The organism is Flavobacterium sp. (assembly GCF_027484205.1).
Lineage (GTDB): Bacteria > Bacteroidota > Bacteroidia > Flavobacteriales > Flavobacteriaceae > Flavobacterium.
On the sequence record NZ_JAIXUB010000013.1, the window covers coordinates 230,686 to 288,356 of the forward strand.

Annotated in this window: 51 protein-coding genes, 1 tRNA gene and 1 pseudogene (2 of these 53 only partly in view); 45 read left to right on the forward strand and 8 right to left on the reverse strand. The window is 31.9% G+C overall.

What is annotated here, in order from left to right; genetic code table 11:
- The 3 genes from thrA to thrC form a co-directional block, all read left to right on the forward strand.
- On the forward strand, positions 1–644 hold the 3' portion of the coding sequence (gene thrA / locus Q0049_RS05225) for a bifunctional aspartate kinase/homoserine dehydrogenase I (protein ID WP_298117323.1). 1,804 nt of this gene lie to the left of the window's left edge; only the last 644 of its 2,448 coding nucleotides appear in the window; its start codon lies off the left edge, out of view; it ends in the stop codon at positions 642–644.
- A 110-nt stretch (positions 645–754) separates the two neighbouring features.
- Positions 755–1,681, forward strand: a complete 927-nt coding sequence (locus Q0049_RS05230) for a homoserine kinase (RefSeq protein ID WP_298117325.1) — start codon at positions 755–757, stop codon at positions 1,679–1,681.
- Between the two features lie 77 nt (positions 1,682–1,758).
- A complete protein-coding gene (gene thrC / locus Q0049_RS05235) occupies positions 1,759–3,048 on the forward strand; it encodes a threonine synthase (RefSeq protein ID WP_298117327.1) in 1,290 nt (429 codons plus the stop codon).
- On the opposite strand, the gene Q0049_RS05240 is transcribed toward thrC, so the two are convergent.
- Positions 3,045–4,718 carry an amino acid permease gene (locus Q0049_RS05240; RefSeq protein ID WP_298117329.1) on the reverse strand — a complete coding sequence of 558 codons (1,674 nt, stop codon included), beginning with the start codon at positions 4,716–4,718 and terminating at the stop codon, positions 3,045–3,047. The genes thrC and Q0049_RS05240 overlap by 4 nt on opposite strands.
- A gap of 227 nt (positions 4,719–4,945) precedes the next feature.
- On the opposite strand from Q0049_RS05240, the gene katG reads away from it, so the two are divergent.
- The 15 genes from katG (at position 4,946) to Q0049_RS16650 (ending at position 17,443) form a co-directional block, all read left to right on the forward strand.
- Positions 4,946–7,132, forward strand: coding sequence for a catalase/peroxidase HPI (katG, locus tag Q0049_RS05245; protein WP_298117331.1), 2,187 nt, complete (start codon positions 4,946–4,948; stop codon positions 7,130–7,132).
- Positions 7,133–7,378: 246 nt separating this feature from the next.
- On the forward strand, positions 7,379–8,014 hold the full coding sequence (locus Q0049_RS05250; protein WP_298117333.1) for a peroxiredoxin: 636 nt from the start codon (positions 7,379–7,381) through the stop codon (positions 8,012–8,014).
- Positions 8,015–8,095: 81 nt separating this feature from the next.
- Entirely contained in the window at positions 8,096–8,404 is a 309-nt protein-coding gene (locus Q0049_RS05255) for a thioredoxin family protein (RefSeq protein WP_298117335.1), read from the forward strand.
- Between the two features lie 133 nt (positions 8,405–8,537).
- Positions 8,538–8,795: a hypothetical protein gene (locus tag Q0049_RS05260; RefSeq protein WP_298117337.1), complete on the forward strand. Its 258-nt coding sequence runs from the start codon at positions 8,538–8,540 to the stop codon at positions 8,793–8,795.
- Between the two features lie 201 nt (positions 8,796–8,996).
- The gene (locus Q0049_RS05265) at positions 8,997–9,401 is read left to right on the forward strand and encodes a hypothetical protein (RefSeq protein ID WP_298117339.1); all 405 of its coding nucleotides are present in this window, start codon (positions 8,997–8,999) and stop codon (positions 9,399–9,401) included.
- Positions 9,402–9,405: 4 nt separating this feature from the next.
- A complete protein-coding gene (locus Q0049_RS05270; protein WP_298117341.1) occupies positions 9,406–9,732 on the forward strand; it encodes a hypothetical protein in 327 nt (108 codons plus the stop codon).
- 148 nt (positions 9,733–9,880) lie between these two features.
- Positions 9,881–10,369 (forward strand): hypothetical protein, encoded by a 489-nt coding sequence (locus Q0049_RS05275; protein ID WP_298117344.1) that lies wholly within the window; start codon positions 9,881–9,883, stop codon positions 10,367–10,369.
- A gap of 235 nt (positions 10,370–10,604) precedes the next feature.
- The gene (locus tag Q0049_RS05280) at positions 10,605–11,180 is read left to right on the forward strand and encodes a hypothetical protein (RefSeq protein WP_298117346.1); all 576 of its coding nucleotides are present in this window, start codon (positions 10,605–10,607) and stop codon (positions 11,178–11,180) included.
- A 211-nt stretch (positions 11,181–11,391) separates the two neighbouring features.
- Positions 11,392–11,940 carry a hypothetical protein gene (locus Q0049_RS05285; RefSeq protein ID WP_298117348.1) on the forward strand — a complete coding sequence of 183 codons (549 nt, stop codon included), beginning with the start codon at positions 11,392–11,394 and terminating at the stop codon, positions 11,938–11,940.
- Between the two features lie 110 nt (positions 11,941–12,050).
- On the forward strand, positions 12,051–12,443 hold the full coding sequence (locus tag Q0049_RS05290; RefSeq protein WP_298117350.1) for a hypothetical protein: 393 nt from the start codon (positions 12,051–12,053) through the stop codon (positions 12,441–12,443).
- Between the two features lie 42 nt (positions 12,444–12,485).
- Entirely contained in the window at positions 12,486–13,259 is a 774-nt protein-coding gene (locus Q0049_RS05295; RefSeq protein ID WP_298117352.1) for a sulfite exporter TauE/SafE family protein, read from the forward strand.
- Between the two features lie 79 nt (positions 13,260–13,338).
- Entirely contained in the window at positions 13,339–15,078 is a 1,740-nt protein-coding gene (locus Q0049_RS05300) for a T9SS type A sorting domain-containing protein (protein WP_298117354.1), read from the forward strand.
- Between the two features lie 159 nt (positions 15,079–15,237).
- Positions 15,238–15,591, forward strand: coding sequence for a hypothetical protein (locus Q0049_RS05305; RefSeq protein WP_298117357.1), 354 nt, complete (start codon positions 15,238–15,240; stop codon positions 15,589–15,591).
- A gap of 124 nt (positions 15,592–15,715) precedes the next feature.
- Positions 15,716–16,384, forward strand: coding sequence for a DKNYY domain-containing protein (locus Q0049_RS05310; RefSeq protein WP_298117359.1), 669 nt, complete (start codon positions 15,716–15,718; stop codon positions 16,382–16,384).
- Between the two features lie 321 nt (positions 16,385–16,705).
- A complete protein-coding gene (locus Q0049_RS16650; protein WP_367178945.1) occupies positions 16,706–17,443 on the forward strand; it encodes a DUF3667 domain-containing protein in 738 nt (245 codons plus the stop codon).
- 146 nt (positions 17,444–17,589) lie between these two features.
- Here Q0049_RS16650 and Q0049_RS05315 read toward each other — a convergent pair whose 3' ends face one another.
- The 3 genes from Q0049_RS05315 to Q0049_RS05325 all read right to left on the reverse strand — a co-directional run bounded on the left by Q0049_RS05315 (position 17,590) and on the right by Q0049_RS05325 (position 19,236).
- The gene (locus Q0049_RS05315; protein ID WP_298117360.1) at positions 17,590–18,201 is read right to left on the reverse strand and encodes a protein-tyrosine-phosphatase; all 612 of its coding nucleotides are present in this window, start codon (positions 18,199–18,201) and stop codon (positions 17,590–17,592) included.
- A 119-nt stretch (positions 18,202–18,320) separates the two neighbouring features.
- Positions 18,321–18,797, reverse strand: coding sequence for a DUF6428 family protein (locus tag Q0049_RS05320; RefSeq protein WP_298117362.1), 477 nt, complete (start codon positions 18,795–18,797; stop codon positions 18,321–18,323).
- A 115-nt stretch (positions 18,798–18,912) separates the two neighbouring features.
- Positions 18,913–19,236 (reverse strand): helix-turn-helix transcriptional regulator, encoded by a 324-nt coding sequence (locus tag Q0049_RS05325; protein ID WP_298117366.1) that lies wholly within the window; start codon positions 19,234–19,236, stop codon positions 18,913–18,915.
- 140 nt (positions 19,237–19,376) lie between these two features.
- Between Q0049_RS05325 and tpx the strand changes: the two genes are divergently transcribed.
- The 11 genes and pseudogenes from tpx to Q0049_RS05380 all read left to right on the forward strand — a co-directional run bounded on the left by tpx (position 19,377) and on the right by Q0049_RS05380 (position 31,056).
- The gene (gene tpx, locus Q0049_RS05330) at positions 19,377–19,874 is read left to right on the forward strand and encodes a thiol peroxidase (protein WP_298117368.1); all 498 of its coding nucleotides are present in this window, start codon (positions 19,377–19,379) and stop codon (positions 19,872–19,874) included.
- Between the two features lies 1 nt (position 19,875).
- Positions 19,876–20,247, forward strand: a complete 372-nt coding sequence (locus Q0049_RS05335; protein WP_298117370.1) for a diacylglycerol kinase — start codon at positions 19,876–19,878, stop codon at positions 20,245–20,247.
- 49 nt (positions 20,248–20,296) lie between these two features.
- Complete coding sequence (locus tag Q0049_RS05340) at positions 20,297–22,810, forward strand: DNA translocase FtsK (protein WP_298117372.1); 2,514 nt, start codon at positions 20,297–20,299, stop codon at positions 22,808–22,810.
- A 1-nt stretch (position 22,811) separates the two neighbouring features.
- A complete protein-coding gene (locus Q0049_RS05345; RefSeq protein WP_298117374.1) occupies positions 22,812–23,453 on the forward strand; it encodes an outer membrane lipoprotein carrier protein LolA in 642 nt (213 codons plus the stop codon).
- A gap of 5 nt (positions 23,454–23,458) precedes the next feature.
- Positions 23,459–24,880, forward strand: a pseudogene (locus Q0049_RS05350) (LptF/LptG family permease); the annotation flags it as partial.
- 609 nt (positions 24,881–25,489) lie between these two features.
- Positions 25,490–26,620, forward strand: coding sequence for a 3,4-dihydroxy-2-butanone-4-phosphate synthase (gene ribB, locus Q0049_RS05355; protein WP_298117376.1), 1,131 nt, complete (start codon positions 25,490–25,492; stop codon positions 26,618–26,620).
- A gap of 153 nt (positions 26,621–26,773) precedes the next feature.
- A tRNA-Ser gene (locus Q0049_RS05360) sits at positions 26,774–26,858 on the forward strand.
- Between the two features lie 251 nt (positions 26,859–27,109).
- On the forward strand, positions 27,110–28,348 hold the full coding sequence (locus tag Q0049_RS05365; RefSeq protein ID WP_298117378.1) for a site-specific integrase: 1,239 nt from the start codon (positions 27,110–27,112) through the stop codon (positions 28,346–28,348).
- Positions 28,349–28,532: 184 nt separating this feature from the next.
- Positions 28,533–29,102, forward strand: coding sequence for a helix-turn-helix domain-containing protein (locus tag Q0049_RS05370; protein ID WP_298117380.1), 570 nt, complete (start codon positions 28,533–28,535; stop codon positions 29,100–29,102).
- A 92-nt stretch (positions 29,103–29,194) separates the two neighbouring features.
- A complete protein-coding gene (locus tag Q0049_RS05375) occupies positions 29,195–30,682 on the forward strand; it encodes a MauE/DoxX family redox-associated membrane protein (protein WP_298117382.1) in 1,488 nt (495 codons plus the stop codon).
- A 92-nt stretch (positions 30,683–30,774) separates the two neighbouring features.
- Positions 30,775–31,056 carry a DUF6520 family protein gene (locus tag Q0049_RS05380; RefSeq protein WP_298117384.1) on the forward strand — a complete coding sequence of 94 codons (282 nt, stop codon included), beginning with the start codon at positions 30,775–30,777 and terminating at the stop codon, positions 31,054–31,056.
- Positions 31,057–31,112: 56 nt separating this feature from the next.
- Here the strand turns inward: Q0049_RS05380 and Q0049_RS05385 are convergent, their stop codons facing one another.
- Genes Q0049_RS05385 through Q0049_RS05395 form a run of 3 tightly spaced genes read right to left on the reverse strand, consistent with a single transcriptional unit; the run spans position 31,113 to position 38,085 of the window.
- A complete protein-coding gene (locus tag Q0049_RS05385) occupies positions 31,113–33,725 on the reverse strand; it encodes a prolyl oligopeptidase family serine peptidase (protein WP_298117387.1) in 2,613 nt (870 codons plus the stop codon).
- The gene (locus Q0049_RS05390) at positions 33,725–35,074 is read right to left on the reverse strand and encodes a RagB/SusD family nutrient uptake outer membrane protein (RefSeq protein WP_298117389.1); all 1,350 of its coding nucleotides are present in this window, start codon (positions 35,072–35,074) and stop codon (positions 33,725–33,727) included. Before Q0049_RS05390 ends, Q0049_RS05385 begins: the two co-directional genes overlap by 1 nt.
- A gap of 41 nt (positions 35,075–35,115) precedes the next feature.
- A complete protein-coding gene (locus Q0049_RS05395; protein WP_298117391.1) occupies positions 35,116–38,085 on the reverse strand; it encodes a TonB-dependent receptor in 2,970 nt (989 codons plus the stop codon).
- 715 nt (positions 38,086–38,800) lie between these two features.
- Here Q0049_RS05395 and Q0049_RS05400 point away from each other — a divergent pair.
- The 8 genes from Q0049_RS05400 (at position 38,801) to Q0049_RS05435 (ending at position 48,993) form a co-directional block, all read left to right on the forward strand.
- Complete coding sequence (locus Q0049_RS05400) at positions 38,801–39,040, forward strand: helix-turn-helix transcriptional regulator (protein WP_298117393.1); 240 nt, start codon at positions 38,801–38,803, stop codon at positions 39,038–39,040.
- A gap of 523 nt (positions 39,041–39,563) precedes the next feature.
- A complete protein-coding gene (locus Q0049_RS05405; protein WP_298117396.1) occupies positions 39,564–40,373 on the forward strand; it encodes a type IV toxin-antitoxin system AbiEi family antitoxin in 810 nt (269 codons plus the stop codon).
- Positions 40,370–41,164 (forward strand): nucleotidyl transferase AbiEii/AbiGii toxin family protein, encoded by a 795-nt coding sequence (locus tag Q0049_RS05410; RefSeq protein WP_298117398.1) that lies wholly within the window; start codon positions 40,370–40,372, stop codon positions 41,162–41,164. Before Q0049_RS05405 ends, Q0049_RS05410 begins: the two co-directional genes overlap by 4 nt.
- A 12-nt stretch (positions 41,165–41,176) precedes the next feature.
- Complete coding sequence (locus tag Q0049_RS05415) at positions 41,177–43,495, forward strand: ATP-binding protein (RefSeq protein WP_298117400.1); 2,319 nt, start codon at positions 41,177–41,179, stop codon at positions 43,493–43,495.
- Positions 43,485–44,555 carry a response regulator gene (locus tag Q0049_RS05420; RefSeq protein WP_298117402.1) on the forward strand — a complete coding sequence of 357 codons (1,071 nt, stop codon included), beginning with the start codon at positions 43,485–43,487 and terminating at the stop codon, positions 44,553–44,555. The genes Q0049_RS05415 and Q0049_RS05420 overlap by 11 nt, the downstream gene beginning before the upstream one ends.
- Positions 44,548–45,255, forward strand: a complete 708-nt coding sequence (locus tag Q0049_RS05425) for a hypothetical protein (protein WP_298117404.1) — start codon at positions 44,548–44,550, stop codon at positions 45,253–45,255. The genes Q0049_RS05420 and Q0049_RS05425 overlap by 8 nt, the downstream gene beginning before the upstream one ends.
- A gap of 3 nt (positions 45,256–45,258) precedes the next feature.
- On the forward strand, positions 45,259–47,163 hold the full coding sequence (locus Q0049_RS05430) for an N-6 DNA methylase (protein WP_298117406.1): 1,905 nt from the start codon (positions 45,259–45,261) through the stop codon (positions 47,161–47,163).
- Between the two features lie 987 nt (positions 47,164–48,150).
- On the forward strand, positions 48,151–48,993 hold the full coding sequence (locus tag Q0049_RS05435; RefSeq protein WP_298117408.1) for an RteC domain-containing protein: 843 nt from the start codon (positions 48,151–48,153) through the stop codon (positions 48,991–48,993).
- Between the two features lie 125 nt (positions 48,994–49,118).
- On the opposite strand, the gene Q0049_RS05440 is transcribed toward Q0049_RS05435, so the two are convergent.
- Complete coding sequence (locus tag Q0049_RS05440) at positions 49,119–49,856, reverse strand: hypothetical protein (protein WP_298117410.1); 738 nt, start codon at positions 49,854–49,856, stop codon at positions 49,119–49,121.
- Between the two features lie 380 nt (positions 49,857–50,236).
- Between Q0049_RS05440 and Q0049_RS05445 the strand changes: the two genes are divergently transcribed.
- The 8 genes from Q0049_RS05445 to Q0049_RS05480 form a co-directional block, all read left to right on the forward strand.
- Positions 50,237–51,973: an AraC family transcriptional regulator gene (locus Q0049_RS05445; protein WP_298117412.1), complete on the forward strand. Its 1,737-nt coding sequence runs from the start codon at positions 50,237–50,239 to the stop codon at positions 51,971–51,973.
- 408 nt (positions 51,974–52,381) lie between these two features.
- The gene (locus Q0049_RS05450) at positions 52,382–52,675 is read left to right on the forward strand and encodes a helix-turn-helix domain-containing protein (protein WP_298117414.1); all 294 of its coding nucleotides are present in this window, start codon (positions 52,382–52,384) and stop codon (positions 52,673–52,675) included.
- Between the two features lie 138 nt (positions 52,676–52,813).
- On the forward strand, positions 52,814–53,656 hold the full coding sequence (locus tag Q0049_RS05455) for a transcriptional regulator (protein ID WP_298117416.1): 843 nt from the start codon (positions 52,814–52,816) through the stop codon (positions 53,654–53,656).
- A gap of 181 nt (positions 53,657–53,837) precedes the next feature.
- A complete protein-coding gene (locus Q0049_RS05460; RefSeq protein ID WP_298117418.1) occupies positions 53,838–54,461 on the forward strand; it encodes an ATPase in 624 nt (207 codons plus the stop codon).
- 54 nt (positions 54,462–54,515) lie between these two features.
- Positions 54,516–55,148 carry a hypothetical protein gene (locus tag Q0049_RS05465; protein WP_298117420.1) on the forward strand — a complete coding sequence of 211 codons (633 nt, stop codon included), beginning with the start codon at positions 54,516–54,518 and terminating at the stop codon, positions 55,146–55,148.
- 82 nt (positions 55,149–55,230) lie between these two features.
- Positions 55,231–55,608, forward strand: a complete 378-nt coding sequence (locus Q0049_RS05470) for a hypothetical protein (RefSeq protein ID WP_298117422.1) — start codon at positions 55,231–55,233, stop codon at positions 55,606–55,608.
- Between the two features lie 190 nt (positions 55,609–55,798).
- The gene (locus Q0049_RS05475) at positions 55,799–56,671 is read left to right on the forward strand and encodes a DUF3347 domain-containing protein (protein ID WP_298117424.1); all 873 of its coding nucleotides are present in this window, start codon (positions 55,799–55,801) and stop codon (positions 56,669–56,671) included.
- Between the two features lie 19 nt (positions 56,672–56,690).
- A protein-coding gene (locus tag Q0049_RS05480; protein WP_298117426.1) for a YncE family protein crosses the window boundary here: on the forward strand, positions 56,691–57,671 show its 5' portion. Its footprint extends 75 nt past the window's final position; only the first 981 of its 1,056 coding nucleotides appear in the window; it begins with the start codon at positions 56,691–56,693; its stop codon lies beyond the right edge, outside the window.

The following is a 57,671-nucleotide window of genomic DNA, read 5'->3' on the forward strand; positions in this document are numbered from 1 at the left end:
CTTTCCTATTTGAAACTAATGTTGGAGCAGGTTTACCAATCATTGATACACTAAAACATTTGATTGCTTCAGGTGATAAGGTCAATAGAATCAATGCTGTTTTATCGGGAAGTTTGAATTTTATTTTTAACAATTTTAGTGATTCATACAACTTTCATGATGTAGTAAAAGAAGCTGGCGTACAAGGCTTTACCGAACCTGATCCGAAAATAGATTTAAGTGGTGTTGATGTGGCAAGAAAAATTCTAATTCTAATTCGCGAAAGCGGTTACGAAATGGAAATGGAGCATATTGAAAACAATTGTTTTTTACCACAAGAATGTATGGAAACTACTAATAATGAAGATTTCTTTAAATCGTTAACCAAACATGCTAACCATTTTGAAAACCTTTTAGCCGAGGCAAAATCGAAAGATTCTCGATTAAAATTTGTAGCTTCGTTTGATAACGGAAAAGCAAGTGTTGGTTTGCAATTTATTCCGAAAGAAAGTCCGTTTTACAATTTGGAAGGAAAAGATAATATTGTCGAATTTTACACCGATAGATACGTTGACCAACCATTAATTATAAAAGGAGCTGGTGCTGGTGCAGCAGTTACCGCATCGGGAATTTTTGCCGATGTAATTAGAATTGGAAATGTATAATAAGCCACAAAGTCGCTAAGACACAAAGAATTTAGCTTTTTAGCAATAAAAATTTAAAAATAACTTTGCGCCTTAGTGTCTTTGCGGCAAAAAAAATAGCGTCTTAAAATATGAACGAAATAAAAATATTCTGTCCAGCAACAATCGCCAATCTGAATTGCGGATTTGACGTTATGGGAACATGTTTAGAAGGAATTGGTGACGAAATGATTATCAGAAAGATATCTGAAAAAGGTATTAGAATCTCCAAAATAACTGGTGCCGACTTACCAATGGAAACCGAAAAAAATGTAGCTGGTGTTGCAGGTTTGGCTATTATTAAAAATTTGAATTTAGATTTTGGTTTCGAAATAGAAATTCATAAAAAAATTAAAGCTGGAAGTGGCATCGGAAGTTCATCTGCAAGTGCTGCTGGAGCTGTTTTTGGAATCAACGAATTACTTGGTAAACCATTCTCAAAACACGATTTGGTAGATTTTGCCATGAAAGGAGAAGCAATTGCAAGTGGTTGCGAACATGCAGATAATGTTGCTCCTTGCCTACTTGGTGGATTCACTTTAGTTCGAGGTAACAATCCTTTGGATGTGATTCGAATTGAAAGTCCTAGCGAACTTTACGCAGTTGTTTTACATCCGCATATTGAGGTAAAAACTGCGGATGCTCGTGCGGTTTTACAACCTATGATTCCACTAAAAAACGCTATTACACAAACAGGAAATCTTGGTGGATTAATTGCTGGATTGTACACTTCTGATTATGAATTAATTGGTCGTTCTCTAAAAGATGTCATCATCGAACCTTTAAGAAAACATTTAATCCCTAATTTTGATGAAGTTAAAAATGCTGCATTACTAAATGGTGCTTTAGGTTCAGGAATTTCTGGAGCTGGACCATCGATTTTCGCACTTTGTAAAGGACAAGACAAAGCTGAAAAAGTAGCTTTTGCCATGAGTGAAAGTTATCAAAATACAGGAATTGCATTTGATATGCACATTTCAAGAATCAATCCAAATGGAGTTACTATAATTACGAATTAAAAATTAAAAAAAAACCGTGGAAATCAGTCCCGAAGTTTTGGGACGAAGCATCCGTTTAATCCACTTTCAAAAAAAACATGAAATATTACAGTTTAAACAATAAACAACATCTAGTTTCTTTCGAAGAAGCAGTTATTCAAGGGCTTGCGTCTGATAGAGGATTGTATTTTCCTGAAATAATTACTCAATTACCGCAATCTTTTTTTGAGAATATTGAAAATTTTTCTAATGAAGAAATTGCGTTTAATGCCATACAACAATTTGTAGGCGACGACATTCCTGAATCAGAATTAAAGCAAATCATATCGGAAACCTTATCGTTTGATTTTCCATTAGTTTCAGTCGAAGAAAACATTTTTTCACTAGAATTATTTCATGGTCCAACAATGGCTTTTAAAGATGTTGGTGCCCGATTTATGTCAAGATGTTTGGCTTATTTTAATCGAAATAAAGATCAAAAAAATACCGTTTTGGTTGCAACTTCTGGAGATACTGGTGGCGCTGTTGCGAGTGGATTTCTTGGTGTAAAAGGTGTTGAAGTTGTGATTCTTTATCCGTCAGGAAAAGTTAGTGATATTCAAGAACGACAATTGACGACTTTAGGTCAAAACATTACCGCTCTTGAAGTGGATGGCGTTTTTGACGATTGCCAAGACATGGTCAAAAAAGCATTTCTTGATGAAGATTTGAATTACAAAAATTTAACTTCGGCAAATTCTATAAATATCGCTCGTTGGTTGCCTCAAATGTTTTATTTCTTCTTTGCATACAAAGAATTGAAAAAACACAACAAACCTTTAATAGTATCTTGCCCAAGTGGAAATTTCGGAAATATTTGCGCTGGAATTATGGCTAAAAAATTAGGTTTGCCACTAACCCATTTTGTTGCTTCTACCAATGCCAATGATACAATTCCAAGATTTTTAGAAAACGGAATTTACGATGCAAAGCCATCTGTTGCAACAATTTCCAATGCTATGGATGTTGGAAACCCAAGTAACTTCGTTCGAATTCAGAAAATGTATAACAATGATTTGTCTGAATTTGAAAAAGATTTCTCTTCTTACACATACACTGATGACGAGACCAAATTTGCTATGAAAAATATTCATATTAATTCAGGTTATATTGCCGAACCTCATGGTGCTGTTGGTTATTTGGGGTTGAAAAAAGAACTTGAAAAACAACCTAACTCGATTGGTTTTTTCTTAGAGACAGCACATCCTATCAAATTCTTAGATATTGTTGAACCAACTCTAAATATAAAATTAGATATTCCAAGTCAAATTGAAAGTGTACTTAATAAAGAAAAAGTAAGTATTAAGATTAAGAGTTATGACGAATTGAAATCTTTTTTAAATCATTAATTTACATTTAGTTTACTGTTTTTGTAACCATAAATGAAGTAAAATATCAATCCTAAAACCAACCAAATTCCAAACCACATCCAGTTAGAAACTGCCATTCCTGTTAACAAATAACAACAAGAAACCAATCCTAATAAAGGAATTAATGATAAGTTTTTGGTAAAGGATAAAAAAGTCATTACAATACAAACTAAAAGAAAAACTAACATTGGAAGATTGCTAGCCATTTTTCCTTCTGAAAAATCAAAAACATCAGTAAAAAATGTTGGAACATATGTTTGAATTAAAACAATAGCAGCGACCATAATCAGAGGAAAAATAAATTTAGAATTTACATAAGGAATTCTAAATTTTCCTTTGGTTGCTCTCTCTGCAAGTTCAGTTTCACTTTGTGGAGAAAGCATTAAAACTCCACCACAAACCAATACAAACGCAAATAAAGTACCTATACTTGTAAAATCTAATACAAAATTTTCATCCGTAAAAAATATTGGAAGTCCAACAACTAATCCTGTAACAATGGTAGCAAAACCAGGTGTTTTATATTTTGGATGTATTTCTGCAAACTTACTCGGCATTAAACCGTCTCTTGACATTGTCATCCAAATTCTAGGCTGTCCCATTTGAAAAACTAATAATACACTTGTCATGGCTACTACTGCAGCAATTGACACAATAAACAACATCCATTTTACACCTTTTAAAGCAAAAATTTCAGCCAATGGATCACTTACACCAAGTAATTCGTAGGAAACCATACCAGTAATCACTAAAGCAAGAACTATAAAAACTAAAGTACAAATTACCAAAGAATAAATCATTCCACGTGGTAAATCTCGTTGAGGATTTTTACTTTCTTCTGCCAAAGTTGAAACTGCATCAAAACCAATGTAAGCAAAGAATACAGCTGAAACTCCGCCCATAACTCCGCTAAATCCATTAGGCATAAATGGCGTCCAATTATCAATATCTATATAAAAAGCTCCAACAACTATTACTAATAAAATTATAGCCAACTTAATGTAAACCATTACATTACTAAAGTTTTTGGACTCTTTTGTTCCTCTGTAAACCAAATAAGTAATCAAAATATTTATCACAACAGCAGGCAAATCAAATATGATTTTTAAACCTCCAATAACTGGTGCATTTTGCCATGCAGCCAAACCTTCTACTCCTTTGTTAGCCACAAAAGCATCTTGTGCAGATTTATAATTTATAGTCAACCATTCTGGTAAGTGAATGTGAAAGGTTTCTAATAAATTGGTGAAATAACCACTCCATGAAAATGCTATATAAATATTACCTATCGAATATTCCATAATCAATGCCCAACCGATAATCCAAGCAAATAATTCTCCAAAAGAAACATACGCATACGTGTATGCGCTACCTGAAACTGGAACTCTTGATGCAAACTCAGCATAACACATTGCTGTAAAACCACATGCTACAGCACACATAATGTACAGCAAAATTACTGCTGGTCCACCTGAGAAACATGCATTTCCAATAGCACTGAAAGTTCCTCCACCAATAATTGCAGCGATTCCAAAAAAAGTTAAATCTCTAACATTTAATACTTTATTCAGTCCTGAATGATCGCCATCGCCACCTTGTTGTAAAATTGTTGAAGTTGGTTTTCTTCTGAATAAATTAGTTAATGACATCTTGATAGTTTGTTAATGTTAGAAAAACAAATATAATATAATTTCACTTTGATTTACAAAATTGAAAAAATAACAAACTATAATTAAAATCTATTAAAAAATAAATTTAAAACATAAATTATCTATACTGTAGTGACTTTTAATTTATAAATTTGTCAATATTGAAATTCAAAATTTAAACATTCATCAATAAAATAGTTTTAAAATTAAACAATTACTAAAAATTTATGGAACATTCAAACGACATTAGCAAATGCCCATTTCATCAAAATCAAAAAGGTTTAAGCGATGGTGTTAAAAACCAAGATTGGTGGCCAAAAGCACTTAATTTAGATATTTTACACCAACATGATTCCAAAACTAATCCACTTGGAGAAAGTTTTGATTATGCATCAGAATTCAAAAAATTAGATTTACAAGCTTTAAAAAACGACTTGAAAGCTTTCATGACTGATAGTCAAGATTGGTGGCCTGCTGATTGGGGTCACTATGGTGGATTAATGATTAGAATGGCATGGCATGCAGCAGGAACTTACAGAATTGCAGATGGTCGTGGTGGCGCAGGAACAGGAAACCTTCGTTTTGCTCCTTTAAATAGTTGGCCAGATAATGGAAACTTAGATAAAGCTAGACGACTTTTGTGGCCAATTAAAAAGAAATATGGTAACAAAATTTCATGGGCAGATTTAATGATACTTGCTGGAACAATGGCTTATGAATCTATGGGATTAAAAGTTTTTGGATTTGCTGGTGGACGTGAAGATATTTGGCATCCAGAAAAAGATATTTATTGGGGTGCAGAAAAAGAATGGTTAGCAAAATCTGGTGGTGAAGGAAGTCGCTATTCTGGTGAAAGAAATTTAGAAAATCCATTGGCAGCTGTAATGATGGGATTAATTTACGTAAATCCTGAAGGTGTTGACGGACAACCTGATCCATTAAAAACGGCTCATGATGTCCGTATCACATTCCAAAGAATGGCTATGAATGATGAAGAAACAGTGGCGTTAACTGCTGGTGGACATACCGTTGGAAAAGCACACGGAAATGGAGACGCGTCAGTTTTAGGTCCAGAACCAGAAGCTGGAGGAATTGAAAATCAAGGATTTGGTTGGTTAAATCCAAAAGGCAACGGAAATGGCGCCGATACAGTAACGAGTGGTCTTGAAGGTGCTTGGACGACACATCCAACACGTTGGGATAATGAATATTTCGATTTGTTATTAAACCACGATTGGGAATTAAGAAAAAGTCCTGCTGGAGCATGGCAATGGGAACCAATAAATATGAAAGAAGAAGACAAACCTGTTGATGCTCACAATCCATCGGTTAGAAAAAATCCAATTATGACCGATGCCGATATGGCTATGAAAATGGATCCAGCTTACAGGGTAATTTCAGAGCGTTTCCATAATGATCAAGCTTATTTTTCAGAAGTTTTTGCAAGAGCTTGGTTCAAATTAACTCATAGAGATTTAGGACCAAAAGACCGATATTTAGGTGCGGATGTTCCTGCTGAAGATTTGATTTGGCAAGATCCAGTTCCAAAAGTAGATTATACTTTATCGGATGCTGAAATCGAAGAATTAAAAGCAAAATTATTGAACTGCGGACTAACAAGAGCCGAACTAATTAATACCGCTTGGGACAGCGCAAGAACTTTTAGAGGTTCTGATTTTAGAGGTGGCGCAAACGGTTCAAGAATTCGATTAGAGCCACAAAGAAATTGGGTAGCTAATGAACCTGAAAGATTACATAGAGTTTTATCAAAACTTGCAGAAATTCAAGCAGGTTTAAGTAAAAAAGTTAGTCTTGCCGATTTGATTGTTCTTGGTGGAACAGCAGCTATCGAAAAAGCAGCGCAAGAAGGTGGATTTAACGTAAAAGTTCCTTTCAATGCAGGAAGAGGCGATGCTTCACAAGAAATGACTGATGTAGAATCATTTGAAGTATTAGAACCAACAAACGATGCTTTCAGAAACTTCATGAAATCTAAATATGTGGTACAACCTGAAGAATTAATGCTGGATAAAGCACAACTTCTAGGATTAACAGCTTCAGAAATGACGGTTTTAATTGGTGGAATGCGTGTTCTTGGAACCAACTATGGTGGAACAAAACATGGAGTTTTCACAAATAACGAAGGAGTTTTGAGTAATGATTTCTTTGTGAATTTAACCGATATGAACTACAGTTGGAAACCAGCAGGTGACAACTTATATAACATTGTTGACAAAAAATCGGGTGCAACTAAATGGACTGCTACTAGAGTGGACTTAGTTTTTGGTTCCAACTCAGTTTTGAGATCTTACGCAGAAGTGTATGCCCAAGACGATAACAAAGAAAAATTTGTCCAAGATTTTATTCATGCTTGGTCAAAAGTGATGCATTTAGATCGTTTTGATTTGAAATAAGATTCCCCAAATTATTATTGTTTTTCTATAAAACCATCTTTTTAAGGTGGTTTTTGTTTTTTATGCAATAAATGACATTAAAAAATACACATAATAAAATTTTTATACCAATATTTTGTAAGAAATATATTGATAATTTTTCTCTATTAATCCATCGGAAAATATAATAAATATCATGTTTTATTTCTGATTCTCGCCGTAAATTTGCACTCAGAAAAACATTAATAATTTTAAAATAAAACAATCATGGCATTAGTTGGAAAACAATTCCCAAACATTACAGTAGATGCAATCTCTTTTATGGGAGATAATTTAAGAATCAACGTTTTAGAAGAAGCTAAAAACAACAAGAAAAAAGTAATTTTATTCTGGTATCCAAAAGATTTTACATTTGTTTGTCCTACAGAATTACACGCTTTTCAGGCAGCTTTAGGAGAATTTGAAAACAGAAATACTATGGTAATTGGTGCTTCTTGTGATACTAACGAAGTACACTTTGCTTGGTTAAATACGGCTAAAGACAATGGTGGAATTGAAGGTGTAACTTATCCAATTTTGGCTGATACAACTCGTAATCTTTCAGCTGCTTTAGATATTCTTGATGCAGAATGGGTTTACAACGAGGAAATCAATGACGAAATTCTTGAAGGTTCTAATGTAACTTTTAGAGCAACATACTTAATTGACGAAGACGGAAAAATCTTCCACGAAAGTGTAAACGATATGCCATTAGGAAGAAACGTAAACGAGTACTTGAGATTAATCGATGCTTACACTCACGTTCAAACTAAAGGTGAAGTTTGTCCTGCAAACTGGGAAGAAGGAAAAGACGCAATGAGCGCTGATAGAAATTCTACTGCAGCTTATTTAGCTTCACACTAATAAATATCAATCAAAATGACAATGGCAATGTCAAAAAAAATTAAATTTTGACATTGCTATTGCTATTGAAATTTTAAAATTATGTTTACAGAAATAGAACAAGATAATTTAGCCGAAGTAGTAGCTTCAAATGATGTGGTTGTTGTGCAATATGCAGCAAGTTGGTGTGGCAATTGTCGTATTATGAAACCAAAATTCAAACTATTGGCTTCACAAAACGAAAGCGTTCCATTTTTAATTGTAGATGCTGAAAAATTCCCTGAGTCAAGAAAAATGGCAAAAGTGGATAATCTTCCAACCTTTGCAACATTTAAAAATGGTGTTTTAGTAAACCAAAGCCAAACAACTAAATTAGAAGTATTGACAGAATTGGTGCATGAAGTAGTTTAATTATTGGGTTAAAAGTTTAAATGTTTAGGAGGTTAAAAGGGAATAAACATAAAGTATACAACAATTAAACTCTCAAACTACTTAACTCTTAAACTTTTAAACTCTTAAACTTCTAAACCCTAACATTTAACACATGAAATTACCTGTAATAAAACACTTAACGCAATTTATTGAAGACAACGATCAAGACTATTTAGTTGAAACGATTGAAGTTTTAGAAAATCTTTGCGAAGTTCCGAGTTTGAAGGATGAAGAATTAGAAGTCATTGGCGAGTTAATTTCTAATATGTATGGCGCCATCGAAGTTCATAAAATGATTAAAGACGGCAAAGACAAGAAAGAAGCACTCAACGACTTCATGAAACGTGTCCTCGGCTCAATCGATAAATAAAAGACAAACTCTCAAGCAATTGGGAGTTTTTTTTGTCTAAAATAAATTGAAACCATTTAATATATTTTAATATATTTACTAAGACATAAATCTATACTTTGTCAGACATATACAACCTTATTTGGGTGTGTTTGTCTGAGAAAGTTATAAATATATAATAGTTGGTGATAATTTTGGATGACGACGACGAAAACAGAAAAAATGATTGAAAATATAAAACCTGTTATAACAAAGGTTGGTTTAATTTATGGCAGAGACGCTATATTTTTAGACAAAGTCAACTTTATTAATGAAGAAACTTTTGAACTTTTAGGAGAGTTTTCTGGTTCACTTTGCAAAAACTTAAATGATAATAATGATGTCAAATTTAAAATAGTTTTCAAAAATGTTCATTTATTCAAAATGACAGAACTTGACTTTGACGAAGTTGAATACAAATCTTCATTTGACGAAATTGAAAACTCAATTCAAATAAACAAAATGGTTGAAATTGACAATCAAAACAACTTAAAAAAAATTGATAAAACATACAAGCATTATATTTTTAGAACTTACGATACAGTTTTTGAAATAATTGGAAAAGATTATAGTCTTGAAATAAATTAATAAGATGAAATATTTAGAATCTGCAAACGCATCATCATTTGATAACTTTAATATTGATAATTTGTATTTAGCATTTGAAGAGTTAGAAAATTCAGACGAAGAACACGGAGCATTTTGGGTAGTTGACGAAGAAGAAAATGTTTTAGAAATTCATAAAGATTTAAAATTGATTGCCATATTTCCAGAAAACAGCAAAAATCAAATAACAAAACAATTAAAAAATATAGATGAAGCTAAGAAAATATTTGTAGAATTTATGAATGGGGATATTGAAAAATTAATGTCCGAAATTCTACATAAATCAAAAAAAATGCCTCCAACAGGCGTTTAGCAAGATTGCGAATTTTTTAGTAAATTCACGTTTATTTCTCGCAAGAAATTTTATCTTTGATAGAAAAATTATCGGTTCCAAAGCCGCAACGAGTTCTGCGCACGAAACGTTGTACTACATTTTAAATCAATACTTTGTAAAAACCAAAATGAAAGAATATCTATTAGAAAAAAAAGTTTGGACAGAAAATGACTTTGAAAAAATGGGGTGGCATGACTGTAATATTTACGGTTTAATTTTTCAAAATACAAACACAGATAATAAATATACAACTGATCTCATTTTCGACATAGATTATATTTTTAAATGGGTATCTCCAATTCCACCTAAGCTAAACTTTTCATTTTGGGTTTCTCCTTGTTCTCTTATTTTCACCGATGCGTTTGCATTAACAATAGACATTGACAGAAGAGGCGGAACAACTGATTTGCTAGAAATTGAGGATTTATACTTAATAGATAAAATTGAACAAGAAAAAAATAAATGGATTTATGAATGGTCAATAGATTTACAAGAAGGAAAAATAAATTTTAAGTCATCAGGTTTTAAACAAATTGTTAGACAGAATCCAATTTTTACCGAATCACAAGCTTTAACTTTAAATCAACGAAACGGAATCAATTTTGATATAAAATAGATATATTTTAAACATCAAATAATTATTAAAAAATAAAATCTTACAGAAAAAGCGTCGCAAAACTAATGTTTTAAGCTATGGCTAGGCCTGGGATTTATCTATAAAACTTCTGTGAAAATTTTTTTTCTTACAAAACAAATTGCGTTTTCAAATATTCGGTATATTTGTTGTTGTCAGTGAGCAAATTAAGCCAATGCTAGAAGCAGCAAAACGTTGGCAGTAATAATTCAAAAAAATGAGCTTAACAGAAAACCAAATATCAGAATTCAACAAACATTATAATAAAGGATGTTCACTTCAAAATGGAATAATTTTACTTGACGGTTACAAACCTAAAAGTCTTGGATTCTTTGAAAAAATTAAAGCAAAGAAAGCGTTGAAATCATTTGAAGCCGCTTTAGAAATTTACCCCGAAAGTTGGCAATCATTATTCTTTATTGGAAAAATATATCAACGAATGAGAGAATTTGAAAAATCACTAAGTTATATTGAAAAATCAATTACTTATGAAAGTTCAAACCATGTTCTTTTCCAAGAAGCATCTTTAGTTGCTATGCATCTAAATCAAATAGAAAAATCTATTGAGTTTTCAGAAATATCAATAAAAATTAGTCCAGAGAATTTTGCATTATTAGGAAATCATGCTATTAATTTACTTGTAGCCAAGAAAGACGATGAAGCCATAAAAATAATAGAAAAAGCTCTTTCAATAAACCCAAATGACACTTACAACCTAAGAATAAAAAAGAAGATTGAAAACGTGATTTTGAAAAAAGAAAAGCGCCCAACTTTTAAAGACGCTATTGGTTAAAATTATTACCGCCAACTGTCGTTTGGCAAGATTGAGAATTTTGTGGTAAATTCACTTTTTTCTTTCGCAAGATTTTTTTAATGTCAATAAACCCACAAACTCCAATTTACAATCATTTTTACAATATTTACATTTTTATTTACAATCAAAATTATTCAGTCTTAAAAATATCAATCTAGTTTTGCAATATCAATTTAAAAATAGGAAAACTATGAAAAAAAACACTTCTATGCTGCACTTACTATTCATTATAGTAATCGGACTTGTATTTGCTAATTGTGAAAACAAAAACGAAACTAAGTCAACAACTCCAAAGACTTTGACTATTGCTGACAAAAATTCGCAACTCGAAAAAAAGAAAAAATGGGAAGCTTCTCCTGATGGCATCCTTTTCAATGAATGGAAAAATTCTGATGAAGGTAAAAAAATACAGGCTAGTCATAATAAAATAAAGAAACAACTTAAAGAATTCTCTGGTATGGAAGCTGTAGTGACTTCTGTTACTTTTCAGCGTGAAAACACAAAATCAGGACCAAAATGGCTGATTGTTAAAATTGACGATGAAGAATACATGATGCAATTTATTCCTAAAGATTTTAAACCATTAAGTAATTTAAAAGTTAACGACAAAATAATTGTAAAAAGTCGCAATGCAAGTTTTTCACCAAATCATCCTTATTTGATTCTATCAAGCGATTATATTGAACAAAATAATGAGGTGCTTTTTAAACGTGACCTAAGCAAAAATAAAGGTTGCTAATATATTGATTTGTAACAATGTTAATTAAAGTACTCTTATTTAAAATAAAGTTTACTCTAAAAAAGTCTGTGAATTTTTATTGACTTTGTGTTAATTTAATTTAATTATGTATGAAAAAATCATTAGCAATCTTATTAATTTTATTTATTTCAGTTTCATATTCTCAAAATACAAATCTTAATGAAGAGAATCTAAAAAAAGTTTTATGCAAAACTTGGATTATAGATTACATAATTGAAAATGGGAAAAAAATTGTTGATGATGAAAACTTTAAAGAACATATAATCAAATTTAGTAATAATAAAACTTATGAAATAAAATCTGAGATTGGCTATAAAACATATAAATGGGAATACAATAAAACAAAAAAATGTGTTGAATTATTTGTTGAAAATAAAGTTGCATTACAAATAAAATCAATAGATGATGAAAATTTAATTTTGATTCCAATTTTAGAAGAAAAAAAATCAAAAAACATAATTCATTTAAAGCCTATAAAATAAAAAACACAATAATCAACAAACATTTTTCCCTACTTTTGAAAAATGGAAATTCTTTTAATTTCAATTGTAGCGTTTTTTGTTGCTATTCTTACCTTCTTTTCAGGGTTTGGATTAGGAACTATTTTGACGCCTATCATGATGATTTTCTTTCCAGTAGAAGTAGCAATCGCCTTGACTGGCGTAGTTCATTTTTCGAACAATATTTTCAAATTAGTTTTAGTAGGCAAAAATTTCAATAAAGAAGTGTTGCTTCGTTTTGGAATTCCTGCGGTTCTTTTTGCTTTTATTGGCGCTTTAATTTTAGTCAAAATACCCAATTTTGAACCGCTTTACTCCTACCAACTTTTTGGAAAAACATTTGAAATATTCCCACTAAAATTGCTTGTGGCACTTTTCATGATGTTTTTTGCCGTAATTGATTTGATTCCGTATTTCAATAACTTAAAATTTGACAAATCAAAACTACCTATTGGTGGCGCTTTGAGTGGTTTTTTTGGAGGATTAACTGGTGCGCAAGGTGCTTTGAGAAGTGCGTTTTTAATTCGTGCAGGATTGACTAAAGAAGCGTTTATTGGAACTACGGTTGTCATTTCATCGTTTGTAGATTTCACTCGTTTAAGCGTTTACGCCACACGAATCATGAATTTAGATTTGAAAGAAAATTTGCCCTTACTCCTTTGTGCCACACTTTCAGCAATGACTGGTGCTTTCATTGGAAATAAATTATTAAAGAAAGTTACTTTAAAATTTTTACAATATTCGGTTGCAATTTTATTGTTGGTTTTGTCATTCGCATTTGGATTAGGAATTATTTAATCACTATATGACGTAACATCAATGAAATTTGATATGAAACATTTTTCCTATCTTGCACTTGATTTCATAATGGATAAACATGAATAAAATTACCTTAGTTTCCTTTTTATCAATTATTTCAATAGTAAGTTTTGCTCAAAACAACCTTATTGAATATAAGTCTCGACCAAAGGAATTTGAAAATTTTCAAACGATTAGCGATAGTGTTGTTGCACTAAAAACTATTTCAGAGCAAGTAAGTTCGCCTTCGTTTCAAAGCAAACTTCCCTATCCTATTTTATTCATTCACGGATTGAATTCAAGTTCCGAAACTTGGAATACGACCACAAGTTATTTGAATAGTCAATATTCCTATACTTTTGGCGGACGATTTGATTTTTGCTTGAATGCTGATAGCAATAATGTTACGACCAATAAAAATTTTTATCCAACGGCAAATGCCGATATCATTGCCTTTGAATCCTCAGTTCAAAATGGCGATTATTATTACATAAATTTCAATGTTAATCCAAATGGTACTGTTGGTACAACGGTTTTGAGTAATCAATCGGCGGTTGCTAAACAAGGTGCAGCTTTAAAAGTTGCCATTCAACGCGTTATGGAAATAACAGGCAAAAATAAAGTAATAATTGCCAGCCACAGTATGGGCGGATTAGCTTCAAGAGAATACATTCAAAATTCAGAAAATTGGCAATCCGATAATTACCATCATGTGGCAAAATTACTTTGCATTGGAACTCCACATGGCGGAAGCAACGCAAGTGACAATGCTTTAGCCTTTTTCACTGGAACTGATTTACAATCAGAGGCGATTCGCGATTTAAAGTCGACCTATTATTATAGTGGTGAAGCAGGAAGATATTTATTTGGCGGAAGCGAAATTCAGGATGCTAGCAATATGAATGATAATTCCAATACTCCTGATTTTTATAATGTTGACATCAATTGCAATGGCGTTTTAGGCGAATCTATTTTGGGCTTGAACCAAAAACCAATCGATAACTTGATAGATTTTTCGTGCTTTATTGGAAGAATTACAAACTTTTTTGGAACGAATATTACAACCGATGGAATTGTTGCCGAACCATCATCAAATTTGAATCATTATTATCCAACATTGACTTATCCTGCAAAATTATTTTATTATAATTCGGGCTACGATTTAATTGAAAATCACACAGAATTGACGAGTTATTATTATGAAATTATGCAAGGTTTAGACGAACCTAATTTTAAAGAATTGGCTTATTGGATTGATACCAACAAAATTTATTTCGGATTTACGACGATTCAAAATCCTGTTTCAGAAGATGTTGACTATTTTAAATTTACTACTACTGAATCTATAAATGCGACTGTTTCAGTTTCAAATATTGTAACAAGTTCTATGAATGCTAGTATTTTAGACGCATCAGGAGTTGCTGTTGGAGCGATTCAAAACAACAGCGGAAGCAATTTGAATTTTAATAGAACACTATCGCCTGGAGATTATTTTTTAAAAATAAGCAGTACCAATCCAACCAATACTAATTACCAAACGCCTTATCAATTTACTATTTCCACAACACTTTCAGAAAATGCTGTTGACGTTGAAGCGTTGACTTTTTATCCAAATCCTGTAGAAGATGTGTTACATTTAGATCATTTTGAAATTCAAAAAGCAACAATTTATAATCTTTCAGGTCAGTTGATTACCGAAAAACAATTTGAAAATCAAACCACAAATACTTTAGATTTATCCGAACTTGAATCAGGAATGTATTTGATTAAATTAAAAAATAATACCGAAGAAAAAACCATAAAAATTATAAAAAAATAAAATTACTGCTTTATAAATAAACATCAAGCTCTCAATAAATTGGGAGTTTTTTTGTTTGCGATTTGTGGGAATTCGGTTATCTTTGATAAGCTATTATAATATCAAATAGGTTAAATAACAATTACTTATAATTCGACAAAAAAATAAACTATTTTAAAAATGGAAAAGAAAAACGATAAATGGAAAGTTGGATTTTGGATTTACTTTATCATTTCAATAATTCTAATACTATATTTATTTGCTAAAAATAATAGTAATCAAGTTCATTTAGCATTTACAAAAATGGATAAAACTCTTATTGAACAAGATTTAAAAATGATTTCTGAAATTATAAATAATACCGATTTATCAAGAACAGAAATTCTGAATGAAATTAAAAAAAACAAATTTTATAATATAGAAAATTCTGAGAACAATAAAATTGAATTTGGTAGAGTAATTCTTAACTTTGAAAAAGAAAAGTTAGTAAAATTAGAAATTAAAGAGAGTGAAATAGATATTTTACTAAGGTAAAAAAAAGAATAAATAGAAAAACTTAATTTAAAATTTCGGATTTGCAAATCTTCAAACTTCATGAAATCTGAGAATATTAGCATAAATCGATAAAAAAGGAACTTGATTAACCACTTCACAGAACATGAAAGTACTAAATAAAATATTTTTAATTTCTTTCTTTGTTTTCTTCTTGTTTAGTTGTAAAAACTCTAAACATGAAAAAAGTAATCCAAAAAAAGATTCTGTCTGGAATGCAAGAGTTGAAAAAATCAATTTTTATAAATCAAAAACGGATAGCTTAAATAAAATTTTATATTGGAAAAAAACAAATTATGGTTTATGGAAATCTAAAAATGGTGATTTAGCAATTAAATCTCAAGCGAGTAATGAACAACAAATAAATATTGAAAAATACATAACTCAATTGTGTTGTGAAGGAAAAGAAATCAAAAATGTTGTCGATACTTTAACTTTTAAATATTTGGGTAGTTCATTTTATAAAGACAAAAAGAATGTTTATACTCATTATGTAATGTCAGATGGAGGAAACTTTTGGATTGTAGAAATGGCAGACGCAAAAACATTTGAAGTCATTGGAAAAAGTTGCTATGCAAAAGATAAAAATTACATTTATGGAGAAAGAGCAATGAAGATGAACAGCGTTGATTATAAAACTTTTAAAACTTGTGATGACTGTAGTTGTTTCGCTAAAGATAAAAATGGATATTATTTTTGGGATAGTAAAATTGACTTAAATGAAGTTAATGATGATGAAACAAAAAAAATAATAGAAAAACTTAAAAAACTATAATTTCTGATAAAAATGTTTTATGAAATTAAGAATAGTCGCTAACATATTGGAAAAAAATCATTTCCTTTATTTTGACTATTCTAATTTGGTTCCCAATTTTAATTTCTTTGGAAATAAAAAAGAGATTTTAGAAAACACCCTTTACATCGTTTACTCTTCAACGTTTTTCAACTTATTTTAAAATTAAGTTCCTAAAAAATAACCATTTGAATCTTTTAGAATATTTTAAATAAGCAGATTTATTTTTGAGTTTTTTTTTACATTTGGCTAATAACTAATTAAGAAAAATAAAAGTAAAAGTTTTAAACATAGCATTTTGAAATGGGTGAGTACAAAAATAGTAGTTGTATAAATTGCAGTACCGAAATAATTGGAAAATTTTGTCACAATTGCAGTCAAAAATCAAACACACAACGTCTTGATATTAAACATTTTATACAACATGACATTATTCATGGCGTATTTCATTTTGATAAAGGTTTGCCCTTTACATTAAAAGAAATCATTCTCAGACCTTCAATTGTTGCAAAAAACTACATTGAGGGAAAAAGAGTTCGATACTATAATTTCTTTTATTTGACTTTGGTAATTATTGGTTTCACAATATTGGCTCAATCCTTCATCGATAAACCTAGTTTTAGAAACAACAACCCAAATTACTTGAAAAGCTTGAATTTTGCACGAGAGAATATCAAATATATTTTGCTATCCTTTATACCATTTTTTGCGATTTCATCAAGAATAGTGTATCGAAAAGTAAAACTTAATTTTGCTGAACATTGTATTATTGCAAGTATATGCTTAATCTATTTTTTAATGTTCAACTTATTATCTGACTTCTTAAAAATATTGAATTTGGATGATAACACTAATCCCATAATAAATATAATAACAGCTACAACCATTATCACAATTTATTATCAAGTTTTTAGCGAATACTACCAAAACAAGAGATACTTAAACGTAATAAACGCAATTTTAACCTTGTTCTTTTTTATTATTTTCTTTGTGTTGCTTGTATCGTTTATCGTATTATTCATAACGATGAAAGCCGAATAATAATGATTTAAAATTAAATTTAAACCAACAGCCAAATAAAGTTTATTAAACAAAATTTTGGGTCAAAACCCCAAATAAGTTGCAATACAATCACAGAAGTAGTAATGATGATTGGCTTTTTGTATTTGATAATAAAGTTTTTCATATTACTTACTAATTTTTGAAAAAATATAATACATTTCTGATGCAATTTGCAAACTGCGTTCTGCGTACTTTTTATTCATAATTTCGGTTCCATCAAAAGCTTTTGGATCATCATATTTGATTGGAAATCTGGCTTCTGCACCAAAAACCATTGGACAACCTTCATCAGCATTATTGCAAGTCATGATGGCTCCAAAATTACTTTTCGGATTAAAATCATCAAAATAGGTTTTAGAAAAACAGATAATAGAATGTTGATTTTCATCAAATTTCACAGCATAAACTGGGTTATTTTCTTTACTAAGTTTCTGAATTTCAAATCCTTGTTTGGTCAATGTTTCTGCTACTTTCGGAAACATCGCAGTAGCTTCTGTTCCACCAGAATAACAAAAAACATCTTTTATTCCAAAATGAAAAGCCATTGTTTGTGCCCAAATTTGTGACAAATGACTTCTTCTGGAATTGTGTGTACAAATAAAATTCAAACGAATCTCTTCATTTGAATTTACTTTGTTTTGAATATAATCCACCAAAGGATTTAAAACTTCTTTTCGTTCGTTTGGAATTGAAATTTCAGTAATTGTTTGTATTGTATTTGATAAATTTTCTAACATAAATTAAGTTTTAACAGCAAAGAGCACAATGTTTTAAGCAAGGTTCCTATACATTTTAAGTTAAGTGATGTTTTTTTTGTGAAACTTAGTAAAAACTTTAATAAACCTTGTGTTACTTTTTAACAACAACCAGAATCCGGTGTACAACATGAAGTTTCCTTTTGCTTCCACTCGCCTATTTTAACTTTCAACTTTTCTGGTGGAATTCCACAATTATCTTTGGCCAAACAATCGGTTAGCTTTGACTTTAATTGAAAGTTCGTTCCGTCAAAATCCAAACCGAATTTTCCAATTGTTGTTGCAATTTGATATTCTACTTCTATTTCTAAATCAGGAATTTGCAATTTGGCTTCCGATAATTCAATAATGTGAACCAATTTTTCAGGATGCAATCGGTGATCATAATCGTTGGCTTCCCAAAGTTGGAAATTTACAACTTCTTCAGTACGAACTACGCCACCACAATCGATGAAGTGTTTTGTTATTTTCCCTACTTCAGTTACATGAAAGTGATTTGGAACCAATTCGCCATTCGGCAATTGAAAAGCAATCTGAGTCAAGTTTTTTAATTGATTTTTTATTTCTGATAGTTTCATTTTTTAGATTTTTAGATTATTGGATTTTTAGACATCTTAGATATTTTTGATTTCATAGACTGATTAGATTGTAGAATATTAGTAGTCTTGTTTTAACAATCTAAGCAAGGCTATGCTAACAACATTTATTCTTTAATTTGTGTCGAATGATGCCAAAATGATTTTCTATTGTATCAATGGTTTCCGGATTTATACAATAACAAATGGCTGTTCCTTCAATTGTTCCTTTGATGATGTTAGCGTTTTTCAATTCCTTTAAATGTTGGGAAATAGTAGGTTGTGCTAAGGGTAACTCATTTACAATATCACCACAAATACAACTATCTACAGATAATAAATAATCAACAATTGCAATTCTAGCTGGATGCGAAAGTGCTTTGAATAGCGTTGCCATTTGGTTGTGTTTTTCTGAAAATGATTCTGATTTAGATGCTCCCATTTTTATAAAAATTATTATATTGCAATATTACAATAAAACAATAATACAACAACTACATTTTGTGTTAAATTTATACTACAAATCAAACTTCTCAATTCCGAAATAATTTCATACTTTTGAAATCTTAAAAATTAATAATTATGGCATCAATAACATTAGGCGGAAACCCAATAAATACAAATGGTTCATTACCGCAAGTAGGTTCAAAAGCAAACGATTTTCAATTAGTAAAAAGCGATTTATCTGTAGCAACATTAGCTGATTTTGCAGGAAGTAAATTGGTTTTAAACATTTTTCCAAGCATTGATACAGGAACTTGTGCTACATCTGTAAGGACTTTTAACGCAAAAGCAAGTGCTTTAGAAAATACAAAAGTGTTATGTATTTCAAGAGATTTACCTTTTGCTCAAAAACGTTTTTGTGGAGCTGAAGGTCTTGAAAATGTTATCAATCTATCTGATTTTAAAGAAGGAAGCTTTGGAAAAAATTATGGTTTAGAAATTGTTGATGGTCCATTGGCTGGATTACATTCGAGAGTTGTAATCGTTTTAGATGAAAACGGAATCGTTAAACATGCTGAACAAGTAGCAGAAATTGCTGACGAACCTAACTACGAAGCCGCTTTAGCATCTTTATAAAATGGAGTTTGAAAGAGATAAAACATTCTTAACAGGAAGGTTTAAAAGTATGGGCTTTGCCTTTAAAGGTGCCGTCAAATTAATCAGTACAGAACACAGTGTAATGGTTCAAAGTTGTTTAGCAGTAGTAATGATTATTGCTGGTTTTTACTTTGAAATTTCTCACGAAGAATGGTTAATTCAAACTTTAGCTATTGGATTAGTTCTTGGAATAGAAGGATTGAACACTGCTGTAGAAAAAGTAGCCGATTTTATCCATCCAGAATACCACGAACGTATTGGTTTTATTAAAGATATTGCAGCTGGAGCTGTGTTTTTTGCAGCCATGACAGCTATTGCCATTGGATGCATTATTTATATTCCAAAATTTTAATTGATTACAACATAAAATTTCTATTTTTATACCAACTATTTAATTTCGAATGGCAAAACAAGTAAAAAAAGAAAATACAAAATCTGACGAACTAGGAGAAAAACTTCCTTGGAAAATAAAAAGACAATACAAAGTAGTTTTTGGTTGTCTTTTAGTGCTTTTATCCATAGGATTGTTAGTCGCATTCATTTCGTTTTTCATGTATGGACAAGAAGATCAAAGTGTTGTCACTGCTTTATCTGACAGAAATAAACCTGCAGAAAATTGGTTGGGAAAAGTAGGCGCATTTCTATCGGACTTCTTTATTTATAAAGGTTTTGGAGCAGCATCGTTTCTTTTTGTAAAATTATTTTTTATTACTGGCGCTTTTTTGGTTTTGGATTTGCCTTTAAAGAAATTAAAATCAACTTGGTTTTGGGATTTATTTGCCATCATCATCTTATCTATCCTTTTTGGATTTTTTGCTAATTCCATTCCTGAGCTTGGTGGAACAATTGGTTATGAAATGAATCAATTTTTTCAAGATTACATCGGAAAAATTGGTACATTCTTAGTCTTAGTTTTTGGTTTAGTGATTTATCTATTATTCAAAATAAAAATATCTCCAGATAGCATAAAAATGTTCTTTGAGAAAAAGAAAAAAGAATTTAAAGAAGATATTGATGCTATGAAATCAAAACCTTCCGAAGATACATCTGGCGCATACAACTTAGAAGAATATGCAGTTGAAGAAGCAAAAGATGAACTAGATGAAGCTTTTGAAGAACCGTATTTAAAACCAACAACATCACAATTTGAAGTTAATAAAGAAGCGTTAAAACCTACAATTTCAAGTTATTCAGAAATTGAATTGGAACCAACTTTAAAAACGGAACCAAAGGTTACTCCTACTACTAATCCGAGTCTAGAAATTGAACAACCTGTTGTTACTAAACCTGAACCTGCAAAAGAAATCATTACTACTAATGACGAAGCTTTCGTAATTGAAAAAGCACCAGACGAAGATACTGTTGAGGAAAATTTAGCAGCAAAATTAGTAGCTGATTTTGGTTTATTCGATCCTAAACTAGAATTATCTAATTATAAATTTCCAACGATTGATTTGTTAAAAGAATACACCTCTGTTGGAATCACTATCAATCAAGAAGAATTAGAGGAAAATAAAAATCGTATTGTTGAAACTTTAAGGAATTACGGAATTACAATTTCTCAAATTAAAGCAACTGTTGGTCCATCTGTAACCTTATATGAAATTGTTCCTGATGCTGGAATTCGTATTTCAAAAATTAAAAGTTTGGAAGACGATATTGCGTTGTCACTTGCCGCATTAGGTATTCGTATCATCGCTCCTATTCCAGGAAAAGGAACTATTGGTATTGAAGTTCCAAACAAGAATCCAACGATGGTTCCGATGAAAACGGTTATCGCTTCGGCTAAATTTCAAGAAGCAGAAATGGAATTACCAATTGCTTTAGGAAAAACAATTTCTAACGAAACTTTTGTATTTGATTTGGCTAAAATGCCTCACCTTTTAATGGCTGGAGCAACTGGACAAGGAAAATCGGTTGGTTTAAATGCTGTTTTAACTTCGTTACTTTACAAAAAACATCCTGCAGAAGTGAAGTTTGTTTTAGTCGACCCAAAGAAAGTGGAATTAACGCTTTTTAATAAAATTGAAAGACATTATTTAGCCAAATTACCAGATTCTGAAGACGCCATTATTACCGATAATAGCAAAGTAATCAATACATTAAATTCTCTTTGTATTGAAATGGACAACCGTTATTCTTTATTGAAAGATGCGATGGTTAGAAACATTAAAGAATACAACGAGAAATTTAAACAACGAAAATTAAATCCTGAAAACGGACACCAATTTTTACCTTATATTGTATTAGTGGTCGATGAGTTCGCTGATTTAATTATGACTGCTGGAAAAGAAGTAGAAACACCTATTGCTCGTTTAGCACAATTAGCACGTGCTATTGGGATTCATTTAATTATTGCCACACAAAGACCTTCGGTTAATGTAATTACAGGTATGATTAAGGCGAATTTCCCTGCTAGAATTGCCTTTAGAGTAACCTCAAAAATTGATTCAAGAACGATATTAGATTCTGGTGGCGCAGATCAATTGATTGGTCGTGGAGATTTATTATTTTCTAACGGAAATGATTTACTACGTGTGCAATGTGCTTTTGTGGATACACCTGAAGTTGAACGAATTGTAGATTATATTGGTGCTCAAAAAGCGTATGCAAGTGCTTTCATGCTTCCGGAATATGTTGGCGAAGAAAGTAGCATGAAATTAGACATTGATATTTCTGAAAGAGATTCCATGTTTAGAGATGCTGCAGAAATAATTGTGACTGCGCAACAAGGTTCGGCATCATTATTGCAAAGAAAATTGAAACTGGGTTACAATCGTGCTGGAAGACTGATAGATCAACTAGAAGCAGCTGGAATTGTAGGACCATTTGAAGGTAGCAAAGCAAGAAGTGTAAACATTCCTGACTTGGTTTCCTTAGAGCAATTTTTAAACAATGAACAAAACAATAATTAAAATGAAAAAAATTCTTTCCATTGCACTACTACTTTTTGTTGGTATAACAGCTAACGCACAAGATAAAAAGGCAAAAGAACTTTTAGACGATGTAACGGCAAAAATTAAAAGTTACAAGAACATCGTTATCGATTTTAAATATACTTTGAACAATTCTAAAGAAAATATTAACCAAGAAAGTAAAGGAAATGTAACTTTAGAGGGAAATAAATATGTGTTGAATTTTATGGGCGTAACTAAAATTTACGACGGAAAAAAATCATATACCATTAGTCCTGAAGACGAAGAAGTAACAGTTTCAAGCGTTAATGATAAAGACGAAAAAGCAATTACTCCAGCAAAAATGTTGACTTTTTTTAACTCCGGTTATAAATATTCAATGGATATTGTTCAAAATGTAAAAGGAAGAAAAATCCAATTTGTAAAATTAATTCCTAATAACGCAAAAGACCAAAGAAAAGAAGTTTTGTTAGGTATTGATATTCAGACGAAACATATTTACAATTTGATTGAAGTTGGAAAAAATGGTACAAAAACGACTTTGACTGTTAATTCTTTTAAAACAAATCAGCCTATCTCAAAAAATCAATTTACATTTGTAGCTAGTAAATATCCCAACTACTACATCAATAAATTAGATTAATCTTTGTGAAAATATTAGATAAGTATTTATTAAAAACCTTCTTGATTACATTTACTACGGTATTTGTAATCTTGTTTTTTATATTCATATTACAAACCGTTTGGTTATTTATTTCTGAACTTGCAGGTAAAGATTTAGATTTTATTCTTATTGTAAAATTCCTTTTGTTTGCCATGCCAAGGATTGTTCCTCTGGTTCTTCCACTTTCCGTTTTATTAGCGTCCATCATGACTTTTGGTTCATTAGCTGAAAACTATGAATTTGCTGCAATGAAATCTTCAGGAATTTCTTTGCAAAGAGCTATGCGAAGCTTAACCGTTTTTATCTTATTATTAACTGTTGTCGCTTTTGTGTTTGCCAATAATGTTATTCCGTATGCAGAATATAAATTCATCAATTTCAGAAGAAATATTGCTCAAGTAAAACCAGCGATGGCTATAGCTGAAGGACAATTTAGTGAAATTGGAAACTATACTATAAAAGTTGACAAAAAATCGGGAGAAAATGGTAACCTACTTGAAGGTGTTATAATTCACATCAAAGCACCTAATGGCGAAGGAAATAAAACAGTTATCAAAGCTAAAAGAGGCGAATTAATTAGTAGTGAAGCTTCAAATAATTTAAAGTTGGTTCTTTTTGATGGAAATTATTATGAAGATGTAATTCCGAAAAAATTTGAAGAAAGAAACAAAATGCCTTTCGCAAAAGCTACTTTCAAAAAAGATGTAATCAATATTGATTTATCAAAATTAAATACAAACGTAGAAACAGGCGAAATTGCTAATACAAACACCATGTTAAATATTGGTGAACTTAGTTATACTATCGATTCTTTAAATACAAGTTACAATAAAGATATTAAATCGTTTAGCGATAATATTTACCAACGAATTACTATCAATACTAACAATACACCTAAAGCAACTTCCGTTTTAGATAGCATAACTACTCCGAGTAAAGAAAAAATTTCTAATAATTTACTTTCCAATTTAAATCCGTCAACGAAACAAAAAATAGTAAAACAAGCATTTTCAGCAGTTGAAAGTACTACCTTTTCTATTGAAAGTTCAAAATATGAAATGGACGAAAAGCTTAAAAACATTAACGGACATTGGATTGCTTTGTACGATAAATTTGTTATTGCTTTTTCGTGTATTTTGATGTTTTTCATTGGAGCACCATTAGGAGCAATAATTCGAAAAGGAGGTTTGGGATTGCCAATTGTCTTTGCTGTTGCCATATTCATCGTATTTCACTTTATAAATACTTTTGGTAAAAAAGTAGCACAAGAAAATGGTATCACACCGTTTTTAGGAACATGGATGTCCACTATGGTGCTTAGTCCACTTGCTATCTTTTTAACCTACAGAGCTACAAACGACATTGGAGCAGCCATAAATCTTGATGGAATTATTGTTCCAATTCAAAAGTTTTTGGCCAAATTTGAAACTAAAAAAGAGGTTAAGCAATCTAAAGCAATTATTGATTTAAACAATTATAAGATTATTGAAGATGAAGAGTTTAACACACTTAAAGGATATTCAAATGAGGTTTTAACTAAGATTGTTAAAAACTCTGAGCAGTTCAATTATTCTTATGATTATCGTGCCAAAGCCATAAAAATTTTAGATGACCGAGGCATTTCTCAAGAACAACTTCTAGCCGAAAATAATTTTGAAAACATAGACTACAATAAATTTCAAGAAAATGTATCTTCATACTATTCTTCTGCAAAAGTTACTTTATTATTGTATCTAATTGCCATCATAACTTCATTAGTAATGAATAACAATCCATCACTTTGGTTTTTTATATTATTTGGAATTAGTGCTGTATTATTTTATACTTCATTATACCAATCTCAGAAAAAAATTGATGAAATTGGAGATGCTATTGGACGTAAAATTGAACCCGGAATTTCACTTGCTTTTCTTGTAGGATTACCATTTTTCATCTTTATTTATTTGTACAACCATAAAGTACTTAAAGAAGCCATTGCCGAATTTCGTTCTTAAATCGATATTAAAAATATAACTATGTCAAACCATATACAACTCAACACCATAGAAGAAGCCATTGAAGACATTCGAAATGGAAAGGTCATCATTGTTGTTGATGATGAGGATAGAGAAAATGAAGGTGATTTTTTAGCTGCAGCCGAAAAAGTAACTCCTGAAATGATTAACTTTATGGCTACACATGGTCGTGGCTTGATTTGCGCTCCACTCACAGAAAGTCGTTGTAAAGAATTAGGTTTACATGCTATGGTTAGCAACAATACTGATCCAATGGAAACTGCCTTCACTGTTTCTGTAGATTTGAAAGGAAATGGTGTTACTACAGGTATTTCAGCATCAGACAGAGCTAAAACTATCCTTTCCTTAGTAGATGAAAATACAAAACCACACGATTTAGCACGTCCAGGACACATTTTTCCACTTGTCGCAAAGCAAGGTGGCGTTTTGAGAAGAACAGGACATACCGAAGCTGCAATTGATTTTGCAAGATTAGCAGGATTCAAATCGGCTGGTGTAATTGTGGAAATCATGAACGATGATGGAACAATGGCACGATTACCTCAATTGGTTGAAGTAGCTAAGAAATTTGATTTAAAATTAGTTTCTATTGAAGCATTAGTTGCTTACAGAATGCAACACGATAGTTTAATTGTTAAAAAAGAGGATTTTGATATAGAAACTCGTTTTGGAACATTTAGACTAAGAGCATACATTCAAACAACAAATAAGCAAGTACACATTGCTTTAACGAAGGGAACTTGGAATGCAGATGAACCTATTCTTACTAGAATTAATTCTTCACAAGTTAACAATGATTTATTAGGAACACTTACTAATAATGCAGAACAACAACTTGATGATATGTTTAAAGTAATTAATGAAGAAGGACGAGGTGCTGTTATATTTATAAATCAAGACATGCAATCTGTAAGTTTATTAAGTAGAATTACTGAATTAAAAACATTACAAAGTCAGGGAATAATGAAAGCTCCAAAAATAATTATAGATTCAAAAGACTTTGGAATTGGAGCCCAAATTTTACATGATATTGACATTTCTAAAATACGATTGGTTTCAAATACTGAGCAAACTAAGCGTGTTGGAATGATTGGATATGGTTTAGAAATTACAGAATATGTAAATTATTAAAATAAAAATATTTTTTTTCTTTCATAACGCATAGAAAATGAAACGATTAGTTTTTATAATAAAAATTAATCGTTTTTTTGTTTAAAAACTATTTGGAAAACAAAAAAAGGTTACTATATTTGCATCCGCAATACGGAAGTATTGAGATTTATTGGAGAAATGGCAGAGCGGTCGAATGCGGCAGTCTTGAAAACTGTTGACTGTAACAGGTCCGGGGGTTCGAATCCCTCTTTCTCCGCAAAATACTTTTTAAAGTACTTCAAAACCCCTTAAATCTTATGATTTTCGGGGTTTTTTGTTTTAATCCCCTATCAAAACATTCATTAATTCGCAATACTAAAGGGGCACAATTCGGGGCACAAAGCATTCAATAAAAATTGTGCCCCTATCTGATTGTTAAGCCCAGTATTTACAGCCAGTTCAGAAAATGAACATCTTGTACCGATTTGACTTTTTAACTAAATTATTACTAATTAAAAGGTCACCAAAATGGAAGCAACAATCACAAATCTTTTTTATCTAAAAAGAGCAAAAGCCAATGTAGACGGACTAGTTCCGATTTATCACAGAACGACAATCAACGGAAAACGCCTCGACAAGAGCACCGGAAAATACATTGATCCTACCAAATGGTCAACAGAAGCAGGCAGAATGAAAGGTAATTCAGAGGAAGCTAGAACAATAAATAGCCACCTCGATTCACTGATTGCAAAAAATTCTAGTATTGAAAAAAAATTAATTGCAGTTGATAAGGATATTACAGCCGAAGTTTTTAATAATGTTCTGACTGGTAAAACTGAAAAGCAGCGAACACTGGTACCTATTTTTCAAAATCATAATGATCAAATAGAAGCTTTAGTAAAAACTGAGGAATATTCTCCAGGAACATTAGAACGCTACAAAACGTCGCTTAGCCATACAAAAGAGTTCATGAAATGGAAGTTCAATATTTCAGATATTAATATAAAGGATATTGACTTGGCGTTTATAACAGATTATGATTTTTACTTGCGAACTGAACGTGGATGCAGCAACAATACGACTGTAAAATACATTAAAAACTTCAAAAAGATAATTCAAATATGCTTGGATAATAGATGGATTATCGAAAATCCATTTGTAAAGTACAAAGGAAAAATCAAGGAAGTGGATAGAGATTTTTTAACTGAAAGCGAAATCGAAACAATTTACAATAAGAAGTTTCATTGTGAAAGATTGATTCAAGTTCGCGATATTTTCATTTTCTGTTGTTTCACCGGACTAGCTTACATAGATGTAAAACAATTGACTTCCGATCACATAGGAATTGGTATAGATGGCAACAAATGGATTTTTAAAAACCGACAAAAAACAGATACCAGTTCAAAAATCCCTTTACTTCCTATTCCGGAACAAATTATGGCAAAGTACGCATCACATCCAAAGTGTTTAAATGAAGAAACAATCTTACCTGTTTTGAGCAATCAAAAGATGAACAGCTATCTCAAAGAAATTGGTGATGTTTGCGGCATTAAAACCGAATTAACTTTCCACCTTGCCCGACATTCATTTGCAACCTCTATAACACTTACAAATGGTGTTCCTATCGAAAGCGTAAGCAAAATGCTTGGACACACAAATATTAGAACAACACAACACTATGCAAAAGTCGTAGATAGAAAAGTAAGTGACGATATGGCTATTCTCAAACAAAAACTAGCACCTCAGCTGATAGCGAAAAGTTCATAAAACAAACTTTATAAATAGTAAAAGCATTGCACTACCAGCAATGCTTTTTTTATTAAAAATACATCCAAAACAAGGTGTTTAATTCCCGAATGGAACACTATACTTCTTGATTTATAAACTTCGATAGTATAGTTTTGTCAACATTTCCCAACTTCCTTTCTGGCAATCATTCACTTATATAGTCATGGATAATCAACAAAACCAACAGCGAATTAAAAGCTTGTACAAAATGCTTTTAGAAATGGCAACCGGAAATCTAGCATTTCGGGTAGAGCTAAATGGTAGTGGAGATGAGCTAGATCAATTGGCAACAATGTTGAATGATGTAGCAGAGAAAATGCAAAACATAATTTCGAAATACGAATTCAAAAATCAACCGTATGATTACAATACAAGTCAAAATACGACCAAACAATCCGATGCCGAACTAATCCAAAAAGTCATTGACTACATTCATAATCACTTAGAAGAACCTTTGCCAACCACCAAAGAACTTTCAAAAATGTTCGGCACCAATGAGTTCACATTAAAAGACAGCTTTCGCACTATTGTAAAAACGAGCATCTATCAATTTTACAATGAGGAGCGACTAAAGAAAGCGCATTTTCTTATCGAGAAAACAATAATCCCATTAAAAGAGATTGCATTGATATGCGGATTCAATGATTATCCCAACTTCTACAAAGCATTTAAAAAACGCTACAAGTATCCGCCCAGCGAACTTCAAAGAGAAAAAGAAAACAACAATCAATAAAAGTATTCCATTTTTTGCAAACACATATTCCCGAAATGAAATAAGATAATGGTTTCATTAATAGAATTTTACACTACCAATTCTAGCAAACCATGAAAATAAAGGTCACCAATCTTAAATCAATTCTTGTAGAAATAATAAGTATTTTACTAATGGTACTTTTTGTTTACTCAGCACTCAGCAAACTTCTAGAATTTCAAAACTTCCAAGCCCAATTGGGACAATCGCCACTAATTAGTGCATATACCGGATTTGTTTCCTATTCGGTTTTAATAGTTGAATTACTAATCGCTATACTTCTTGCAATCCCAAAATCAAGATATATTGCCTTGTTAGCTTCTTTTGGATTGATGCTGATGTTCACAGCTTACATAATAGTTATCCTTAATTATTCTTCATTTGTGCCTTGCTCTTGTGGTGGTATATTAGAAAAATTGGGATGGAAAGAACACCTTATTTTCAATATAGCTTTTACAATTCTGGCGGCAATAGCATCACTACTTATAGTAAACAATAGATCCAAAACAATTATAAAATTGATGATAATTGCTATAATCGGTTTTGCTTTAATAGTAACGCTGTACATCTATTCCGAACAAAAAATGCACCAAGAAAACCCATTCATCAGAAGATTTATTCAAGGTGCAGCTACCCAAACAGCCGAAGCCGAATTAACCAATAATTTCAAATACTACGCAGGTACAGACGGCAAAACCATTTATTTCGGAGACAGTCAAGCACCATTACACATCATCGCTTACGACACCATTTTAAAAACCAAGCGTCACTATAAAATACAACTGGAACGCGAGAACTTTCCTTTTGTTTCCGTACAAGTCCGAATTGCACCGCCTTATTTTTTTCTAATGGATGGAACAGTACCAGTAATCTACAAAGGCAAAATATCCGATTGGAAAGCAAAACTTATAATGTATGACAACAACTATTATTTTTCAAAAGCAGAAATCATTGCTCCAGATAAAGTTGCATTTCGAGCCCAACAGCTCAAAACGCTCTATAACATTTTAGGAACCTTTACTTTCAAAGACAGCTTACAAGTCAACTATGCACCTCAGCTATTACAAAAACAAATTGACGGCTTTTTTGATACCGATGGTACGATGCAGTTCGACAAACAATCTCAAAAATTTATCTACACGTATTATTACAGAAATCAATTCATCATTACCGATAGCAACCTCAACCTAATCCGTCGCGGAAATACCATAGACACCACGACCAAAGCCAAACTCAAGGTAGTGCACATTAAAGAAACAGGGCAACGAAAAACAGCATCACTTCCGCCAACTGTAAACAAACTAACAGCCATTTCAAATAAGTTGCTATTTGTAAATTCAAAATTAATCGGGCGATACGAACCCAAAGAAATGTGGAAACAAGCTTCAATTGTAGATGTCTACAACATCGAAAAGAACACTTACTTATCAAGCATCTACATTTACGATATAAACAAAACCAAGTTGAAAGAAATGTTTGTGATTGACAACAATCTCTACGCAATAATCGGACATCGTTTACACAAATACGAATTAAATAAAAAACATTTCAACAACAAATAACAACATAAAAATCTATTCTGATCAGTAGCAGGAACGAGACTGAAAACCTGTAAAAAAGAGTAAGTCAAAAAAATAATTAAAATTCTATTACCATGAAAAATGTTTTAAAAGTGATCTTGCCAGTATTGGCATTCACATTGGCAAGTGCAGGAGCAGTTAGCTCAAAAAATGCTAAAGTTAAAGAAGCAAAAAAGGCAGTTGCTATCATTGGATTTATACAAAATCCATCAATTGCAAATTGTCTTCAAGTTACGGTGGATTGTACTCCAACCACTACAGCCCAAAACTGTATGTCTAGTGAGGCAACTCCAAGACGTGTTTGGCATAAAAATGCTGCAAATGCTTGTAGTGTAAACTTGTACAAAGTACTGTAAACAAGTAACTTTTAAGTATGCAGTTTTCTTTAATAGAAAACTGCATACTTTTATCTTTACTCTTCTAAATCAGATTTCATCCATGATGCTTTTGGCTTACCTTTTAAATAATGACCAAACCAATCATTCATCTTTCTTAGTAAATCTTCTTGGTTTTTTGGATCTTGAAAAATATGACCTTCGTTATCATAGGCCAACATAACGTGTTCTTTTTTTAAACGTCGTAAAGCAGCATAAAAAGTTTCAGCTTGTCTAGACTGTACGGTTTCATCAATTTTACCAGCCCAAGTCAATAGCGGAGTAGTTATTTTACTTGCATTAAGCAAAGGTGAATTGCTGTGATATGCTTCTTGATTATCATAAAACGAAAATCCCATTCGATATTGCTGATTTTCGTAGCGCCATGCGTCAATATTTGTGTACAATGTATTGATTGTAAAGTAATGCTGTAAATTATCCGATATAGCCGCACCACTTATGGCAGTGGCAAACAAATCTGTTTGTGTAATGATAAAATTGGTTTCATATCCGCCAAAAGATTGACCTGTTAGTCCAATTTTCTTTGCATCAGCTACACCCATTTCAATAACCTTTTTAGTAGCTGCTGTAACACAATCAACAGCTGACATAGCCACATTTCCTTTTTCAAATGATATATCAGGCAACAATACAGCATAACCATTAGTGGTTAAATTAGCAATATTAAAGCCAATACCATTATGCAAACTTGGATATTTAAACTCATGAAGATATTTCGAAAAGGATTCATAAATAAATACTACCATCGGATACTTTTTACTCGCATCATAATCCGCAGGATAATACAAAATGCCTTTCAGTGGTGTACCTTTACTATCGCTGTAATAAATCATTTCCGATTTTCCCCAATGATACTTTTTTTGATGCTCATTACTTCGTACTACTTCTTTTTCTTTTCCAGTAGTACAGTAAACTAAAGTTGGCGACAAATCAAATCGTTGCTTAACACAAATAAAAGAAGTACCATTTTTTGATTTTGTGAATTTTGTAACCATAGCATCTGCAATTACAAGAGGCTTTGCTTTTTGATTAGGTTTCAATGTAAAAAAACCATACGCACCACGCTGTAAATTATAGGAAGTCAGGACAACTTCTTTTGATAAATCATAAATAGTTGTCCCAGAATCAGAATAATTAAACTGCTCTATATTTGATACAGCAGACGTATCAAATCGAAATCGTATGTTTTTTTCTTTGCCATTAGTCAGTCGTTTCCGTTCCTTGCCATTAGGTGATATCGCCCAAATATCATGGTAATCGTAACACAAAATAAATTTGCCATCTTTCGACCAATCTGTCTGACCCCAAACGCGAAGTTCGGTTCCTGGATCATTAATCCAGTTATCCCAACTAACGTTCAATCCATGAGTAATGTTTGCATGTGATTTTTTCACAATATCATAAACCCACCAATCGCTATTTTTGTAGTAAGTAATATGCCTACCATCAGGTGAAAAATCCAATTGACTATCAATCCCAGACTGCTGTTCCAATAGCAACTCTTTGCTTCCTGTTCTAATATCCATCAAATAAAAATCCTTATCCGAATTTAATTTATACTGAGGCTCATATTGATCCACATCCGCAACAAGAGCATAATCTTGACTACCATTCAAAGCAACCCATTTTTGTCGCTCCGAACTTATGGGTTGTACAAGTCCTTCTTTTGGAAACCATACTGCCAAAAATTGTGGATACCCTACATTCGCTCTCAACTTTCGTTCACGATAAAGCAACTGGTCTTTGGCATGCCATACCTCAACACCGCTAGAATATCCAGTAGTATCTTTGGCTACAACATTCGTTATTCCAAAAAATACCTTTTTACCATCACGAGACACTTTCAACTCAATAGTTTGATCAGTAGCAATTTTCATTTGCGACGGAAGAATAGCATCAGAAGAATTCAATGTAAATAACTTATTGGTAACAAAATCATAATAATACACTGCTTCATTGCCTCTTTCAACACCATAAAAAGCAACTGATTTGCCATTGTTATGCCACATGAAAACTTCAAAAATTTGTAACGTTGGTTTCAAAATTTGTTGCTTACTAAATGTGTTTTTAAAACTCAAACAACTAACAGAACCAATACCATTATTGGAAGTCGTATAAACCAACTTAGTTTTATCACTATTCCATTCATACTTTGTGACGTTTTCAATCCGCTCAATAACGGTTTCACTCTTTCTAATGACTAGCGTACTAGCGTTCTCCAAAGTAACCAAATAAAGTCCATCTACAGAATAGTCATATCGACTAACATTCGGTAATAACTTTTCAGTACCATTTTTCAAATCAAACACTACTAATCCTTCTTTTTTGATAAAGGCAAAGCTTTTTTCTCCAATAAATTGACCTATACGTAAATTAGGAAAAACAAACTTTTTATTTGTTTTAGTATGAACCACAAAAGTAGTATCTACATCATTCTCATAAGAAAACCGATAACTAACCCAATTACCATGGTCAGACAGTTGCTCACTTCCCATTCGATGCCACAAACCATAATCGGCTTCGGTCAAATGCTTCTTAGTTAGCACCTGTCCCATTACAGGACAGGGAACTAACCCAACTAAAATCATGGCGATCACACCACAAAACGTTGGTAAATAAGTGAACTTCATTAATAACCCGGATTTTGTGTTAAGTTCGGATTAGCCAATAATTCCGTTTCTGGGATTGGCCAATGAACATCAGTACTATTCCAACCCAGTTTTACAATCGGCAAAACAGTATTCAAAGTACCGTTGCGCTTCAAATCAAAAAAGCGATGTCCATATTCCGTAAACAATTCAAAACGGCGTTCTTGCTGAACAGCCTCAATAATTTCCGCTTGAGTGTTAGCTGTTGTATTCGGCATTCCAGCCAAATTACGCACCATATCCAAATCTTGTTTGGCATTACTCAATTCGCCTTGTCGTGCACGTGCCTCAGCACGAATTAAATATTGTTCCGCCAATCGAAACACTATAGAATACTCAACAGAAGTTCCGGTATTCGTATTTTGCTTGTATTTATTCGCATGATACCAAGTGTTGGTTCCATCCGTTACACTGGCAATCCAATGACTTTTTCTAAGGTCATCATTGGCAAATGAATTATACAATTCTTCACGCAATCCAATAAACGGCGGCGGTCCAGTCTGAAACACAAATACCGAAGCTTCATCAGAGTTGTTTCCAACCAAGTTGGGAGAAAATTGCCAAATCGTAGCCGTACAATCCTTCAAGAATACCTTATCGATATCCGTTTCCCAAACGTACTCACCATTATTCAAAACAGCCGAAGCAGCATTCGAAGCTTCAGCCCAATTCCCATTATACAAATACACGCGTGCCAACAAAGCCGATGCAGTCGAACGATTAGGACGAACGCGTTCTGGCGCAACATAAGCTTCAGGCAATAATGCAATAGCTTCATTCAAATCGGCAATAATGTTAGTATAAACTTCATTTGTTGGCATTCTACTAACCAGTCGGTTCACCTCATAATCAGTAGTAGTGATATAGGGCACATCACCATACAAATTCACCAAATAAGAATGTACCAAAGCCCTAACAAATAATGCTTCTCCAATAAACTGATTTTTATCAGCAGTCGAAAGTCCAGTAGAGTTCTCACAACCATAAATCACAGCATTAGCAGAATAAATCTGCTGGTAACTTTCATTCCACAGCTGCGATGCCATCGATGTAGTCGCAAGCATCGTATTGTTAAAAATAAACGAAGTGTTGTCATCAGTAGCACCATAATAAGTGAGTTCATCTGCATACAATCCCAAACAAACGCCAGAGCCATTAGCATTTCCTGCTATCATTCCTGTATCACGTAGTTTAGCATAAATAGAAATCAGTGCAGCATTTGCGGTGGTTCTATCCTCAAAAACAGTCACTCCGGTTAGTTGTGAATTGGGCGTTTCAACATCCACAAAACTATCACAGCCTACTAAATTCAATAGTAGTAGTGTATTCATTAGTAGTATTTTAAATTTATTCATAGTCATATAAATTAAGATTATAAAGTCAGTTTTACACCTGCCGAATACACTTTCAGCGGTGGCAAGTAATTACTAAACTTAAATTCGGGATCGCCGTTAGAATAATTAGTAAAAGTCAATAAATTTTGACCTTGCAAATACAATTGACAACGAATACCTCTTTTCTTTTCCAAAGGCAAATCATACGTCAACGATAGGTTTTTCAAACGCACATACGAAGCATCTTCAATGTTTCCAGTACTTTGAGCATAGCGAAAATAGCCATTAATAATGTCGCCATTTACGCCACTTGTAAGCGGCTGTTGTCCTTCCGCAGTACTCACACTGGCCAACTGATTAACCGCCGTTCCAGGAACACCAGGAGTAGGTCCAAAGGCTTCTTGCTTCACAAACTGAAATAGAAAATCCAAGTTGAAATTTTTATACTTAATCTGATTTTGCAAACCGCCAAAAAATTCGGGACTCAAATCAGCAATTTTAGTTCTATCACCTATCGAAGTAATCACACCATCACCATTCACATCTTCAAACTCATAAACACCAGTAGTTGGGTTCATGCCAATATAATTATAAACCTTAATGATATTGATCGGTTGACCCACTACAAAACGATTAGCATTCGTAGAACTTTCCAATCCGGGATAAGAAACCAATTTGTTTCTACTAGCCGAAATATTAAAATTAGTAGTCCATTCAAAATCTTTGCGCTGAAAATTCACAGTTCGTAGTGTAAACTCCAATCCACTATTTTGTACCGTAGCATCAAGATTAGCATTCAAGGAAGCAAAACCAGTTGTTCCTGGCAACGGAATGCCAACCAACTGATTAGACGAACGATTAAAGAAATAGGCAGCAGTCAAAAACAATCGGTCTTTCAGAAAACCACTTTCCAACGCCACTTCAAATTTCCGATTCGTTTCCCATCCAAACTCGGGATTAAACAAACGTATTGGTTGCAATCCAATCAATCCTTGATACGTGCTACTCGAAGAGGCATAAGTATCCAAAAACTGATAATCGCCAATCTGATCATTACCAGTCGTTCCATAACTCGTGCGCAATTTTCCAAAACTCAACACCGAATTATCTTTCAAAAAGTTCTCATTCGAAAAAATCCAAGCCGCACCAACAGCACCAAAAGTCGCAAACTGCTTTCCAGGTCCAAATCGGCTCGAACCATCACGGCGACCAGTAATATTCACAATATAACGCTCATTCCAATTATAGTTGATTCGGGCAAAAAAGGCTTGATATTTATAAATCGTTTCATCACTCAAGTCAATAGTTTTAATAGATGCCGAAGCCAAATCATGAATCAAACTATTACTCGAAAATCCAAATCCATTCATAAACAATCGATTGGTTTTCTGTTGCTGAAACGTACTTCCAACCAAAGCTTCTACTTTTCCTTTTCCAAGAGTGGTAGTCCAATTCAATTGAGGCTCAACAATCCAAGTGCTTCTATCGGTCTGACTAACACTCAATCCCGAAAACTCACTTCCCAATCCAAAAGCCGGATTATACAACGTATGCGGTTGCGTTCTACTCTCAATACTCTTCAAATCCGAATAACCAAAACTAGATTTAGCTTGAAAGTTTTTCAAAATCTGATAAGACAAAACCGTATTCGCAGTCAAGTCTTTTATATTCGAATCAAATTCCGACAACAGAGCAGCCAACGGATTATCCCAAGTACTGTTCTCCCAATTCAAGTTCCCATCAGCATCATATAATGCTGGTGCATTAGGTGCCAAGGTTCTCGATACCGCAGTCAAATCAGTAGCGGGTTGATTATTCTTTTGGGCAGTATAATTAGCCGAAAACACCAACTTAAACTTGTCATCATCCGAAGTATGATTCATGTTAAAATGCGCAGCACCTTTGTTATATTGAAAATCACCAGGAAAAACAGTCGTTTCCGTTCTATAATTCCCACTCAATAAATACTGCGTTTTAGCACTTCCACCAGAAACCGAAGCCTGCAAATTGTTAACCTCAGCAGTACCACCAATAAACTCCTTTTGCCAATCCGTATAGCGGTTGGCATCCCATGTGCCATTCACATCATAAGCAAAATCGGGATAAACACTAATACCATCATTAGCAAATGCCTGTTGGCGCATCGCTATATACTGTTGTGTATTCATCAATTTCGGAGTGCGAGTAACACTACCAACACTCGTTGAACCATTCACGGTAAAAGTCGTTTTCCCTGCCTTTCCTTTTTTAGTAGTAATCAATACCACACCATTAGCACCACGACTACCATATATCGCCGTAGCATCAGCATCTTTGAGCACCTCAATACTCTCAATATCACTCGGATTAATTGAATTCAACGGACTGGTCAAACTCGGTGCCGTTCCACTAGTAGCAATAGAACCTATCGTTTCCGACGAATACGGAACACCATCTATAATATAAAGCGGTTGGTTACCATCAGCACGCAAACTATTAGTACCTCTAATTTTAATACTAAAAGCACCACCCGGACTTCCACTATCCTGCACAATATCCACACCGGCCATACGTCCTTGCATAGCCGCAAGCACATTTGTGACAGGCTGTTTATCTATATCTTTAGAAGTAATCTTTGATATACTCCCAGTACGTTCCTTATCTTTTACGTTATAATACCCAGCATTCACAACCACTTCCTTCAAAGTAGTCGCATCTTCTTGCATAGTCACATTAATAACACTGCCAACTGCTACTGTGACTGCGACTTCCTTATATCCTATAAAACTGAAAACAAGCACATCGCCTTCAATAGCATCTATAGTAAACCGACCATCGACATCTGTTATAGTGCTAACTGATTTTCCTTTAATAGAAACAGTAACACCAGGCAATACACCATTGGCATCACTCACAGTTCCTTTAATTTGTTGTTGTGTTGTCTGAACAGCATCCATTGAATACTGACCACTGAGCACTGAATACTCAAGAATTGCTTCTTGCTTCTTTTCTCCCGAAGCAAACGTCATTTGAAAACAAAGACAGCATACCATAATAATACACCTATCCTTGTACAATGAAAATTTATTCATAATTTTGGTTGAGTTAAATGAAACATTAGTTTTGTTTGTCCAGTCCTCTAGTGAGTTTGCCGACCAGCTAGAGGGCTTTTTTTTGTCATTGCGAGGAGGCACGACGCGGCAATCTCGTCATACCAATTTGAGCTTGCCGAATTGAAGCAATCCCATCCCATTTGAAGTTTAGTTTGTCATTGCAATGAGTTACTAAGTGGCAATACCTCATTGCGAGGCACGAAGCAATCCCATCATTTTTTCATAGGCACACAGTTTTAAAAGTTAATAAAACAACTGCGATGCTTGCTTTCAGCAATACTTTAAATCAATGAGTAAACCAATTTTGTAGAATAAAAAAAGGCATGGAACTCAGCTTATTGACTTTGAGGTACTGGTATACCCTGCAACAATAAGTGAGCCCACACCCGAGAGCGTGAGCATCTTACTTATCATCTCGTTGCAAAAATTACCAGTTTTCAAAGTCGAGATTCAAAGCGAATGCTTCAATATTGTATATGAAGAATCGCAAATGTATTTAAAATTCTAGATTATGCCAATTTTATTAGGCCATCTTGAACTTTGCGAATATAATAAAAAAATGTTTTTGTTATAAGTTCTTATAACATTTTTATTCTAAAAAATTACGCTTTTTGTTCAAATTGATTAAACAATGGATAAAATACGTGATAAAAACTTAGTCCAATTTGGACAACATGTAAAAAAAATACGTGAGAGTCTAAACTTAAGTCAAGATCAAGTTGCAGCCAATAGCAATTTAACTAAAAGTAATATTAGCATGATTGAAAGTGGTAAAAGAAATCTTGCTTTTACAACATTAATTGAATTAGCTAAAGGATTGGGTAAAACTCCAAAAGAACTACTTGATTTTAAGTTTGACTTAGATGAATAGATTATCTTAAACAATTAATACTATTAAAGATGCTTCGGCATCTTTTTTTATTCAAAAAACTTAAAAATATAGTATTCAATTCCGGAATCACACACTACACTTCTTGCAATTATCCCAATTTGCACATAGGTTTGCGGTTTAATCAAATCAAAAACGTATGGAATGGTATGAAATTATTGGAGCTATTGTGTTGTGGTTTTTAGGGCTTTACTTGAGAGGGAAATTTTATGATTATAAAAAGAATATGTACCATAACAATAGTTGGAAAAACAGGAAGAGGTGAAAGTTAATTTCAAGTATTAACATATGGTGTTATTAACCCAATTATTGAACAAATTTGAGCCAAACTTAATAACAAAAAAGAAATAGTTTGTACAGGTGGAATATAAAAAGAGTTTATATTAAATAGATATAATAACCATTTAGTATAAATTTTAATAGCAAAATATACTATTTAGTATATAATATATTATATTTGCGTAACACTACACATTGTGTAGTAAATAGCAAACAAAATATACTAGTGAAAACAGGAGTTCAAACATATAATTATTTAGAAGAATACATTGATAGTGTTAGAGCTAAAGGAAGATATGCCTTTACATTAGAAGAACTAAAAGATAAATTAGAAGTAACTGATAAAGCAATTCTTCAAAACTTATATAGACTAAAAGTAAAAAATAAAATTGTTCAGATCCGAAAAGGTTTTTATACAATACTTCCTGCCGAATATTCAAGATACGGTGTAATTCCTAGCAATATGTATCTTGATGATATGATGATATCACTGCACAAGAACTATTATCTCGGTTTAATTTCAGCGGCAGCAATCCATGGAGCGTCACATCAACAATCAATGGAAACATTTGTGATTACCGAGAAACCAGCTTTAAGAGACATTAAAAACAAAAAACTAAAAATAAATTTTTTAGTAAAAAATGAATGGAACAAAGAAGATATTAATAAAGTAAAAACAGAAGCAGGATATATAAATGTTTCTTCTCCAGAACTAACAGCTTTAGATTTGCTATACTATGTAGATAAATTAGGAATGAATCGTGTGATTACAATCTTAAAAGAATTAGTGGAAGTAATTAAACCCAATATACTAGTCAAAACGGCGAAAAATTATTCTCAAATAGCTGCAGTGCAACGATTGGGATATTTACTGGAGTATGAACTTAAAAATGAGAAACTAAGTCAAGTAATTTATACTACTATAGCAGATAAAAAAGGAACAAACATACCATTAATGCCAGGAAAAAATAAAAAAGGAAGTACAAATACGAAATGGCGAATTATAAACAATATCAAAATCGAAAGTGATTTATGATTCCAAGAAGATACATAGAAGAATGGCGCGAGTTTGCTCCTTGGCCAGAAAACGGACAAGTAGAACAAGACCTTATCATTGAGAGAGCCATTGTTGAAATATTCGCTGACCCATTCCTAAATGAAAACCTAGCTTTTCGTGGTGGAACCGCATTGCATAAACTATTTCTAAAACCACAAGCAAGATATTCAGAAGATATTGATTTAGTGCAAATAAAATCAGGACCAATAAAACCAATTCTGGTAAGAATAAGAGAAGTATTGGCTCCTTTTTTAGGAACAAAAAGAAATATTGAAACCAGCATACATAACAATACAGCAACTTATAAATTCGAAACAGAAATACCTCCAATAATTCAAATGCGATTGAAGATTGAAATCAATTGTAGAGAACATTTCACAGTGTTAGGATTACAACAAATACCATTTGCAGTAAACAACGGCTGGTTTTCAGGTAAATGTTCGATTAATACCTATCAAGTAGAGGAATTATTAGGAACAAAACTAAGAGCATTATACCAACGAAGAAAAGGAAGAGATTTATTCGATTTAGACATAGCATTAGCAAACCTTGAAATTGATATAAATAAGCTAATCCAATGTTATAAAGAATACATCAATTTTTCTGATGGTGTAAACCCAACAAGTAAAATGTTTTTAGCCAATATGGAGGAAAAAATACAAGATGCGGAATTTAGAAACGACATTTTTACAATCTTGAGACCTGAAGTAGATTACGATAATGATAAAGCTTATTTAAAAGTTAGTGAAAGTATTATCAATAAAATTTAGAGATAATAGGATATGGACGAAAAAAACATACGGGAGGAATTGTCAAAAATTTTAGTAGACGAACCTAATAACTACAGTAAAATTATTGAATTATCATCAAAATTAGCAAGTTTTGACAATGATAATGTGAGATTCAGTGTAGATGCTGGTGTGATTGATAGATTAGGTACTGAATTAGTTGCTCGCCAAGAAACTGCTGTTTCTGAATTAGTAAAGAATGCGTACGATGCAGATGCAAAAAAAGTTACTTTAAAATTTGAAAATTCAGATTCTATTGGAGGAACTTTGTTCATAGAAGATGATGGAATTGGAATGACCAGAAACCAACTTGTAAATGGTTTTATGAGAATTTCATCAACTGACAAATTACATAATCCTCTTTCAGAAAGATATAAAAGAAAAAGATCTGGTCAAAAAGGTATTGGTAGATTTGCTGTACAACGACTTGGTAAAAAATTGACTATTACAACCCAAACAAAAAATGATGAATTTGCTTTGGTTTTAACAATAGAATGGGATAAGTACAAAGGAGATATTGACTTATTAAACATAAGTAATAAAATTATAGTTGTTGAAAAACGAAAAGAAGAAGGAACAACTTTAAAAATTGAAGATTTAAGAGATAGATGGTCACAAGCATCTATTAAAAGGATATTTAATTATGTAAGTGCAATTATTCAACCATTCCCATTATCAGAAGTAAAAGAGAATGAGGATATAAATAGACTTGAAGAAACAAGCGATCCTGGATTTAAAACGGTTTTCAAAAAAATTGAAGATAATAAAGCAATAATAATTGCAGATGAAAGGAGCATGATTTATGATTATGCTGTTGCGGTTATTGAAGGCTGGATTGATAATGATGGAATGGGCTGGTATTCGGTAGAAAGTAAAAAATTGGAAATTAATGATATTGGTCAAATTGGAAGTAATCCTGATGATATGACTGAACCATTTAGTCAGCTAAGTAATATAAAATTTAGAGCATATTACTATATATATAATGCAGATTTAATTCCTAAAATGCATGAAACCAATATTCGAAATTTAGCTAGAACACAAGGTGGTATTAGACTTTATAGAAATGGTTTTAGAGTTTTACCATATGGTGAACCTAGTGATGACTGGCTAAAACTAGATGCTTCCATTAGACAACGTTCTTTACTACCTGTACATGGTAATTTTAATTTTTTTGGATTTGTTGAATTAACAGATACTGAAAAAAAATTCAATGAAACTTCAAGTAGAGAAGGTTTAATGGAAAATGAGGCTTTAATTCAATTAAAAAACTTTGTGTATCGAACATTACTTACCGGAGTAATAAAAACTGCCGAAGTTAGAAATATAAAAATTGTTTCTGGACAAAAGCAAGAAGATGGTATATATGAAAGTATTGAAGTTAGAATTAAAGATATTGCCCATACATTAGAAATGTTAGATAGAGAATTAGAAAAAGAAGAAGGAAATATTCAAATAAAACAAAGGAGAAAGAAAAGATTAAAAAAGATACAAGATAATATTAAGGAAATTGAAAAGCTTCAAAAAGAAGAACAGAGTAGATATCTCAAAGAAAAATCAATGCTAAGGGTTTTAAGTAGTGTTGGATTGACCATTGGTCAGTTTATACATGAGGTTAAAGACTATATAATAAATATGGAATCTGATATAGGATTTCTTATTGAGAAATTAAAATCGGATGAGGTATTACTTGAGAGAGTTTTAATATTAGATAAAAATGTAACTACATTTCAAACTTATACTTCCTATTTTGATGGTGTTATCTCTCAAAATGTAGTAAGAGATTTAATACCAATTGACATACATAATACTGCTGAAAAATTTTGGAATTCAATTCAAAGTGATGCTCAAAAAAGTAATATTACTTTTAATAAACCAGAAAGAAACGGTGTATATATGTACTCTCTACCCATGCATCCATCTGAATGGTCTTCAATATTTTTTAATTTTTATACAAATGCAAAAAAAGCAATAAAAAGAACCCAAGTTGCAGGGCAAATAAATATTGAATGTGGTTTTTTTGAAAATTATATTTATCTTGAATTTTCAGATACTGGGGATGGTATTTCTGAAGAAAATGAAGAAAAAATATTTGAAGAGTTCTTTACTACAACCTCACCAAATACATTAGACAATATTGACTCAAGTAATGAAATCACTGGTACAGGATTAGGTTTGAAAATAGTTAAAGACATTGTGACTAGTTATCGAGGCAAAATACAAGTAGTTGCTCCGAAGGAAGGATATAATACTTGTCTCAGAATTGAAATTCCAAAAGCAACAGATAAAGAATTAGATAAATATGGCTTATAAAATATTATACGTAGAAGACCAAAAAACTGACAGTAGGGAGCTTGATTTAAAAGCTTTAGGATTTGAAGTTGAAAGTTACGACCCTTCCTCAGATTTGAGTGAAATTTTAGGTAAGTTAAACAACATTGATGCACTAATCTTAGATTATAGGTTGACAAATGGAGAAAAACACGCATGTTTTGATGCTCCTACTATCGCAGCTACGTTAAGATCTAAACACACTACTGATTTTAAAGAAAGACCAATTATACTTATGTCTAATGAAGATGTTATAGTTGATTATTATAAAGATTTTACTAATCAAGATTTATTCGATTTTGCAATATCAAAGAAAGATTTTTTAGGAAATAAAGAGAAGTTTAAAAATTATCTAACATCTTTTGTGGAGGCTTACTCAAAAATTAAAACAGATAATTTCGATTTACTTAAAATATTTCAAATTAATAGTAGTGAAAGTGGTTTGATTCATACACAAATAAAATCAAAATTAAAATCAAAGGAAGGTTTTATATATGAGCATAGTAGACTTATTAATGATACAATTATTAATGCCATTGGTACTTTAATTGGTGAAGATATTTTAGCTGCAAGACTAGGTATTTCAAAAGATTCTAAAGATTGGGCAGTTGTATTAGATAGTTTAAAAGATGCTAAATATTTTGGAATATTTTCTGATATACATTCTCGTTGGTGGATGGACAAAGTTAATTTCTGGTGGGAAAATGTAATTGAGTTTGAAACACCACTGAGAAGACTGAATGCAGAAGAAAGAGTCAATGTTATCAAAACAAAACTCTCACTAGATGATTTAAATCCGTCAGTAAAAACCGAATATTCTACAAGTTCAAATTTTTGGACAATCTGTAAATTTTCAAATAAACCATTGGATCCATTTGATGGTATTGAGTTACTAAAAAAAGATTATTTACCATGGCAAGAAAAAGAATATATCTCCTTTGATTCTGCTTTGACCGAAATTGAAAAATTTAAAAACATTATAAGTGAAATTGATAAAAAAGCAATTCGTGAACTAGCAAATAAAGTAAATACAAATGGATAGTTGGAATTTAAGAACATTTAGAAATGATTTGTCAATTTTTATAAAATTAATCGAAGATAGCAATGTAACTGGTGATTTTACTGAACTAAGTAAGATTATCAACGAACTAGAAAGTAAAGAATTGATTGAGTATAAAATAGATAGTTTATGCTTTCATATTAATGGAAGGATTGTCGGTACTTTGCCAGATGAATTAAATTTTTGTCAAATATACTTGGATCACATGTTAATGGCAAAAGACAATATGCAAATAGATTACGACCCACTTCATGGTTATTATTTTGACATTAATGTATTTGCCTATAAAAATAAAAGCGATACTGCTAAAGCGTTTTGTAGTAGTTGGCATTTAGATAGACATCTAAATAAAGAAGAAACAAAATATACACATCCATCCTATCATTTTCAATTTGGAGGTAAAAAAATGGAACTTATTGATGAAGAATTGTTGGTTTTATCTAGTCCAAGAATTCCACATCCGCCAATGGACATATTTCTTGGATTTCATTTTATTTTTTCAAATTTTTTCAGCAATAAACAGTTTGGTTTTGTAAAATCATTATTAAATAACTATGATTATCAACAAATTATAAAAAGAGCACAAGAAAGACTTTGGACTCCATACTTTCAAGCATTTGATGCTAATAAACAACATAATGATTTTACAATTAACAATGTATTTCCATTGTATATATGCTAATTAATGAACCCAAATATTTTAAAATTCTTAAAAAATTATTCATACGAAACGCTAGATGTAAATAGATTGTTAGTTTCTTCATTTATAGAAGTTAATGATTTAAAGAACATAAAGAGTGAGTTAATTAATGAATATATTATTACAAAAGATGATGAAATTGAACATGATAAATTAAATGAGTTTACCTCTCTTTTAAAGGATGTAAAGTTTGATACTGAAGATTTGCTCGAACTTTTCGAATTTGTAATTTCACCTGCCGATAAAGAGGTAAATGGTGCTGTGTTTACCCCCAACTATATAAGGGACTTTATTGTTAAGGAATCCGTAAATAAATATTTAGACCGAAATAGAAGCCTAGTAAATGCTAAATTCGGTGATATTGCTTGTGGATGTGGTGGTTTTTTTAAGACTATTGCAGAGATAATAAAACTTCAAACCAGTAAGAGTTATTTTGAAATATTCAGAGATAATATTTTTGGAGTAGATATTCAAAACTATAGTATTGAAAGAACAAAAATTTTATTAATTCTACATGCTATTAAAAACGGAGAAAATGTTTCTAAATATGAATTTAACTTGTTCCAAGGTAATTCTTTAAATTTTGATTGGGATTTAATTCCAGAAATTCAACAAAATGGTGGATTTGATATCATTGTTGGGAATCCTCCATATGTTGGAGCATCCAAGATTGATGACGAAACAAAACTACTACTTAAAAACTGGGGTGTATCTGCTTCTGGTAAATCAGATTTATACATACCTTTTTTTGAAATAGGCTTAGAAAATTTAAACGCAACAGGTGTTTTAGGTTATATAACAGTAAATACTTTTTATAAAAGTTTAAATGGTAGATCTGTTAGAGAATATTTTTCAAAAAATAAATTTGATTTTAATATAATTGATTTTGGAGGCGAACAGTTATTCAAAAAACGTTCAACTTACACTTGTATATGTATAATCAGTAAACAAGTTACTAATATCATAAATTATGTTAAAACAAAAAGTAGCAATATTAATTTAATAAAAAAATCAGATTATATAAAGTTTTTATATGATGATCTTAATGATTTTGATGGTTGGTATTTAATTAATAAAAGAACTTCGAAAGTTATTTCAATTATAGAAAATACTGGTAAATCATTAGGCTCAAAATTTGAAATTAGAAATGGTTTTGCTACTCTTAAAAATAACGTTTATATTTTCTCACCTATAAGAGAAACAGATGATTATTACTATTTAATTAAAGACAAAATAGAGTTTAAAATTGAAAAAGAAATCTGCAGAAACGCAATCAAACCAAATACTCTTAAACTTGAGTCACAAATTGAAAATCATACTGAAAAATTAATTTTTCCATATAATATTATTGAAGAAGTTGATTTATTCAATACCAATAAAAAAGGACTAAAAGTTATTGATGAAGACATATTAAAGTCAAAATATCCCTCAACCTATGAATATTTATTAAGTCAGAAAGAAATTTTATCAAAAAGAGATAAAGGAAATCGTGATTACGAACGATGGTATGCTTTTGGTAGGAATCAAGCTTTAGTAACATCAGGATATAAGCTATTATTGCCCTACATAACTAATACTCCTTGTTTTGTTTACACTAATGATAAAGATTTACTATTTTATAACGGATATGCTATTTTTTCGGATTCAATCGAGGAATTACATCTCCTTCAGAAGATTTTAATGTCAAAAATATTTTGGTTTTATATTGAAAACACGAGTAAACCATACTCAGGAAATTATTTTTCTGTTGCAAAAAATTACATAAAAAATTTCGGGGTTTGCGATTTAAACGATGAAGAAAAATTGGAATTATTAAATCTTGAAGATATTAATAAAATTGACAACTTTCTATTTCAAAAATACAATTTAAAAAAAGAACTAATATCTTAAATATTGATGTTCTTTTTTTGAATTTTAGTATAACAGGGAATTAAATATATTGTTGTAAGTAAACATAAATCTGTCAAGTATTTTTAAATCGTTTACCTTATAAAATACATAAACAAAGCGAAGCACTAAAGTAAACACATACAATTACTTTATTTAAGTTTTGTCAACGTATATATTTACTTTTTTATTAAATAGTACACATACAAGTTCACTATTAATAATATTCATAATCAATTAGCAACTGGATTAAAAAACAATAAATAAAAACTTAAATACAGTGATTATTTGACTTTATCACCGCATTTTTGCGTTAAATAGAAACTATAAGCACCGCATAAAACAAAAATACCATACAAATTCAATCCTCCAAAGACACACCTTCAGTCTGTTTCATTTTGTCCAAAAACCGCTCAACTTCTTTTAAAATATGTTCATCACCCAATCGGTCAGCTTCAAGATACCGTTTATAGTCAAGTCGCATTTCTCTAAAAAACAGAAAAATAAACACCAAATACAATACGACAGAAAATAGAATGTGATTCATAACAAAGATTTTAAATTCTCACCACATTCATGTGGCAATTAGAACTTACAATTACTGCATAACTAAAAAAACAAACTATGCAATTCGGGAATTACACTATTCATTTCAAACATCAATAGAACAACTCAAATAAAATCCGCGACCATTAGCGTTTTCACGAAGTGAATCCGTACCATCCGCGTTCCAAATCAACGAGCAAAGTGAGTTCTTATATGCTCTTAAATTCCTTGCATGGTAAAAAAAACGAGCAAAGCGAGAAAAAATCTGTGCAAATCTGTTTAATCCGTTCAATCTGTGTTCCAAAAAAATCTGAGCAAAGCGATAAAAAACACTATTCAATTCGGGAATAACAACTACTCAATTCGGGAATCAAAACATACACTACTTGTGAAACCACCACTACTCCAATAGATTTGCTTTCCATCAAACTAAAACTGTAGCAAATGAAATTGTTTTCCGAACAACTAGTATCAGAACTAGACAAACAACTACAAGACATTCACTCCAAAACAGACAATCCCATTCACTATGCAGAATTAGCAATCAAAACACTTATCCCTACTTTTGAGAAACTAAAAACAGAATTCTTAAAACACCGCTTCGAAAACAAATCAGAAGAAATCAATTTCTTTCGTGAGATTAAGCCGGAATTTGCGGCCAAACTTATTTACTACAACGAAATCTACAACATCGAAACCAACAAACCTTTCGGTTCCAAAAAAACATTCCGAAAATACTACAATCTCGAATTGATTAAATTGCAATCCTACTACAATGAAAACAAAGAATTTTACAAATACTACAGAACTGGAGATAAAAGTCTAGACAACAAATACTTCATTCGAGGTAAACACGATTTGAAGCACACATTAGACAGCTTTTACTTTCAAGCAGACAGTAGGTTTTCAACATCACACGATTACAAAGTAGCTAAAATTCTAGCAAACGAAAAAATAAAAAGCTACATCGAGAATGAGATCTCAAAACTAGAACAAAAAGAAAAGAAGATTAGCAATAGTACTAATACCAAAACTCAAAAATGGACCGGTTCAAGAGTGGGATTAATTGAATTAATCTATGCACTTCACACCGAAGGTGTTTTCAATAACGGTACATCCGAACTAAAAGAAGTTGCCACTTTTTTTGAAACAACATTCAACATCGACCTCGGACAATTCAATCGAGCCTTTCTAGAAATCCGTGCACGAAAATCAGAAAGAACCAAATTCCTAAACACACTAAAAGAAAAACTAATACTACGCATGGAAGATGCCGACGAAAATTAATAAGGGCTGTCAATAATTGACAACCCTTATTCTGCATTTGTGAGCTTGCGAAAAACTTTTTTCTATATTCTATTCTCTATATTCTATTTTCGCACTTAAATCTTCATCTTCCATCTTCCAACCTTTTACTGATTCTGAGCAATCCCTGTAACCAACGACATAGTAACGGCTTCTGCTGAACCATGTTCGGCTCCTTCAATCGAAGCAACAATATTACCAATAAATATATGCCAATCAGGATCAGTATTCTTTTTTGGTTTTTTTCTAGCTCTGTAAGTTAGATATCGTGTAACCGAAGTGGTGGTTAAAATAATTCGTTTATCGTTAGCAGTCAATGCAGCGTTAACCAATACTTCATTTTCATACGCCACTATTTTGTTATAAATGCTGGTACAATCATTTTCAATGTTGAAAAAATCGATATAGGAATTAATAAAATTGGAAAGATTAGATTTCCCACTTGCCGACATACTCGATGCAGTAATAACATCATTCACACTAGTAGTCGGATGATCAACTAAATATTGAACCCTAGTACTCGAAACGTTATGATAATTTTGAGTTTTTATAGAATTAAATCTAGAGTTAGCAGTTGCAAGTGTTTCAACGCTGTTCACAATTTGCGAAACAGTTGTATCAGCATAGCCATTTACAAAATAGGCATCAAACAATTCGTCATAGGTGCGACCTACCTCATCATAAGGGTTGCTGTCATTTTCAGGTAATGAAGCTACTACTTTAGCAGAACTACCATTTGGGCTTTCAAAAGTAGCTGGCTCATTATCAGAGTTACAAGATACAAATCCTATACTCATCGTTATAAAAAAGGCAATAATTAAGGTGCATGAGTGTATATTTTTCATGTGATTTAATGTGTTAGAATGTTACTGATTACTTTTTTTTCATCAGTTCATTTAGCCCGGGATAATTGAACTAGGATTTGGTTTCGCTTATAACAAAACCATTTGAATTCAGGACAAAACTAACTGCCCATTTCCCATCACACAAGCCATCTGATATGCCATTCCCGAATGTAAAATGTGTCATTCGGGAATGAAACACCAAAAAATTACAAGTAAATCACAACTCTTCAATGGGTTGCATATATATACCTTGAAATCGCAATTTGTAAACACTACATGATGCAATTTTTGATTATTATAGCTACATTTAGGGGCAAAAAAGCAACAAATCACAATTAATCTTATTGTGTTTTAAAATATTGAAGTTCCAAATCCGTCCTATGGTTACCAAAAAACGCTTACTAATTTTAATAGTATTGGTGTTGCATTATTCGAATGCGCAGGAGAACTATGGTAAAAATCAAGATAGTTTATCAATCAAAAGTTATGAGTATTTGAGCCAAGCTATAATTGATTATAATGACGATGGTAATAAATCTTCGATATATGCGAAAGCTTGGTTAAAAAAAGCTAAATCAGAGGAAAACAATTTTCAAATAGCTAATGCTTATAAAGCTCATATCCATACAGCCAATAAAAATTTTCGCTTATTATATGCAGATAGCATGCTTATTGCAGCTATAAAGTTGAACGAGGTTGAGCTAATAGGCTCAGCTTATATGACTAAAGGGATTGTATTTTATGATCGAAAAGAACAAATGAAAGCATTAGACAATTATCTAATGGCAGATAAGTACATTTCTCAAACAAAAAATGAATATTTAATTTACAAACTAAAATACGGTATCGCACAAACCAAATCTTACCTTGGTTTCTATGATGAAGCCATCAGTTTATTCCGAGAATGTATTGATTATTTTAAAGAAGAAAATGACAGAGCCTACCTAAACTCACTACATTCATTAGGATTATGTTACAATAGAATTGGAAATTATGCATGGTGCACCGTTACAAATCAAACGGGTATTGATGAAGGAATAAGGTTAAACAACCTCGAAATGCAACCGTATTTCATCCATTCTGAAGGTATTAATCTCTGTGGTTTGAAAAAGTACAATTCGACAATTTCAAAGTTAACTGGGATTTTACCAACCTTAAAACAAAATAAAGATTTTGCCAATCTTTCGGTAGCATATTTCTATATTGGTAAATCATTTTGGTCATTAAATAAAAAAGATAAAGCCATAACCTACTTTAAAAAAGTAGAAGATATATTCAAGAAAGAAAACTATATCCGTCCAGATTTACGTGAAGGCTATGAAAAACTAATCGATTATTATAAACAAAAAGGGAATATCAAATTACAACTTTTTTATATTGATCAACTTTTGAAAGTCGATAAAATTCTAAGTCAAAATTACAAATACCTACTTCAAAAAGTAGTTAAAGAATACGATACTAAAGAATTATTAAAGTCCAAATATGAAATTGAAAATACGATGACATTCAGAACAATTATAGGGTTTAGTATAATCTGTACATTGATTGCTATAATTGCATTTTTAATTAACAAACACTTCAAAAACAAAAAGCTTTTTGATGAAATAATGAGGCGGGATACTTCTAATCCAGTAATTACTGAAACAAGTGTTGTACCACCGACTTTTGAGAAAATAATAAATCATGATACTAACGAAGCTATCAGTTCTGAAAATACCGACAAGCAAAGTAGTCAAGAAATAAGCCCAGATATTGAAACTGGCATTTTAAAAAAGTTGGAAAAATTCGAGCAAAGTAAAAAATACTTAGAAAAAGACATGACACTAGCCAAAATGGCTTTATTTCTAAATACCAATACAAAATATGTTACAAAAATTATTGCCAAACACAGAGGAAAAGGAACTATTGACTACATAACCGACTTGAAAATAAATCACATAATCGAAATTCTAAAAAAAGAAACTAAATACAGAAACTACACCCACAAAGCTTTGGGTGAAGAAGCAGGTTTCGGTTCTACTCAAAACTTCACTCGTGCCTTCAAAGAACGAAACGGAATTTCACCTACATACTTCATTTATAAACTAAAGAAGTCACTAAACGAAAAGTCCAGCTAAAAAAAACAAAAAAACGTCTTACAAAGACTTTTACAAAGCGCAGCGGTGTAAAAGTGCAATAAACACTTCCGATTAGTTACGGCCTCAAATAAAAAGTGTAGAAAAACAACGAAGTAATGTAGTGGCAGCACTCCACGAGTTGAGTCCGAAGGACGAACGGCTTGGGGTGCGGAACGTAATTACGAGGTAGTTTTTAAACTTTTAATTTGGAGCCTTGATTTTTTGTTTCTTTTGTATCAAGACAAAAGAAAATATTACAATTATAATTTTTTTACTACTAAAAAAGTCAATGAATTCAACCAATCAAAAATAAAATCAACTTTTTTCTTTCACAACTTGTGATTGACTTGTGAAATAAATATTCTCAAAACATACAATTTTGTGCCATAACAATTTAAAACATAAATTATGGCAATTGAAATTTTAACTAAACAAGACCTAAATGATTTCCGCACGTTACTTTTAGACGACATTAGAGAAATCTTCCAAAACAAAACAGAGCAATCCAAACAATGGCTTAAATCCTCAGAAGTTAGAAAACTACTCAATATTTCTCCAGGAACACTCCAAACCTTACGTATCAACAAAACCTTATCCTACACCAAGATCGGCGGAATAATCTATTATCCATACAAGGATATTGAAAAACTACTCGATCAAAACAAAGTCAGCTCCGAGCGTACATTATTTAACTCTAAGTAATCCTTGTTATTTTCATAATGAGCTTGTCGAACAACTTTGCGTGCTTTGCGCTGTCATCCTGAGCTTGTCGAAGGACCCTGTGTTCTTTGCGGTTAAACTTTTCGCTAATCACTTTTCACTAATCACTTTTCACCAAAAATGAACTACATAAAACACCTAACCGGATTTTTTGACAGAGTAGCAAAAGACAAATTGCTCAATCCAACACATGTAAGTTTATACATGTCGCTATTTCAATTCTGGAATTGCAATCGGTTCAGAAATCCAATCAGTATTTCTCGTGATGAAATAATGCGAATAAGCAAAATCAGCTCAAAAGCAACCTATCACAAATGTCTAAAAGCATTGCATGCGCAGGGATATATAAAATACGAACCATCCTACAATCCATTCAAAGGCAGCCATGTTTTCTTGTTTAATTTTTCTGATGATTTAAAACCTTTACCAAAAGGTAGCAGTTCAAATTTTAAACCAGTTAATGAACAAGTAGTGAACAAGTCTTATACTAGTTCTGAAACAAGTAGTGAACAGGTTAATGAACAAGTCGTAGTACCTTATATAAACAATACAAACAATACAAACGATTTAAACAATTCAAACGGCTTAAACTTGGGTGAGCAATCAAAAAAAATTGAAGAAGAACAAATTATTTTAAAAAATGAAAAACCGAAAGAAGAAAAAAGTTCCGCGAAAAAAGAAGAAATGTTTATTGTCACTTCGAGCGCATTGGAGAAGCCAACAATAGAAAATGTCAAATCCTATTTCCGCGAACAAAACTTCCCAGAACTCGAAGCCCAAAAATTCTTTAACTATTTCTCAAGCATAGGATGGCTAGTCGGAGGCAAAACACCAATGACTGATTGGCAAGCAGCAGCACAAAACTGGATATTAAACGCACCAAAATTCATCACAAATGCAGAACCAAACCGCCCAAAAAAACTCAACACCACAACCGAAAAAGACTATTCCGAACCTTTGTAACTGTCATTCCGAGGAAATCTGTGCTAATCCTTTTAATCTGTGGCAAAAAAAATCTTTGCGAACCTTGCGTTAAACCTTTGCGTTCTTTGCGGTTAAACCTATTCTAACCTATCCAAAGCGAAGCGTCTTACCAATCAAAAAAACTAAAAACCTATGTTTCTATGTGGTTAAAAATAAAAATATGAAAAACGAAATAAAGTCATATTACAATTACGAGGAAATAATCACCTGGATTGAAAAAAAGGGCATCGAGTTATACGGCAATCATTTCAAAATACTAGAAAACGATTACCCAATAATTTACAAACTAATCGCTTATTTTCTCAAAGACGTACAAACCTGTTTTCAATACAATATCAATCTCAATAAAGGAATTCTACTATCCGGTCCAATAGGCTGTGGCAAAACCTCAATAATGAACATAATGAAATACCTAACACCTACAGAACACAAATTTTTCATCAAACCATGCCGCGACATAAGTTTCGAATTCATTCAAGACGGCTACCAAATCATTCACAAATACAGCAAAGGAAAACTATACGAATACGAACCCAAAACAATCTGTTTCGACGATTTAGGTACAGAAAGCAATCTAAAATACTACGGAAACGAATGCAACGTAATGGCAGAAATACTATTAAGTAGATACGATGTGTACATCGCAAAACGAATACAAACCCACATCACAACAAACCTTTCTGCCAGCGAAATAGAAATCCACTATGGCAATCGTGTACGAAGTAGAATGCGCGAGATCTTTAATCTAATTGCCTACGACAACACTTCAAGAGATAAAAGATAATTCCTCTTTAAAACTTGCTAATCACTAATCACTTTTTACTAATCACTTACAATCATGAAAAACATTAAACTATTTTGGAACTGGATCCAATACAACGAAAGAACCCTAAGAAATTTACAAAACGAAAAACCAAAAATCCAAAAGCTATTTCTATTTTGGCTCGACAAAAACCTGCATTACTATTCCGAAGGACTAGATTGCATAATAATTTTCCCAAAAAGAGACGACAAACCAATACAACTCATAATTTCGGCAAATGGAAATCCCAATTATTTTGAAGATGTCATAACTTTAGTAGATAATGCCCCAAAACTAAAAAACTGGAAATTCATAGCGTTCATCCAACCTTCCGAAGATATAGATGAAATGGAAGCAGGATTAGACGAACCTTACGTTTTCAAAGACATTAATCTAAAAGCTAGCGAAATCAAATTTGAACCGCTACAATATGAAGATTGCAAAAAAATAGACATGATTGTATACCTAAAAAACTACACTGTGCACTGCAATAATAAAAATCTTCTTGAGGTAGTCTACATAATCATTCAGGACATCATTGGTGAAAAAACATTGGCTGAAAACATTAATTTTGTAGAACTAGACCAAATGCCAAATGAGGAAAATATTGATTTAATTTATCTTTATGATTTACAATATTATCTTGATGAGATAAATAAAGAGCAGTGATTAGAAACAAAATTAACATTTTAACAAAAAATTGATATTGATTTGATACAATTTGAGTAAGTTTGTAGCATTATTTTAACACATGAAAAGCATTCACGTCATAATAATTTTGTTTTTTGGTATCTTTTTGATGCCAGCCAATGTTATGGCATGCGGTGGAAAGTCGAAAGAAACATCTTGTAAAAAAGAAGTTGCAGCTAACAAAAAGGAGCATAAAAGTTGTTGTGGTGATGAAAATTCTAAAAACAAGGAAAACAAAGGATGCAAAGGAAATTGTGGACACTCAAAATGTAACTGCTCATTTTCTTGCTCAACTACATCAATAAATTTCACTTCTGAAATCGAATTTAAAAGTTCTAATTATAACTTTTCTCAAATCGAGAAAACCAACTTTTCATATCAATCACCATCAATCTCAGATGGTTTTTATTCCATTTGGCTAATTCCTAAAATAAGCTAAATTCATTTTTTGACAGCCATAAGTGTGTCAAATTCATAGCGTTTTGCTATACAATTCACAACAGTATTAGACTATTTTTTGCATCGTTATTAACGGTGTTGAAAAAATATTTCTTTCACAACTGTTATTTATTCAAATTTATTTTATCAATCTTTCAAGGCATTTCTCCTTGATACTAACATTATTTAAAATGAAAACTTCATTTAAAAAAATAATGATGGTAACTATTATGTTGCTATCAATAACAATCAATGCACAAATTAAAAATGCAAAGACGGAAACATTCAAAGTTTACGGTAATTGCGGAATGTGTAAAACAACCATTGAAAAATCTGGTAATTCAAAAAAAACAGCAAAAGTAGATTGGAACCAGGAAACTCAAATGGCTACAATTACTTATGATACAAAAAAAACAACTTCTGATGAAATCCTTAAAAAAATTGCATTATCAGGATATGATAGTGATAAATTTTTAGCTCCGGACGACGTGTATAATAATCTTCACGGATGTTGTCAATATGACAGAGTAGCAAAAACTCCTGTAAAAGAAGTAAAATCTGAAATGGCGGCTACAGATAATCATTCCAACCATGGCAATCATGAAGCTTTAACAGAAATGAATAATCAAAAAGAAAATCAACTAAAATTAGTTTTTGATAATTATTTCAAGCTTAAAGATGCATTGATAACGTCTGATGGTACAGCAGCTGCTTCCCAATCGTCAGCATTAGTGACGGCAATAAATTCAGTTCAAATGGACAAACTTGAAATGGACGTTCACATGGTTTGGATGAAAGTTGTAAATCTTATCAAAGAAGATGCAGAACACATTGCCGATACAAAAGACATTAAACACCAAAGAGATCATTTCATGTCACTTTCAAAAGACATCTATTCTTTACTAAAAGTATCAAAATACGACACGACTGTTTATTTTCAGTTTTGCCCAATGGCAAACGGCGGCAAAGGTGCTAATTGGTTGAGTAAAGAAAACGAAATCAAAAATCCTTACTATGGTTCAATGATGTTGAGTTGTGGTAAAACTGTAGAAACTATTAAATAAACCTTTGAAACAATTAATTATGAAAAATATATCGATAGTAGCTTCATTTATTGGAGTACTCTTTTTAGCATCTTGCAATAGCAACGATGATAATATGGATATGAACTTAAATGTAGATTATCCAGCAGCTTATATTGTAAATGGTGAAGATGCATCAGTTACAGTAGTTAGATTAAGCAATAACGAAGTAGCCGGAACCATTCCTTTAATGGGAACTGGCTCTGATATGATTATGTGGCCACATCATATTTCATCACACCAAAATCATTTAGCTATAGGCGTTCCGGGAATGGACTTAAGTGCAGGACATTCAGGTTTAAATACTTCTGGAATGAACGGTAAATTATTAGTAATAGATGCGATGAATGGTTCAATTATCAAAAACATAAACCTTCCTTTAATGAACCACAATTCTATTTATTCTCCAAATGGAAATGAAATTTGGGTACCTCAGATGGATGAAATGAACAGTAAAGTTTTGGTTTATGATGCCAATACTAACGCACTTCTAAACACCATTAATGTAGGAATGATGGCTGCGGAGCTAACATTTTCTTCAGATGGTACAAAAGCGTATGTTGCCAATGGTGATGATGACAGTATAACGGTTATAAACACTACTACTAAAGCCATAATCACGACTATTGCGGTTGGTGATAATCCGGTTGGTGCATGGACGGGGAGCAATGGTAAAATGTATGTAGACAACGAAGACGGACAAACTATTTCCGTAATTGATGTAGCAACAAACTCAGTAGATGAAACAATTACTCTGGGTTTTATGCCCGGAATAGCTTCCTATAACGGTCCTAAAAATGAATTATGGGTGTCAGACCCAATGGCTGGAAAAGTGCATTATTGGACTTGGGATGCAGGTATGAGTATGTGGATGCATGGCAATTCATTTAACACTGGTGCTGGTGCACACGCCATTGCCTTTACAACAGACGGCAATACTGCCTACATAACCAATCAAACAGCTAATACCGTTTCTGTTGTA

Excerpts from the sequence above, each read along its gene's own strand:
- Q0049_RS05230 (WP_298117325.1), top strand. The coding sequence starts at position 755 with ATGAACGAAATAAAAATATTCTGTCCAGCAACAATCGCCAATCTGAAT.
- thrC (WP_298117327.1), top strand. The coding sequence starts at position 1,759 with ATGAAATATTACAGTTTAAACAATAAACAACATCTAGTTTCTTTCGAA.
- Q0049_RS05240 (WP_298117329.1), bottom strand. The coding sequence starts at position 4,718 with ATGTCATTAACTAATTTATTCAGAAGAAAACCAACTTCAACAATTTTA.
- katG (WP_298117331.1), top strand. The coding sequence starts at position 4,946 with ATGGAACATTCAAACGACATTAGCAAATGCCCATTTCATCAAAATCAA.
- Q0049_RS05250 (WP_298117333.1), top strand. The coding sequence starts at position 7,379 with ATGGCATTAGTTGGAAAACAATTCCCAAACATTACAGTAGATGCAATC.
- Q0049_RS05255 (WP_298117335.1), top strand. The coding sequence starts at position 8,096 with ATGTTTACAGAAATAGAACAAGATAATTTAGCCGAAGTAGTAGCTTCA.
- Q0049_RS05260 (WP_298117337.1), top strand. The coding sequence starts at position 8,538 with ATGAAATTACCTGTAATAAAACACTTAACGCAATTTATTGAAGACAAC.
- Q0049_RS05265 (WP_298117339.1), top strand. The coding sequence starts at position 8,997 with ATGATTGAAAATATAAAACCTGTTATAACAAAGGTTGGTTTAATTTAT.
- Q0049_RS05270 (WP_298117341.1), top strand. The coding sequence starts at position 9,406 with ATGAAATATTTAGAATCTGCAAACGCATCATCATTTGATAACTTTAAT.
- Q0049_RS05275 (WP_298117344.1), top strand. The coding sequence starts at position 9,881 with ATGAAAGAATATCTATTAGAAAAAAAAGTTTGGACAGAAAATGACTTT.
- Q0049_RS05280 (WP_298117346.1), top strand. The coding sequence starts at position 10,605 with ATGAGCTTAACAGAAAACCAAATATCAGAATTCAACAAACATTATAAT.
- Q0049_RS05285 (WP_298117348.1), top strand. The coding sequence starts at position 11,392 with ATGAAAAAAAACACTTCTATGCTGCACTTACTATTCATTATAGTAATC.
- Q0049_RS05290 (WP_298117350.1), top strand. The coding sequence starts at position 12,051 with ATGAAAAAATCATTAGCAATCTTATTAATTTTATTTATTTCAGTTTCA.
- Q0049_RS05295 (WP_298117352.1), top strand. The coding sequence starts at position 12,486 with ATGGAAATTCTTTTAATTTCAATTGTAGCGTTTTTTGTTGCTATTCTT.
- Q0049_RS05300 (WP_298117354.1), top strand. The coding sequence starts at position 13,339 with ATGAATAAAATTACCTTAGTTTCCTTTTTATCAATTATTTCAATAGTA.
- Q0049_RS05305 (WP_298117357.1), top strand. The coding sequence starts at position 15,238 with ATGGAAAAGAAAAACGATAAATGGAAAGTTGGATTTTGGATTTACTTT.
- Q0049_RS05310 (WP_298117359.1), top strand. The coding sequence starts at position 15,716 with ATGAAAGTACTAAATAAAATATTTTTAATTTCTTTCTTTGTTTTCTTC.
- Q0049_RS16650 (WP_367178945.1), top strand. The coding sequence starts at position 16,706 with ATGGGTGAGTACAAAAATAGTAGTTGTATAAATTGCAGTACCGAAATA.
- Q0049_RS05315 (WP_298117360.1), bottom strand. The coding sequence starts at position 18,201 with ATGTTAGAAAATTTATCAAATACAATACAAACAATTACTGAAATTTCA.
- Q0049_RS05320 (WP_298117362.1), bottom strand. The coding sequence starts at position 18,797 with ATGAAACTATCAGAAATAAAAAATCAATTAAAAAACTTGACTCAGATT.
- Q0049_RS05325 (WP_298117366.1), bottom strand. The coding sequence starts at position 19,236 with ATGGGAGCATCTAAATCAGAATCATTTTCAGAAAAACACAACCAAATG.
- tpx (WP_298117368.1), top strand. The coding sequence starts at position 19,377 with ATGGCATCAATAACATTAGGCGGAAACCCAATAAATACAAATGGTTCA.
- Q0049_RS05335 (WP_298117370.1), top strand. The coding sequence starts at position 19,876 with ATGGAGTTTGAAAGAGATAAAACATTCTTAACAGGAAGGTTTAAAAGT.
- Q0049_RS05340 (WP_298117372.1), top strand. The coding sequence starts at position 20,297 with ATGGCAAAACAAGTAAAAAAAGAAAATACAAAATCTGACGAACTAGGA.
- Q0049_RS05345 (WP_298117374.1), top strand. The coding sequence starts at position 22,812 with ATGAAAAAAATTCTTTCCATTGCACTACTACTTTTTGTTGGTATAACA.
- ribB (WP_298117376.1), top strand. The coding sequence starts at position 25,490 with ATGTCAAACCATATACAACTCAACACCATAGAAGAAGCCATTGAAGAC.
- Q0049_RS05365 (WP_298117378.1), top strand. The coding sequence starts at position 27,110 with ATGGAAGCAACAATCACAAATCTTTTTTATCTAAAAAGAGCAAAAGCC.
- Q0049_RS05370 (WP_298117380.1), top strand. The coding sequence starts at position 28,533 with ATGGATAATCAACAAAACCAACAGCGAATTAAAAGCTTGTACAAAATG.
- Q0049_RS05375 (WP_298117382.1), top strand. The coding sequence starts at position 29,195 with ATGAAAATAAAGGTCACCAATCTTAAATCAATTCTTGTAGAAATAATA.
- Q0049_RS05380 (WP_298117384.1), top strand. The coding sequence starts at position 30,775 with ATGAAAAATGTTTTAAAAGTGATCTTGCCAGTATTGGCATTCACATTG.
- Q0049_RS05385 (WP_298117387.1), bottom strand. The coding sequence starts at position 33,725 with ATGAAGTTCACTTATTTACCAACGTTTTGTGGTGTGATCGCCATGATT.
- Q0049_RS05390 (WP_298117389.1), bottom strand. The coding sequence starts at position 35,074 with ATGAATACACTACTACTATTGAATTTAGTAGGCTGTGATAGTTTTGTG.
- Q0049_RS05395 (WP_298117391.1), bottom strand. The coding sequence starts at position 38,085 with ATGACGTTTGCTTCGGGAGAAAAGAAGCAAGAAGCAATTCTTGAGTAT.
- Q0049_RS05400 (WP_298117393.1), top strand. The coding sequence starts at position 38,801 with ATGGATAAAATACGTGATAAAAACTTAGTCCAATTTGGACAACATGTA.
- Q0049_RS05410 (WP_298117398.1), top strand. The coding sequence starts at position 40,370 with ATGATTCCAAGAAGATACATAGAAGAATGGCGCGAGTTTGCTCCTTGG.
- Q0049_RS05415 (WP_298117400.1), top strand. The coding sequence starts at position 41,177 with ATGGACGAAAAAAACATACGGGAGGAATTGTCAAAAATTTTAGTAGAC.
- Q0049_RS05420 (WP_298117402.1), top strand. The coding sequence starts at position 43,485 with ATGGCTTATAAAATATTATACGTAGAAGACCAAAAAACTGACAGTAGG.
- Q0049_RS05425 (WP_298117404.1), top strand. The coding sequence starts at position 44,548 with ATGGATAGTTGGAATTTAAGAACATTTAGAAATGATTTGTCAATTTTT.
- Q0049_RS05430 (WP_298117406.1), top strand. The coding sequence starts at position 45,259 with ATGAACCCAAATATTTTAAAATTCTTAAAAAATTATTCATACGAAACG.
- Q0049_RS05435 (WP_298117408.1), top strand. The coding sequence starts at position 48,151 with ATGAAATTGTTTTCCGAACAACTAGTATCAGAACTAGACAAACAACTA.
- Q0049_RS05440 (WP_298117410.1), bottom strand. The coding sequence starts at position 49,856 with ATGAAAAATATACACTCATGCACCTTAATTATTGCCTTTTTTATAACG.
- Q0049_RS05445 (WP_298117412.1), top strand. The coding sequence starts at position 50,237 with ATGGTTACCAAAAAACGCTTACTAATTTTAATAGTATTGGTGTTGCAT.
- Q0049_RS05450 (WP_298117414.1), top strand. The coding sequence starts at position 52,382 with ATGGCAATTGAAATTTTAACTAAACAAGACCTAAATGATTTCCGCACG.
- Q0049_RS05455 (WP_298117416.1), top strand. The coding sequence starts at position 52,814 with ATGAACTACATAAAACACCTAACCGGATTTTTTGACAGAGTAGCAAAA.
- Q0049_RS05460 (WP_298117418.1), top strand. The coding sequence starts at position 53,838 with ATGAAAAACGAAATAAAGTCATATTACAATTACGAGGAAATAATCACC.
- Q0049_RS05465 (WP_298117420.1), top strand. The coding sequence starts at position 54,516 with ATGAAAAACATTAAACTATTTTGGAACTGGATCCAATACAACGAAAGA.
- Q0049_RS05470 (WP_298117422.1), top strand. The coding sequence starts at position 55,231 with ATGAAAAGCATTCACGTCATAATAATTTTGTTTTTTGGTATCTTTTTG.
- Q0049_RS05475 (WP_298117424.1), top strand. The coding sequence starts at position 55,799 with ATGAAAACTTCATTTAAAAAAATAATGATGGTAACTATTATGTTGCTA.